This window comes from Streptomyces rubrogriseus (assembly GCF_027947575.1).
GTDB lineage: Bacteria > Actinomycetota > Actinomycetes > Streptomycetales > Streptomycetaceae > Streptomyces > Streptomyces rubrogriseus.
On record NZ_CP116256.1, the window covers coordinates 8,125,236 to 8,180,966 of the forward strand.

A 55,731-nucleotide genomic window follows, 5' to 3' on the forward strand; every position below is an offset into this window, starting at 1 on the left:
TCCAGCTCCTCCCGCGGCAGGAAGAGGTCACGCCCGTACGGCGTCTCGCGGACGACGGCCGAGGCGGGGGCCTGGGCGATCGAACCGGCCGGCAGGTGCACGAGGGCGGTGTCGGCGGTGCGGTCGGCGACCTCGACCCGGTAGAAGAACTTCATCGACTCCAGGTAGGCGATCAGCGCCTCCTGGCTGCCGGGCTCGACGTGGGCCCAGACGGTCGTGCCGTCGTCGACGAGGTACAGGGCGTGTTCGATGTGGCCGTTCGCGGAGAGGATCAGCGCCTCGGTGGCCTGGCCGGTCGGCAGGTCGCTGACGTGCTGGGTGAGCAGCAGGTGCAGCCAGCTCAGCCGGTCGTCGCCCGTGACGGTGAGGACACCGCGGTGGGAGAGGTCGACGAAGCCGGTGCCGTCGGCGAGGGCACGCTGCTCGCGGAACAGGTCGCCGTAGTGGGCGGCGACGCCTTCGTCCACACCCTCGGCGGGAACGGCGCCGGGCAGGGACAGCAGGGGGCTCTTCATACGCCCAGCCTACGACTCGCTTACGAGTCGGTAGTTGAACCCTTCAGGGAACAGCTCTCGCACCGGCCGAAGATCGCGAAGTGCTTCATGTCGGTGTCGAAGCCGAACTGCTCGCGCAGCTTGGCGGTGAAGTCGGCGGCCACCGACAGGTCGGCCTCGATCACGTTGGTGCAGTCCCGGCAGACCAGGTGGATGTGGTGGTGCCGGTCGGCCAGGTGGTAGGTGGGCGCACCGTGCCCGAGGTGGGCATGGCTGACCAGCCCCAGCTCCTCAAGGAGCTCCAGCGTGCGGTACACGGTGGAGATGTTGATCCCCGACGCCGTCTTGCGCACCTGGCCGAGGATGTCGTCGGGGGTCGCGTGCTCGAGGGTGTCCACGGCTTCGAGCACCAGCTGCCGCTGGGGCGTCAGCCGGTAGCCGCGCTGCCTGAGGTCGCTCTTCCAGTCGGTGCTCACCACACCCACGAGTCTAGGACTACTTGAAGAAAGCGATCCCGTCGTCCGGCATGTCGTCCGGCAGGGCCTTGGCCCAGCGCTCGACGTCCTCCGGGGTGACGACCTTCTTCAGGTGCGCCGACATGTACGGGCGCAGCTCGACCTCGGGGGTCTGCTTCTCGCCGACCCACATCAGGTCGCTCTTGACGTAGCCGTACAGCCGCTTGCCGCCGGTGTAGGGCCTCGACGCCGCGGTACGGGCTACCGCGTCCGTGACCAGGTCGATCTGGGGCTTCTGGTCGGCCAGCTCGCCGTACCAGATCTCGATGACGCCGTCGTCGCGGGTCATCGTGACCTCGACCTTGCGGTTCGCGTCGATGCGCCAGAAGCCGTGCTCGGACTCCAGCGGGCGGACCTTGTTGCCGTCGTTGTCCAGCACCCAGGTGTGGGACTGGTACTCCAGGAAGTCCCGGCCGTCGTGGGTGAAGGAGACCTCCTGGCCGAAGTTGCACTTCTCGGCACCGGGGAAGTCGTGCACACCCGCGCCGGCCCAGTCACCCAGCAGGAAGACGAGCGGGACGAGGTCCTTGTGCAGGTCGGACGGGATCTCGATCATGAGCGGTACTTCCTGGCGTCGGTGATCAGCGCTGGCCCTGGTACAGCTTCTTCACGGTCAGACCGGCGAAGGCGAGAACGCCGACGCAGACCAGGACCAGCAGGGCTTCGAAGAAGATCTCCACGGGGTGCTCCTTGAGCGGGGGGCATACGACAGGGCCGCCCCCAGCTTACGCGGCCCACCTCGGCTCTTCTCGCCGGACTCCGCCCACGAACGCGGCCCACGCGGGCCCGGCGAACAGGAGCGCGCCGCGGGAGGGGTCCTTGCTGTCCCGGACGGGGACAAGGGGGAGGCCGGGGGCGACCTCGACGCACTCGCCGCCGTCCTGGTTGCTGTAGCTGCTCTTGCGCCAGTCGGCGGCGCGGAGGAGATCGTCGGAGACCTCGACGCAATTGCCCCCGTCCGGGTTGCTGTAGCTGCTCTTGCGCCAGGTGATCGTGCTCAGGTCGATGGCTCGCATGGCGCTTCCTCCAGCATCCGCTCGATGAACTCCCGCGACGCCCCCGGCGACAGGGCCATATCGCGCACCCGATCGTATCGGAGCTGAAGCAGATCAACGGCCTGTGTTTCTTGCACCAGTTCGCCTGAGTAGCCGGTCTCCACCCAAGCCACGGTCCGGCCGCTGGTGCCCCGCAGGAACATGGCGTCGATATTGGGCAGCCCGTGCAGCCCGGCCGCCAGGAGTTGCACCTGGACGATGACGTTGGCGCGGCCTCCCATCACCAGGAGATGACGTAACTGCGCCTGCCACTCGGCGGGCGCGCTCATCGGGCTGCACAGCGCTGCCTCGGAGAGCAGGGCCCGGAACTGCGGCCCGCCCTCGGCCAGCAGCGGCTCACGCCGACCCATACGCGCCGCCACCTGCTTGTCCAGCTCGACGCCGGTCAGCCCGCCCTGGCTAAGCAGCTCCGCCGCGTACTCCGGCGTCTGGAGCAGGCCCGGCACGATGCTCGGCGAGTACTGCCACATACTCACCGCCTCGGCCTCAAGGACCATGTACCGGCGGTACCGCTCCTTGAACTGCGTGGGATCGGCCACCGCCAGCTCCCACAGCGTGAGCAGCATGCCGCCCGTTCCGTAGTACTGGTCCAGCGCCTCCACGATCTCCGGGCCGCCCAGCGTGTGGCCGTTCTCCATCTTTCCGAACTGGGACGCGTCCCAGCCCACCACCTCGGCGACGCCCCGCAGGGACACGCCCCGCCCGTGCCGGAGCAGCCGCAGCTCCTCCGCGAACCGCGCCCTCGGTTCCTGACTGCGACCCGTGATCGCCCTCCGCTGCGGCACCGCACCCCTCCCGGCTCTGGAATTTGTGGAATTTGGAGCGCCCGTTGTGGCACTAGCGGCCGTTCCGGGCTTGGCGACCCCCGCCGTGGGTCATGCTCGTACTGCCCACCACTACGCAGTGTAGGGCAACTGTCGCATTCCGTATAGATGTTGACGTAAGGGAGCGGACCCGTGAGAACAGAACCGGCCACCTACGAGCCCGGCACCGTGCTCTACGACACCGTCGCCGCCAGGGTCGGCGAGTACCGGGGCCGCAGTGGGGCGCGGGTGCTGCTCCGCCCCCTCGGCGGCGGCCGGGAATGGGAGGCGGAGCCGCCCGCACTGCGCCCGGCGACCGACCGCGAGCGCCTCGGGGCGAACCTGCGCGCCGCGAACGACCGCACCCTCGCCACGCCCCCGGCCCCCGGCGAGCTGGAGCGGCCACCTCTGCCGGTGCCGGGCTGCGAGGCCTGCGCCTGGCTGGCCGAGCGGCGGGAGACCGCACGCGCGGCGTTCGACCACAGCGCGGTGTCGGACGCGAACGTCCTGCTGCGCCAGCACCAGCGCAAGGAGCACGAGGGATGACGTACGACGGCGGGCTGCCCTACGAGGAGTGCCGGCGGGCACAGCGGCTCGCGCCGCGACGGGACCGGGCTCCCCTCTCCCCCGGCTTCGCGATGCCCCCGTTCCACCCGGGCCACCCGCCCCGGCCCGCGCCGAAGCACAAGACCGCGCCCCGGCGGCGCACCCGGCTGGACGGCGCCACCGTCAGCGGCCTGCTGACCGTCCTCTGCGTCGCGACGCTGCTGGTGACGATCACCTTCGCGATCTGACGCCGCCCGCGAGGGCTACGCTTCCGGCATGGCGAAGAAGCTCGTGATCAAGGTGACGGCGGGGGCGGACGCGCCCGAGCGGTGCTCGCAGGCGTTCACGGTGGCGGCGGTGGCCGTGGCCAGCGGGGTCGACGTGTCGCTGTGGCTGACCGGTGAGTCCGCGTGGTTCGCGGTGCCGGGGCGCGCGGCCGAGTTCGAGCTGCCGCACGCCGCGCCGCTGCCCGACCTGCTGGACTCGCTCCTGGCGGGCGGCCGGGTGACGCTGTGCACCCAGTGCGCGGCCCGGCGCGACCTCACCGAGAAGGACGTCATCGAGGGCGTGCGCATCGCGGGCGCGCAGGTCTTCGTGCAGGAGGCACTGGCCGACGACACGCAGGCCCTCGTCTACTGACGTCAGTGACGTCACTGGCGGCGGGCCGGGGCAGGCGCCCTCAGAAGTGGGTGCCGCCGTCGACGCGGACCTCGGTGCCGGTGATGAACCGGCCGTCCTCCGAGGCCAGCATCGCGACGACCGACGCCACCGTCTCCGGACCGGCGAAGCCCTGGCCGAGTGCCGGGGAGAGCTTCGCGAACAGGGCCATGTCGGCGTCCTCGGGCAGCCCGGGACCGACGCTCTGCCCGCTGGCCCCGCTGCCGTCCGTCATGCCGGAGGCGATGGAGCCGGGCTGGACGGCGGTGAAGCGGATGCCGCGCCCCGCGTACTCGGCGGCCAGGGCGTGGGTCATGGACTGGATGCCGCCCTTGCTCGCCGCGTAGGCCGCCATGTAGGGGTGCGCGAACGCGGCGGAGGTCGAGCTGAAGTTGACCACCGCCGCGTCCCGGCCCTCCAACAGCGCCGGGACCGCCTCGCGGATCACCAGGAAGGTGCCGACGAGGTTCACCGTCAGGACCCGGGTGAAGTCCGCGAGGCTGGTCTGCCCGGTGTGCGAGGAACGCAGGATGCCGGCCGCGTTGACCAGGACGTCGAGGCCGCCCAGCGCGTCCGTCGCGGCCCGGACCCCCTCGCGCACCGAGGTCTCGTCGGCGATGTCGACGACGAGCGTGGTGAGCCGGTCCGCGTGGGCCCCGGCCTTCTCCGCGGTGTCCTTCAGGCCCGGCTCGCTGACGTCCGCCGCGACGACGGTGCCGCCCTCCGCGAGCAGCCGCAGCACGGTGGCCTGGCCTATGCCCGAGCCGCCGCCGGTGACCAGGGCGCGACGGCCCTCGTAACGATGCAAGTAGTTCATGCCCGTCACCGTACGCCTAGGTGGCACGTTTTGCCATTACGTCACGGCGTGCCGCCGGGTGGTCGCAGGCCGTACGCTTCTCGGGTGAGCACCGAGCCACCGCCCCCGACGCTGACCGAACGCCGCAAGGCCGCGACCCAGCTCGACATCGCGCACGCAGCGGCAGAGCTCTTCGCCACCCGGGGCCCGGAGGCCACGACGGCGGAGGAGATCGCCCGGCGGGCGGGGGTCGCGCTGCGGACCTTCTACCGGTACTTCCGCTCCAAGCAGGACGCCGTCGGCCCGCTGCTCACGGTCGGCGCCGACCGCTGGCGGGCACTGCTGGCCGAGGCACCGCCGGGCAGCGCGCTCGGTCCCGCCCTGCGCGGCGCGGTCGAGCAGGCGCTGGCGACGCCGGATCCGCAGGCCGTCGAGGCGCTGCTGCGCTCGCGTGGTCTGCTGCGCGCCGCCGCGGACGATCCCGCGCTGCGGGCGGTCTGGTACCGCGTGAACCAGGAGTCGGAGGAGCTGCTCATTCCGGTGATCGCCCGGCTGACGGACGGCCACCGGGACCCGCTGGAGGTGCGGCTGGTCGCCGCCGCGGCCACCGACGCCATCCGGATCGCCCTGGAGACCTGGTCCGGCACCGAGGCCGCGACCGAGGGTCCCGGCTCCCCCGCCGACCTGGCGGTGCGCTGTCTGCGCAGCCTCCTCGGCGCCGGGGACGACACGCCTTAGTGGCGCTTCGTGTCGGTGACGCTTCTCGTCAGTGGCGCTTCTTGCCGTCCAGTTCGTCCCACCACTCGTCGGACTGGGCGTCGCCCGACGGGTCGTCCCACCAGCGGTCGTCCGGACCGCGCCGGTTGGCGACCATCGCGGCCACCGGGGGGATGAGCATCGTGAACACGCACAGGCCGACGGCCGCCGGGACGGACCAGAGGCGTACGACTCCCCAGGCCAGGACGAAGAGCACGATGCAGGTGCCCATCATGGCGAAGTAGACGTGCCGCCGCCGTGCGTACATACCTCCAGCGTAGGTCCGGACACCCGGTCCGGACACGCCGAAGGGGCCGCACCCCAGGCGTCCAACCCGGTGGGTGCGGCCCCTCGGCCGTCGCGCGGCGTGCGCGCCACGCTGCCTGCCGTCAGACGGCGATCGCGACCTCCGCGAGGCCGCCCTGCTGGGCGACGACGGTGCGGTCGGCGGTGCCGCCCGGGACGAGCGCGCGTACGGTCCAGGTGCCCTCGGCCGCGTAGAAGCGGAACTGGCCCGTCGCGGAGGTCGGGACCTCCGCCGTGAACTCGCCGGTGGCGTCCAGCAGACGGACGTAGCCCGTCACCGGCTCGCCGTCGCGGGTCACCTGACCCTGGATGGTGGTCTCACCGGGCTTGATCGTCGAGGCGTCGGGGCCGCCGGCCTTCGCTCCGCACATGTCGTTACTCCTGAGGTGTTGGGAAAGGTCGGTCGGTTGCCGTACCCGGGCGGGTTACTTCGCGGCGCCGAGCTCGATCGGCACGCCGACGAGGGAGCCGTACTCGGTCCAGGAGCCGTCGTAGTTCTTGACGTTCTCCACGCCCAGCAGCTCGTGCAGGACGAACCAGGTCAGGGCCGAACGCTCGCCGATGCGGCAGTAGGCGATGGTGTCCTTCGCCAGGTCGACCTGCTCGTCGGTGTAGAGCTGCTTCAGCTCGTCGTCCGACTTGAAGGTGCCGTCGTCGTTGGCGTTCTTCGACCACGGGATGTTGCGGGCGGACGGGACGTGGCCCGGACGCTGCGACTGCTCCTGCGGAAGGTGGGCCGGGGCGAGCAGCTTGCCGGAGAACTCGTCGGGCGAGCGGACGTCGACCAGGTTCTGCGCGCCGATCGCCTTGACGACGTCGTCGCGGAAGGCGCGGATCGCGGTGTTCTGCGGCTTGGCCTTGTAGTCGGTGGCGGCGCGCTGGGGCACCTCGTCGCCGGGGACCAGCTCGCGGGCGTCCAGCTCCCACTTCTTGCGGCCGCCGTCGAGGAGCTTGACGTTCTCGTGGCCGTAGAGCTTGAAGTACCAGTAGGCGTACGACGCGAACCAGTTGTTGTTGCCGCCGTAGAGGACCACCAGCGTGTCGTTGGCGATGCCCTTGGCCGACAGGAGCTTCTCGAAGCCCTCCTGGTCGACGAAGTCGCGGCGGACCGGGTCCTGGAGGTCCTGGGTCCAGTCGATCCGGATCGCGTTCTTGATGTGGTTCTTCTCGTAGGCGGACGTGTCCTCGTCCACCTCGACGATCGCGATGTCGGTGTCGTCCAGGTGGTCCTGCAGCCAGTCGGCGTCGACCAGGACGTCGCTGCGGCTCATGTTTTCTCCTCCGGGGCAGTTGCGGCGGGGCGTGCGGTGAGAGGGGGTGCGCGCTCGGGCCGTGCCGCGGCGCGCGCGGGTGCCCACGACGGTGCGGGGCGAGGGTGAGGGGGACGTGGACGGCGACGGCGCCGTCCGTCTCAGAAGGAGCGACAGAGCATGGCGGCAACGCGGCACAGGTCCACTGCCCGCCGCTTCGTGAGGTCCGCCTGTCGCTTCATAAGTCCCGATCGTAGGGATTGAGGGCGGGCCGTGTCACCGACGTGTCGCATGATGAGACACGATCGTCCGAGATGTGGGATCGAGAAGCCCCTCGCCCTGCCCCGGAGGGTCGTCGGGGTCGACGCCGGTGTCAACGCATCTGCGGTACGGACAGCGTCGTCTCGCCTGTCGGACACGGGCGTCGTCGGTCCCCGCGGCGTCGGCCTTCGTCCTACCCGGCCAGCTTGACGTTCGAACCCTTCACCGTGATCTCGACGCCGTCCTTCGCCGCCTCGACCTTGTCCAGCTCGATGCCGCCCGGCAGCTCGTCGATGGTCTGCTGGAAGTCCGTGATGGCCCGGATCCGGGACTCGGCGAGCTGCTTGCCGCCGATCTCCGGCAGGCCGTCGGCGACGACCTCGACGTCGTTGTCCTTGACCTTGACCGAGCTGAGCACCTCGACCGGCTCGGGCACCTCGACCCCGAGGACCGTGGCCCGGAGCGACACCTTGATCTTTCCGTTGCCGCCGTCGGAGAGGCCGACGACCTTGGCGTCGATGCCGGGCGCGATCTCCGTGGGCTCGGACTTGGTGGCCTTCATCAGCTCGTCGTAGCCGACGGTCGCGGTACCGGTGGCGGTGGCCGCGGTGGCGGAGCTGTAGTCGCCGGAGAACTCCACGCCCTTCATGTGCGCGCGCAGCTCCGCGATGCGGATCTTCTCGCCGCCCTTGCCGGTGGACGCCTCGTAGTCGTCGATGCCGACCTCCACGTCGTCCAGGGAGCCGCCGGCGACCTGGGTGAGGAAGGGGAAGCCGTTGATGGAGACGTCCGGCGTCGAGGCGAGGTTCTCGGTGCTGCGCAGCTTGTCCGCGGCCTCGCCCTCGGCGAAGTTGACGGCGACACGGTCGGCGATCACGAAGAGGCCGCCCAGGATCACGACGACGATCAACAGTATTCGCAGTGCTCGCATGCGGTGTTTCCCCAACCCTGGACGCTCGACGGCGGCGGACCCGACGACCGGCGGCCGTCCAGCGCGAGCGTAACGCGGGCCGGCGGCACCCCCCGGATTTTGTCGAACAGCTGTGACAGGGGGCGCCGCCACCCGTGACAGGGGGCACCGCCGGGCTCAGGCCAGGGCCCGGCCCAGCAGGTACACGGCCGGGGCCGCCGCCGCCAGGGGCAGGGCCACGCCCGCCGTGAAGTGGACGAAGCGGGAGGGGTAGTCGTAGGCCGCCACCCGCAGGCCGATCAGCGCGCAGACCGCCGCACCCGCGCCGAGCAGCGCGCCCGACGCCCCGAAGTCCGTCATCGAGCCGGCCGCGATCCCCGCCCCGGCCGCCGCGAGCAGCGCGACGACCACGGACGCCGGAGTCGGCAGCGGCAGCGCGCGGGCCACGGCCGCCACGGCCACCGCGATGCCGCCGACCGTCACCGCGTCCGCGTCGGCGGCGAGGTACCCGCCCGCGACGACGGCCAGGGCCGCCGCGGCGATGGTCGCCATCAGGCCGTACATCCGCTCGTCGGGGTCGGCGTGCGAACGCAGTTGCAGGACGAGAGAGAGCAGCACCCACACCCCGAGCGTGCCGAGGATCGCCGCCGGGGAGCGGTCCGACACCAGCAGCGCCGCGTCGGCGGCGAGCGCGCCCGCGAAGCCCAGCGCGATGCCCTGCCGGGCGGGCCACATGCCGTTCAGCCGGAACCAGCCCGCCGCGGTGACCGCCTGGAGGACGACGAGCGGGACGAGGAGGGCGTACGTGCCGAGCGCCGCCGCGCCGGACAGCAGCAGCCCGAGCAGCGCGGTGAGACCGGCCGGCTGCATGCCCGGGTCGATGATCGGCGAACGCCCCTCGGCACGGGCCCGCTGCGCGTCCGTGATCCGCGTGTTCCCGGCGACGGTCGCGGGTCCGTAACCCGGATCGCCGGAGGCGGACGCGGCGGGGGCGGGAGTGGGCGCGGGGCTCGGCGCGGCCGTGACGTGCGCGTACGGCTCGGGCGAAGGCTGCGGCTGCGGCTGCGGCTGCGGCTGCGGCGCGTACTGCTGAGGCCGGGGCTGCGGCTGCCCGTACCCCTGCGACGCGTACGGCTGGGGCTGCGGTTGCGGCTGGGCGAGCGGCGGCAGGTACGCCGTCTCGTCCGCGGAGACCGGCGGCTGCACCTGCGTCTCCCAGGTCTGTCCCTGCCACTGCTGCGTGTACTGGCCGGCGTTCGGGTCCGGCTGCGGCTCCCCGTATCCCTGGTGCGACTGGTACGGCTGCTGCCCGGGCCACGCCTGGGCGTCGTACCCCTCGTACTGCTGGTCCCGGCCGTACTGCCGGCTCGGGTCGTACGGCTGATTCGGGTCGTACTGCCGGTTCGGGTCGTACTGCTGATGCGGCTGGTCGGTCATCGCTCACCCTCCTGCGAACGGCGGGAGCACCTCGACCGTGCCGCCCTCGGCCAGCCGTACCGTCTCATGCCCGCGGGTGCCCACGGGGTCGCCGTCGACGAGGAACGAGCAGCGCAGCAGCACGCGGGTGAGTTCGCCGGGGTGGCGCTCGCGGACCGCGCCGAGCGCGTCGGCGAGCGTCGCCGCGTCGTAGGGCTCCTCGGCCACCCCCGCCGCGGCCTTCGCGGCGGCCCAGTAGCGCACCGTGACCTTTGCCATCTCGTTCCTTCGTCGTCGCCGATGAACAACGTCAGGCTAGCCCGCCCGGGCCACCGCCCAGGCGCCGATGCGGTCGAGGAGCGCCTCGCCGGAGGCGTTCTCGGCGTGGCCCATGCCGGGCTCCAGCCAGAGTTCGCCGTGGTCACCGGCGGCCTCGGCCAGCATCCGGGGGTGGTCGAGGGGGAAGTAGCCGTCCCGGTCGCCGTGCACGACGAGCAGCGGCCGCGGCGCGATCCGGGGCACCGCCTCCACCGGCGACAGCGGCACCGGGTCCCAGTCCCGGTGGTGGATCCGGGTGCGCAGGCCGTAGCGGCCCACCAGGCGCCCGGCGGGGCGCATGACCAGCCAGTGCAGCCGGCGCATGGGTGCCGTGCCCCGGTAGTACCAGCGGGCGGGGGAGCTGACCGACACGACGGCGTCCGTGCCCGCCACGTCGTCGTCGGCGTACAGCGCGGCGTGCCGCAGGACCACCGAGCCGCCCATGGAGAAGCCGACGGTCACCACGCGCGCGTGCCCGAAGCCGCGCGCCCACGCCACCGCCGCGGCCAGGTCGAGCACTTCCCGGTCCCCGACCGTGGACCGTCCCCCGGAGGCTCCGTGGCCCCGGAAGGAGAACGTGACCACGGCACCGTGTCGCGCGAACGCCGCCGCGATCCGCCGCACGTGCGGCCGGTCGGCGTCGCCCGTGAACCCGTGCGCGACGACGAACACCAGGTCAGCAGGGTCGCGACCGCCCGGTCCCGGCTCGTACACGGCGTCGATGAGGACACCGTCGGCCGTACGGAGGAAGGTGCGCGCGGGCGTGCGGCGCGGCGCTTCCCGGGGCGTCTCGGGATGCGGACGATTGGCTGGACCACGGGTGGAACGCGCCACATGACCCGGCGGTCGGTTGCTCATGTCGGCTATTCTGCTGGGCAGAGGACTCGGGCAACGTAGCCCCCGGGTCCTTTTGTGCTTTCGGGAGCGATGCCGGGCGGGCGCCCGGCGTTCACCTCCCGGACGCCACCAGTAAGAAGCAGTGCCGCAAACGTCCTCGCAGGGACCCAGGAGGAACCAGACGTTATGGGCGAGCGAACCGGGCACGACCACAAACCGTCCCAGGCAGGTGGGGCGCGATGAGTTCTCTGCTGCTCCTGACCAACGCCCTCCAGCCGTCGACGGAGGTGCTTCCCGCCCTCGGCCTGCTGCTGCACAACGTGCGCGTCGCCCCCGCCGAGGGGCCCGCCCTCGTCGACACCCCCGGCGCCGACGTCATCCTCGTCGACGGCCGCCGCGACCTCCCCCAGATCCGCAGCCTGTGCCAGCTGCTGCGCTCCACGGGCCTCAGCTGTCCGCTGGTCCTCATCGTCACCGAGGGCGGGCTGGCCGCCGTCACCGCCGACTGGGGCATCGACGACGTACTCCTCGACACCGCCGGTCCGGCGGAGGTCGAGGCGCGGCTGCGGCTGGCCACGGGCCGCCAGCAGCTCGGCGGCGACGACTCCCCCATGGAGATCCGCAACGGCGACCTGTCGGTGGACGAGGCGACGTACTCCGCGAAGCTGAAGGGGCGGGTCCTGGACCTGACCTTCAAGGAGTTCGAGCTGTTGAAGTACCTCGCCCAGCACCCGGGCCGCGTGTTCACCCGCGCGCAGCTGCTCCAGGAGGTGTGGGGCTACGACTACTTCGGCGGCACCCGTACGGTCGACGTGCACGTACGGCGGCTTCGCGCCAAGCTCGGCCCCGAGCACGAGTCGCTGATCGGCACCGTCCGCAACGTCGGCTACCGCTTCGTGACGCCGGAGAAGCCCGAGAAGGGCGAGAAGGCCGAGAAGGCGGAGAAGAGCGAGAAGGCGGAGAAGGCCGAGGCGCCCGGAAAGGCGGACGCCGAAGCGAGCGAGGCGGCGGGCGCAAGGTCATCCAAGGTGTGATACGCCCTGCCCGGAGCGGGTCCATCCGCGTAGACTCCGCGCGTGGCCAAGGTGACTCGGGACGATGTGGCGCGACTGGCGGGGACTTCCACCGCCGTCGTCAGCTACGTCATCAACAACGGACCCCGGCCGGTCGCCCCGGCCACGCGCGAGCGTGTCCTCGCCGCGATCAAGGAACTGGGGTACCGCCCGGACCGGGTCGCCCAGGCGATGGCGTCGCGGCGCACGGACCTCATAGGCCTGATCGTGCCCGACGCGCGCCAGCCGTTCTTCGCGGAGATGGCGCACGCGGTCGAGTGGGCCGCCTCCGAGCGCGGGAAAATGGTGCTCGTCGGCAACAGCGACTACGTCGGCGAGCGCGAGGTCCACTACCTGCGCGCCTTCCTCGGCATGCGGGTCTCCGGCCTGATCCTGGTCAGCCACGCGCTGAACGACAACGCCGCCGCCGAGATCGACGCCTGGGACGCCCGGGTGGTCCTGCTGCACGAGCGTCCCGAGGCCATCGACGACGTCGCCGTCGTCACCGACGACCTGGGCGGCGCCCAGCTCGCCGTACGCCACCTGCTGGAGCACGGGTACGCGTACGTCGCCTGCATGGGCGGCACCGCCGAGACGCCGTCCGTCGGCGACCCGGTCTCCGACCACGTCGAGGGCTGGAAGCGCGCGATGAAGGAGGCCGGGCTCTCCACCGAGGGCCGGCTCTTCGAGGCGCCGTACAACCGCTACGACGCGTACCGCGTGGGGCTGGAGCTGCTCTCCGGGCCGCAGCGCCCGCCCGCGATCTTCTGCTCCACCGACGACCAGGCGATCGGCCTGCTGCGCGCCGCCCGCGAGCTGCGCATCGACGTCCCCGGTGAGCTGGCGGTGGCCGGGTTCGACGACATCAAGGAGGCGGCCCTCGCCGACCCGCCGCTGACGACGGTCGCCTCGGACCGGTCGGCGATGGCACGGGCCGCCGTGGACCTGGTCCTGGACGACGGCCTGCGAGTGGCGGGCTCCCGCCGCGAGCGGCTGAAGGTCTTCCCGTCGCAGCTGGTCGTACGGCAGTCCTGCGGCTGCGCGTAGCCGCCGCCCAGCCCCGCGGGCCCTCGTCCCGGCGGACGCCCTTATATCGGGCATACGAGGTTCTGCCGGGCTTCTCAGGCAGCACTCAGGCCGCTCTCATCCGCGGGCGGGAAGCTCATGGACATGACCGAGAGCCTCCGCCACAACGGCGAGTACGAGCACGCGAACCCGTACCAGGGAACCCCCCAGCACGCCTCCTCTCCCGTCAACCCGGAGTGGCCGCCCCCGCCGGCCCAGCCGCCCGGGAACCACGCCGCGCAGCCCCTGCCCGAGCCGCCGCACGGCGGTCGCCCGGCCCGGCGGCGCGGCCCCGCCGCCCTGCTGGTGGCCGTGGCGATCGTCGCGGCGGCCGTCGGCGGCGGCACCGCGTACGGCATCCAGGAGCTGACCGGCAGCGACACCGTCGCCTCCAGCTCGACCAGCACCAACGTGGTGCCCTCCAGCCAGAAGGGCACGGTCTCCGGCGTCGCGAAGGCGGTCAGCCCGAGCATCGTCGAGATCAACGCCACCTCGAACGCCGGCTCCTCCACCGGTTCCGGCGTGATCATCACCGACGACGGCGAGATCATCACCAACAACCACGTCGTCGCCGGGGCCTCCTCCGTCAAGGTGACGACGAACGACGGCAAGCAGTACACCGCCGAGGTCGTCGGCACCGACAGCAAGAAGGACCTCGCGCTGATCAAGCTGGCGAACGCCTCCGGCCTGAAGGCCGCCACCCTCGGCGACTCCGCCGGCATCGGGGTCGGCGACCAGGTCGTCGCCATCGGCTCCCCCGAGGGCCTGACCGGCACCGTGACCAGCGGCATCGTCTCCGCCCTCGACCGGGACGTGACCGTCTCCACGGACGAGGGCCAGCAGCAGCAACAGCAGCAGCAGGGGCAGGGCGGCCAGTGGCCGTTCGAGTTCGGCGGCCGGCAGTTCAACGGCGACACCGGCTCGTCCACGACGACGTACAAGGCGATCCAGACCGACGCCTCCCTCAACCCGGGCAACTCCGGCGGCGCGCTGATCGACATGAACGGCAACATCATCGGCATCAACTCCGCGATGTACTCGGCGACCGAGTCCTCCGCGAGCGCGGGCAGCGTGGGCCTCGGCTTCGCCATCCCGATCAACACGGTCAAGGCCGACCTGCCCGAGCTGCGGGCGGGCGCGAGCAACTGACGAGCAGCCGACGAGCAGCCGAGCGGGCGCGGAGACGTGCGACGCTGAAGGCGTTGACACCCCGTACCCGTACCCGACCGCATCCGAGGACCCGAGCCCATGAGCCCCGCAGACGCCGACCGCGACCGCGAGATCCAGCGCATCCTGATCGTCGACGACGAGCCGGCGGTCCGCGAAGCCCTCCAGCGCAGCCTCGCCTTCGAGGGGTACGACACCGAGGTCGCCGTCGACGGCGCCGACGCGCTGGAGAAGGCGGCGGCGTACCGGCCCGACCTCGTCGTCCTGGACATCCAGATGCCCCGCATGGACGGCCTGACCGCCGCCCGCCGCATCCGCGGCGCGGGTGACCTGACGCCCATCCTGATGCTCACGGCCCGCGACACGGTCGGCGACCGGGTGACCGGCCTGGACGCGGGGGCGGACGACTACCTGGTCAAGCCGTTCGAGCTGGACGAACTGTTCGCCCGCATCCGCGCGCTGCTGCGCCGCAGCTCCTACGCGGCGGCCGTGGACGCCACCGCCGAGGACGACGACACCCTCACCTTCGCCGACCTGACCATGGACCTGGCGACCCGGGAGGTCACCCGGGCCGGCCGCCCGGTGGAGCTGACCCGCACCGAGTTCACCCTGCTGGAGATGTTCATGGCGCACCCGCGCCAGGTCCTCACCCGGGAGCAGATCCTGAAGGCCGTCTGGGGCTTCGACTTCGAGCCGTCGTCGAACTCCCTCGACGTGTACGTCATGTACCTGCGCCGCAAGACCGAGGCGGGCGGCGAGCCGCGCCTCGTGCACACCGTGCGCGGCGTCGGCTACGTCCTGCGGCAGGGCGGCGCCGAGTGACAGGCCTGGTCCGCCGGGTCCGCGCCCTGCCCATCCGGGCGCGGCTGTCGCTGCTGGTGGCGGCGGCGGTGGCGTTCGCGGTGGCGGCGGCGGCGGTCGCCTGCTGGTTCGTGGTCAAGAGCGTGCTGGTCAGCTCGCTGGACGAGGCCCTCAAGGCGAACCGCATGACCAAGCAGCAGGTGAGCCAGTACGTCAACCTGCGCACCGGCGCGTGCGCCCACGACCCCGTCACGCACGAACAGAACCCCTTCGGCTCGTCCGTGCAGCTCGTGGACGGCACGGGCGGGAGCTGCCTCATCATCGGCACCCAGGAGGTGCCGCTCAGCGACGCCGACCACGCCGTGGCCGAGGGCAGGACCACCGACGCGCTGCACGACGCCACGGGGGACGACGGTGCCCAGTACCGCGTCTACACCTACAGCGTGCTGCCCGAGCTGGGCGTGGCCGTCTCCGCCGCCCGGCCGCTGGGCGAGGTGAACCGCTCCCTCAACGACCTCGCCCTGGTGCTCGTGATCGTCGCGGGCGCGGGTGTCGTCGGAGCCGGCGCCGCCGGGCTGTGGGTGGCGCGCACCGGCCTGCGCCCCGTCGACGATCTGACCCGGGCCGTCGAACACGTCGCCCGCACCGAGGACCTCACCGTGCGCATCCCGGTCGCGGACGACAGCGACGACGAGATCGCCCGCCTGTCCCGGTCCTTCAACAGCATGACCTCGTCCCTGGCCAGCTCCCGCGACCTCCAGCAGCAGCTCATCGCCGACGCGGGCCACGAACTGCGCACCCCGCTCACCTCACTGCGCACCAACATCGAACTGCTCACCCGCAGCGAGGAGACGGGCCGCCCGATCCCGGAGGCCGACCGCAAGGCGCTGCTCGCCTCGGTCAAGGCCCAGATGACGGAACTGGCGGCGCTCATCGGCGACCTCCAGGAACTCTCCCGCCCCGACACCGGCCAGCACGAGGGCCGCACCCGCATCCTCGCCTGGCACGACGTCGTCGAGTCGGCGCTGCGCCGCGCCCGGCTGCGCGGCCCGGAGCTGGCGATCGACGCGGACGTCCGCCCCTGGTACGTACGGGCCGAACCGGCCGCGCTGGAACGCGCGGTGGTCAACATCCTGGACAACGCGGTGAAGTTCAGCCCGGACGGCGGCACGATCGACGTACGCCTCGCCGACGGCGTCCTCACCGTCCGCGACCACGGCCCCGGCATCCCCGCCGACGAACTCCCGCACGTCTTCGACCGCTTCTGGCGCTCCCCGAGCGCCCGCGCGCTGCCCGGCTCGGGCCTGGGCCTGTCGATCGTGGCGCGGACGGTGCAGCAGGCGGGCGGCACGGTGGCCCTGACCCGGGCCGACGGCGGCGGCACCACCGCCACGATCCGGCTGCCGGGGGCACCGGTGCCGCCGCCGGAGCAGGACGTCAGGCAGGCAGCCGGAGATCGATGACGAAGCCGATCTCGACGACCTGACCGGGCAGGGTCAGCTCGGTCACGCCCAGGACCGTGCTGGCCGGGCGGTGCTCGCCGAAGTACGCCAGGTTGCCCCGCGCCACCGCGGCGGCGTGCTGCCGCAGGTCCACCACGTACTGGGTCTGCGACACGATCTGGTCGCGGGTGGCTCCGTAGTGGTCCAGGACCCGGTCCATGTTGGCGTGGGTGCGCCGGAGCTGGGCGGCGAAGTCGCCCCCGTCCGGGAACTCACCCGCCTCGTCGAACGCGAGCTGCCCGGAGACGTGGACCAGCTCGCCCGACCTGATCGCCTGGGAGTAGCCGAAGTCGTCCTCGGCCGGCACGTCGAAGCGGAAGACATCGTGGGTGGTCATGGTGCTCGCCCTTTCGGTCAGGTCCACTCTCTTGTGGTTACTCGGGAACCGTAGGAGAGTGATGGCTGAACTGGAAGAACGCACTTTTCGGTGACTGGGGTACCTGATGGTGACCAAGCAACTGCTCAACGGCCTGCCCGAGGACGCGGACCTGCGGCGCGCGGACTCCCTGGCGCGGGAGATCTTCTCGGACGTCGCCAACAAGTGGGCGCTCCTGATCATCGAGGCGCTCGGCGAGCGCACCCTGCGCTTCAGCGAGGTGCGCGGCGAGGTGGAGGGCATCAGCCACAAGATGCTCACCCAGAACCTGCGGATGCTGGAGCGCAACGGCCTGGTCCACCGCACGGTGCATCCGACCGTGCCGCCGAAGGTCGAGTACACCCTCACCGAGCCGGGCCGCGCCCTGCGCGCCACGGTCGACCTGATCTGCGAATGGACCCAGAGCCACCTCGGCCACATCGAGGGAGCCCGGGAGCGTTTCGACGCCTGAGCGGCGTCAGTGGGAGCCGAGCATGCCGGGGGCATCGATGTCGACGGTGAGGAACCCCGGCGGGTAGGGATCCTCCCGGCCCGTCAGGATGATCGACATACCGCCCGAGTCCAGATGCGGCGTCGCCACGTACAACGCGTGACACGTGTCGGCGCCGCCCCAGCCGTCCCGCACCATCCCGCCGACGGTCACGGCCGCGGTCTGGCCGAACGGATCGATGTGCAGCCCGGGAAGCGCCAGCAGGGCACTCCCGACGTTCGCCTCCCGCTCCTCCGCCTTCATGAGGCACAGCGCCGGGAGGTGCAGCCAGTCACCCGGCGTGTGCGCGACGTTGTCGGCGAGGCGACGCCTGTCACCCGAAGGTGTCCGGAGCAGCCGCCCGACGCCTACCGCACGACCGTGATCCGGTCCGCCGCCGGCGGAGCGATCGGGGCGGTCGCCGAGGAGTTGGCCGTCAGATACTGCTCGAAGGCCGCCAGGTCGTCCGCGCCGACGAGTTCGTTCGTGCCCTCGCCCAGGGTCGTGAAGCCGTCGCCGCCGCCCGCGAGGAAACTGTTGGACGCGACGCGGTAGGTGGCCGTCGGGTCGATCGCGGCACCGTTCAGCCGGATGGAGTCCGTGACGACGCGGTCCGCGCCCGACCTGGTCAGGTCCAGGGTGTAGGTGAGGCCGGAGGAGACCTGGAGGATCTTCGGGGCCGCCTCGTTCGGGCCGCTCACCTGCTCCTTGAGGACCTGGATCAGCTGCGCGCCCGTGTAGTCCTTGAGGTTCACCGTGTTGGCGAAGGGCTGGACCGTGAAGCCCTCGGCGTAGGTGACGACGCCGTCGCCCTCGGCGCCGGAGGCCGTGTAGGTGATCGGGGCCCGGATACCGCCCGGGTTCATCAGCGCCAGGTCGGTCTCCGGGTCCTGCGCCCTGCCGTACGCGAACTGCGCGTCGGCGATCAGGTCGCCCAGCGGGGACTCGGTGCCGTCGCGGTTGATGTCGGCGGAGACGTAACCGATGGGGCGGTTGCCGATCGGGGCGGCCAGCGTGCTCCACTCGCCGATCAGCCGGGTCATGTCGGGCGCCTTCGGGACGTCCCGCGTCACCACGTGGTTCGCCGACTTCACCGAGGTACGGGCGATGTCACCGGTGCGGCGGTCGTAGGTCAGCGTGGTGTCCGTGTACAGGCGGCCGAAGGAGGAGGCCGAGGTGACCATGCGGGGGTTGCCCGCGGGGTCGGGGATCGTGCAGACGTACGCGTTGTGGGTGTGGCCGGTGACCAGCGCGTCGACCTGCGGGGTGATGTTCTTGGCGATGTCGACGATCGGGCCGGAGATGCCGTCGCCCGCGCCCGGGGAGTCGCAGTCGTAGTTGTAGGAGGACGAGGCGGGGAAGCCGCCCTCGTGGATGAGCGCGACGATCGACTTCACGCCCTGGCGCTGCAGCTCCTTGGCGTACTTGTTGATCGTCTCGACCTCGTCCTTGAACTTCAGGCCCTTCACGCCCTCCGCCGAGACGATGTCCGGGGTGCCCTCCAGGGTCACGCCGATGAAGCCGACCTTGACGCCCCGCTGCTTCCACACCCAGTAGGGCTTGAGGAGGGGCTTCCCGGTCTTCTCGTCCAGGACGTTCGCCGCCAGATACGGGTAGTCGGCGCCCTTGAACCCCTTGTCCGTGTAGCAGCCTTCGGTGGGGTGGCAGCCGCCGTTCTGGAGACGGGCCAGTTCCTTGGCGCCCTCGTCGAACTCGTGGTTGCCGACGCTCGTCACGTCCAGGTCGAGCTTGTTCAGCGCCTCGACGGTCGGCTCGTCGTGGAAGAGACCGGACAGGAGCGGGGAGGCACCGACCATGTCGCCGCCCGCGGCGGTGATGGAGTACCGGTTGCCCTTGCGGGCCTCGCGCAGATGGGTGGCCAGGTACTCCACGCCGCCCGCGTCGATCGTCTTCGTCGTACCGTCCGGCTGGACCTCGGTGACCCGGCCGGAGGAACCGGCGGGCGGCTCCAGATTGCCGTGCAGGTCGTTGAAGGAGAGCAGCTGGACGTCCTGGTAGCGGCCCTGGCCGTGACCATGACCGTGCCCGTGGCCGCCGTGCCCGCGGTCGTTCCCACCCGCGCTCGCCGAGGCCGGCAACACCGCCGCGGCGAGCGCCCCGGCGGTGACGACGGTGGCGGCGGCGACGAGCAGACGGCTGGTACGGCGTCTGCGACGCGGCTGGTGCGGCTGTGCTGTGGCTGGCATGCGCCCCCCTGTGGGTGTGCGTAGTGCGAGCCGCTGAGGAGACGGCTCGTCGGCGCAGCAGCCTAGAGTCAACGCGCGTAGCGCGACAGGGGCTTCCGGGTTACAGCCTGGTTTAACTTCACCCCGTGCCTCGCCCTCTTCCTCGCCCCCTCCCCCGTCCTCGTCCACTGCCGCCGCTTTGCCCCGCCCGCCCCTTACTCTCGTACGCATGACCAGCGACGACACCGTGCGGCCCGGCCGCCCCCGCTCGATCGAGACCCTCGCCGAACTCACGCCGGAGCAGACCGACGCCGTCCTCGCCCTGCTCACCGAGGCGGCCCGGACCGACGGTCAGCACGCCGTGTCCGAGCAGGGCCGGCTGCAACTGCGCGGCCCCGCCCGGGAGGGCGTCGTACACCTCCTGCTCACCTTGGACGGCGGTGAACTCGTCGGCTACGCCCAGCTGGAGGGCACCGACCCGGTCGAGCCGCCGGCCGCCGAGCTGGTCGTCCATCCCTCGCACCGGGGCCAGGGACACGGGCGGGCCCTGGGCTCCGCGCTGCTCGCCGCCTCCGGCAAGCGGCTGCGGATCTGGGCCCACGGCGGGCACTCCGCGGCCCGGCACCTCGCACAGGTGCTGGGGCTCTCCCTCTTCCGCGAACTGCGCCAGCTGCGCCGCCCGTTGACCGGCCTTGACCTGCCGGAGCCGCGGCTGCCCGAGGGCGTGAGCGTGCGCACCTTCGTGCCCGGCCGGGACGACGCGGCCTGGCTCGCCGTGAACGCGGCCGCGTTCGCCCACCACCCCGAACAGGGCTCGCTCACCCAGCGCGACCTCGACGACCGCAAGGCGGAGCCGTGGTTCGACCCGGCGGGATTCTTCCTCGCCGAACGGGACGGCGAACTGATCGGCTTCCACTGGACCAAGGTGCACGCCGAGGAGGGGCTCGGCGAGGTGTACGTCCTCGGCATCCGCCCCGACACCCAGGGCGGCGGCCTGGGCAAGGCCCTGACCACCATCGGCCTGCGCCACCTGGAGGGGCAGGGCCTGCCCACCGCGATGCTGTACGTCGACGCCGACAACAAGGCGGCGGTGGCCGTCTACGAGCGCCTCGGCTTCGTCACCCACGAGACGGACCTGATGTACCGCACGGAGACCTGAGCCGCCTGAGCCGCCGGGGCCGTCCCGGCGGGACGAACCGGTGAAGCGTCCGTCACCGACCGGCCTTGCGGCCCAACGGCTCCGGACCGCAAACCGCCCCCACCAGGGCCACCGCCGCCGCCAGCACCGCCCACCGGTCGTGCCCGACGGACCAGCGCGGGTCGCTCGCCTGGACGAACAGCGCCCAGCCCTCCGGCGCGAGCAGGGGCGCGAGGACGGCCGTGAGCAGCAGGGACGCGGCGGCGTACGGCCCCGGACGCGCCTCGTCCGTCAGCCGTACGGCCAGGGCGGCGATGGCGAGGGCGAGGGCGCCCACCGCCAGCGCCTCCAGGGTGATTCCACCGGCCGGGGGCCGGGACGCCGAGGGGGTCAGGAGCAGTACGGCCGTCCACCACAGCGCGGCGAGCGGCGCGACCAGGGCCACCCGCAGCGCCTGCCGGGCGGGTCTCGGGGTCGGCACGGGCGTGGTGAGGTGGCGGGCCGGGTCGTCCAGCAGGAAGGCCAGGCCCACCGCGCCGATCAGGGCGGTGCCCCGCAGCAGCAACAGCGTCTGCCAGGGGGCCGGTTCGGCCCCGGTGACGAGAGGGGCGCCGGCGACCAGCAGGCCGAGGGCCCCCGCCGCGGCCAGGGCCCGCCAGGGCAGCGTGCGCCACAGCGATCCGGCCAGGTCCACCGTGAGCGCTCCCCGGGCCGCCGTCATTCCTCGCACGAGTCCGCCTTCTTCGGTCCGGGCACGCCGAGCAGTTCGGCGACGCGGGCGGTGGTGACACCCGGTTCGGTCAGTTCGGCCCAGTGCTCTTTCACCCGCGCACCGGTCCCGGCGGGCGGATTCTCCAGCAGGCGGCGCACGACATCCGTCTGGCCCTCCGTCATGGACAGCGGATCGGTGGGCGACAGGACGATCGCGGAGCCCGTCACGCTGTCGTCGAGGCGGACCCGGCGCAGGGCGTCCATCGGATCGTCCTGCCAGCTCAGGGAGAGCCACATGACGGTGACCATCCGCCCGTCGCACAGCTCGCTGCCCGCCGCCTCGGTGCCCGCGACGAGGACGGCGGCGACGGCACTGGAGAACTCGGGGACCCGGTTGCCGCCCCAGCCGGTGCCCACGGTCACCCGATCGGCGTCGGTCAGCGCGGGGATCGCGGCGTCGGCCCCCGGCCCGTACCGGGCGTCGAGCCGCTGCCGTACGACGAGCGGCCGGTCGTGCGCGGAGCCGCCGGCCACGGCCTGGACGCGGTCCACGACCCCGGCCCAGGTACCGGTGCGCGGCGCCCACTCGGGGAAGGCGCAGTACGTCGAACCGCCCTGCTCGGCGCAGGTCAGGTCGGGGTTCACCGAGGCGCGCTCGCGGGCCGCGGTCAGTTCCGGTGACGGCGACGCGCCCCCGGCCTGGAGGAGGCCGCCGGTCACCGCCGCCGCGAGGCTCAGGACCAGCCCCGCACGGACGGCCGCGGTGCGCCCTCCGGCGACGGCCACGGCCAGGAAGGCGACGCACAGGGCCGCGCCCGCCAGGTACAGGGCGTGCCAGGCGGCGGGCCGTCCGAGCAGGTCGGAGGGCAGGCTGTCGGGGCCGATCTCGGGGACGGCCGGTGCCAGCCAGGACAGTCCGCTCACCTCGCTCGGCCCGCTCCCCAGGACAAACACGAACAGCAGCACGACCACCAGCAGCGGCGCGGCGAAGGCCGACATCGTCAGGCGGCCGAGCAGCACCCCGAGCGCCCCGAACCCCAGCACCGTCAGCGGCCCCACCGCCAGTTCGGCCGGCGAACCGTGCCCGATCGCACCCGGCTTGAGCGCCTCCCAGCCGAACTGGCCGGCCACGCATACGGCGGTGAGCAGGACGGCCGGTACGACGGACAGCGCGTGAGCGGCCGTACGGCGCCAGGGCGGCAGCACCAGGACCGAGAAATGGTGCTCGGTGCCGTGGCGTTCGGAGCGCACGACCGCGCGTGCGGCGCCCAGCAGGACGGCGAGGCCGACGAGCATCGGCACGGACTGGGTGGCGCGGTCGGCGTCCTGGAGGGCCGGGTTGCCGTCCCAGGACTCCCGCGTACGCCAGACGATCCACGCGACGTACCCCACGAAGGCAAAGACGACGGGGACGCTCAGCAGCAGTCTGCGTGCCTCGAACCGGGCGAGCGCGAGCACTGCCCGCACCCCGCGGTCCCCGAGCGGCGCCTGTACGGGCGCGGACTCCTCCACCAGTACGGCGGTCATGCCGCCACCTCCGTGCCCGCGTCGTCGAGGACGAGCAGGTAGCCGTCCTCCAGGGTGGGTTCGGCCGGTTCGGCACCCGGGGGCGGGTCGCCCACGTTCCGGAAGGAACCGGTCCCGGTGCGCCATCCGGCCTTCGCGCCGGGGTCCTTCTCCGTGCTGCTCCACACCCGCCCGGCGGCCCGCGCGGTCAGCTCGGCCGGGGTGCCGTCGAAGCGCACCGCCCCGGCCGCCATGACGATCACCCGGTGACAGAGCATCGCCACGTCCTCGGTCTGGTGGGTGGACAGCAGCACGGTCCGCCCCTCCCCGGCCCCGGCGATCAGCTCCCGGAACCGCATCCGCTGCTCGGGATCGAGACCGACGGTCGGCTCGTCCAGCACCAGGAACCCCGGGTCGCCCACCAGCGCGGCGGCCAGCGCGACCCGCTGCCGCATACCCCCGGACAGCTTCTTGATCCGGCGCCCGCGCACCTCCCCGAGATCGACCTCCTCCAGTACCCGCCGCACCTCGCGGTGCCGCTCCCGGCGGTCCGCCAGCTCCTTCAGGATCGCCACGTAGTCGACGAACTCGAAGGCGGTGAAGTCCGGGTGGAATCCGGGCGTCTGCGGCAGATAGCCGAGCCGCCGCCGCACCTCCTGCCGGCCCCGCGAACTCCCGGGGTCGTGCCCGAGGACGGTGAAGGCCCCCCGGTCCGCGGGCACCGCGGTGGCGAGCACCCGCAGCAGCGTGGTCTTCCCGGCGCCGTTCGGCCCGAGCAGCCCGGTGACGCCCGGGGACAGCCGCAGCGAGACGTCGTCGAGGGCACGGGTGCGCCCGTAGTGCAGGCTCAGCCCGGAGGCGGAAACAGTGGGGGTCATACGGCACTCCCGTACACGAAGGGGGTCGAGAAGAAGAAGAAGAAGAAGCTCACGCGACACCGCGCGCGGAGACGTCGAACCGGTCACGGAAGAGGAACAGCAACCCGCCGCCCAGCACCGCCACGAGCGCGGACACGCCCTGCCCGGCCGCGGTGAACGGCGCCAGCGGACCGTCCGTGGACGCCCGGGCCGCGTCCGCGGCCAGCAGCACCGCCGCCCAGGCGCACACGAGCACGGACGGCGCGAGCACGGGGCCCAGCCTGGGCGTCAGCGCCAGCCCGGTCGCGGTGAGCGCGAGCCCGGGCATTAGCCAGGCCAGGGCGGCCAGTCCGTACCCCGGCAGCGCGAGGCTGGCCAGACCGCCCACCCCGAGCGCCACCACGAGCACGGCGACGGTACGGATCATCAGCAGCCGGAAGCCGTGCATCGGCGAGACGACGGCCATCTCGTGCGTGGGATCCAGCGCGGGCCCGTAGGCGAGCGCCACCGAGACCAGCGGCAGCAGCGGGGCGCAGACCAGGAACAGCGTGGGCCGTCCCGCGGCACCGGCCGAGACGGCCACGAGGAAGGTCACGAGCAGCACGGCGGCGAGCGCGCCGAACCAGGACCGGCGCAGTATGGGGGTGGCCGCGAGCAGTCGCGCGGTGCCGTCGCCCGTCCCGCACCGCACCAGCAGCCGTTCGAACCACCCCGGCCGGGGCGCGTCCAGCTCGGCGTCGAGCCGTGCCCACCCCGCGTCCAGAGCGGCGGCGTCGCTCACCCGTGCGAGGACGCCCCGGCACGTGGCGCAGGCGGTCAGATGGGCGTCGGTGGACCAGAGCGCGGGCGCCGCCAGCTCGCCCCGGGCGTAGGCCCGCAGGTCGTCCTCGTCCACGTGCCAGGCGTCCCGGGGACGGCTTTCCTCGATCCTCATGCCAGCGCCTCCCGCAGCTGCCGGCGGGCCCGCATCGCCCGCGTCTTGACCGTGCCCGGCGGGATGCCGAGCAGGACGGCCGCCTCACGGGTGGTCAGCCCGTCGACGACGGTGGCCTGGAGCACCGCGCGCAGCTCCGGCGAGAGCCGCACGAGCGCACCGGCGAGATCGCCGTGCTCGACCCCGGCCAGGACGCGCTCCTCCGCCGAGACCTCGTCCCGGTGCCGCAGCCGCGCCAGCGCCTGCCGCAGCCGTCCGCGCGCGCCCTCGCCGCGCAGCGCGTCGATCAGCCGCCGCGACCCGATCCGCCACAGCCATCCCGCCACGTCCCCCTCCTCGCGGTAGCGCGCTTTGCCGCGCCACACCGCGAGGAAGGTCTCCTGCACGACGTCGTCGACCACGGCGGCGTCGGCGCAGCGGCTGCGCATGCGGGCGGTCAGCCAGGGGGCGTACCGGCGGTACAGCTCCTCGAACGCGCGGCGGTCGGCATCCGCCGCGACGGCCCGCAGCAGCTCCCCGTCGCTTCTCGTTTCGCTCACATCTCCTCATCGCACGAGCCCACCCGACCGGTTCACGATCTCCTGGCGGAGGCTTTGGCGAGGGTAGGGGGTGCGGTGAACCAGCGTTCGCGGGCACCCGGGGTCGATGGGTCGTCTGACCCGGCATGGTCCTGGCACCCGGGGTGGGTGCGGGCGCGAGGGGGTGCGCGGCCCGGCGTTGCGGGGTGCCGCTGCGCCCACCCGTGCCGCCCCAGCGGCACGACTGCCCGCAGCTGCGGCGGAGGGGCGGGGGCGACTCAGCGGGAAAGCCGCGTACGGCGAGAAGGGGACGCCGAGCGACGGCGGACCGCACCCGCGTACGGCGAGAAGGGGGCGTGTCGGGGGGTGTCCGCCCGCAGCGGTTGGCGCGTCAACGGAGTTCACTTCTGTGGCCGACCGATTCCGCGCCGTTCCGAGGACGGACACCCCCCGGCGCGCCCCCGACCCACCCACCGGACACACCGCGCTACCCGCATCCCCACCGAAGCCGCACGGGCCGCCGCAGGCACCCCCAGCCACCACCCTCCAGAGGCACCCCGCTATCCCACACGTCATGTCCCCGTAACCATCGATTCAGACAGCCTTGCGAGGCTCACCGAATGAAGCCGACCGAGCCACAGCCTTCCGGGCCCTTCGGGCCCTCCGACGCGCCTGACACGCGCGCGGCGCGGAAGAATGGGTTCATGAGGCAGCCGAACACTCAGGCCGAGGTCCAGCACACGCAGCCCTCCGTGGGTTCCATCGCGGCGCACCGCCCGGACACCGTGGCCGCCACGGTCTCCGGTCTGGAGCCGGACATCGACGCCGACCTCGACGCGTACGAGGAGTCGGAGGAGTCCCAGGGCGGCGGCGCCCGCCTCCCGCAGGGCCGCTTCCTGGACCGCGAACGCAGCTGGCTCGCGTTCAACGAACGCGTGCTCGAACTCGCCGAGGACCCGAGCACCCCCCTCCTCGAGCGGGCCAACTTCCTCGCGATCTTCGCCAGCAACCTGGACGAGTTCTTCATGGTCCGCGTCGCCGGCCTCAAGCGCCGCATCGCGACCGGCGTCGCCACCCGCTCCGCCTCCGGCCTCCAGCCCCGCGAGGTGCTGGACATGATCTGGGCCCGCTCCCGCGAGCTGATGGCCCGGCACGCCGCCTGCTTCCACGAGGACGTCGCCCCGGCCCTCGCCGAGGAGGGCATCCACCTGGTCCGCTGGAGCGAGCTGGCCGAGAAGGAACAGGCCCGCCTGTTCACCCTCTTCCGGCACCGGATCTTCCCGGTCCTCACCCCCCTCGCGGTCGACCCGGCCCACCCCTTCCCGTACATCTCGGGCCTCTCCCTCAACCTCGCGGTCGTCGTCCGCAACCCCGTCACCGGCCACCGCCACTTCGCCCGCGTCAAGGTCCCCCCGCTGCTCTCCCGCTTCCTGGAGGCCTCCCCGGGCCGCTACGTCCCCGTAGAGGACGTCATCGCCGCCCACCTGGAAGAGCTGTTCCCGGGCATGGAGGTCCTGGAGCACCACACCTTCCGCCTCACCCGCAACGAGGACCTGGAGGTCGAGGAGGACGACGCGGAGAACCTGCTCCAGGCCCTGGAGAAGGAGCTGATGCGGCGCCGCCTGGGCCCGCCCGTCCGCCTGGAGGTCGAGGAGTCCGTCGACCGCGAGGTCCTGGACCTCCTCGTACGCGAGCTGAAGATCGGCGAGGCGGAGGTCTACCCGCTCCCCGGCCCCCTGGACCTCACCGGCCTCTTCCGCATCCACAGCATCGACCGGCCCGAGCTGAAGTACCCGAAGTTCGTCGCCGGCACCCACCGCGACCTGGCCGAGGTCGAGTCCGCGTCCGCGCCGGACATCTTCGCCGCCCTGCGCACCAAGGACGTCCTGCTCCACCACCCGTACGACTCCTTCTCCACCTCCGTGCAGGCGTTCCTGGAGCAGGCCGCCGCCGACCCGGACGTCCTCGCGATCAAGCAGACGCTGTACCGGACGTCCGGCGACTCCCCCATAGTCGACGCGCTCATCGAGGCGGCCGAGTCCGGCAAGCAGGTCCTCGTCCTGGTGGAGATCAAGGCCCGCTTCGACGAGTCCGCCAACATCAAGTGGGCCCGCAAGCTGGAGGAGTCCGGCTGCCACGTCGTCTACGGCCTGGTGGGCCTGAAGACCCACTGCAAGCTCTCCCTGGTCGTACGGCAGGAGGGCGAGACCCTGCGCCGGTACAGCCACGTCGGCACCGGCAACTACCACCCGAAGACGGCCCGCCTCTACGAGGACCTGGGCCTGCTCACCTCGGACCCGCAGGTCGGCGCGGACCTCTCCGACCTGTTCAACCGCCTCTCCGGCTACTCACGGCGCGAGACCTACCGCCGCCTCCTCGTCGCGCCCAAGTCGCTGCGCGACGGACTCGTCTCCCGCATCCACAAGGAGATCCAGCACCACCGGGCCGGGCGCCCCGCCCACGTCCGCATCAAGGTCAACTCGATGGTCGACGAGGCAGTGGTCGACGCCTGCTACCGCGCCTCCCAGGCCGGTGTGCCGGTCGACGTGTGGGTGCGCGGCATCTGCGCGCTGCGCCCGGGCGTGCCGGGCCTGTCGGAGAACATCCGGGTCCGCTCCGTCCTCGGCCGCTTCCTGGAGCACTCGCGGGTCTTCGCCTTCGGCAACGGCGGTGAGCCCGAGGTGTGGCTCGGCAGCGCCGACATGATGCACCGCAACCTCGACCGCCGGATAGAGGCCCTGGTCCGGGTGACCGACCCGGCCCACCGGGCGGCCCTGAACCGGCTCCTCGAGAACGGCATGTCCGACGGCACCGCCTCCTGGCACCTCGGCCCGGACGGCGAGTGGACCCGGCACGCGACCGACGCGGACGGCCAGCCCCTGCGCAACATCCAGGAGATGCTCATAGACGCCCGGAGGCGCCGGCGTGGCACAGCGACACCTTGACCCGACGGACATTCCGACGGACATTCCACCGGAAACCACCACGCGCCCCCAGGCGACCACCGGACCACCGCACCCGGCCCCGACCGGCGCGCACGCGCACGTACCCGCGCACGGGGACACGAACCGGGACACGAACCGGGACACGAACCGGGACACCGATGCCGCCCCGCACGCCGGCACCGACGCTTTGGTGGACTACCTGCGCGCCCAGGCCACAGAGTTCCTGCGCGCCCTGCGCCGCCACCGTGAGTCGGGGCCGGGCACAGGCACAGGCACCGGAACGGGGACGGGCACGGCGACGGGCGCCAACGGCACCTCCGGCGCCCCGGGCCGGGCACCCCAGCCCGGGGACGACGTGGACGCGGCCCGCGCCCTGCGCCGCGCCGCCCGCCGCATCAGCGGCACCCTGCACACCTTCCAGCCGCTGCTGGACGCCGCCTGGGCGGAGGAGATGCGCCCCGAGCTGGCCTGGCTGTCGGGCACCCTGGCCCTGGAGCACGCGTACGCGTCCCGTCTGGACCGCCTGCTCCAGGCCCTGCACCGGCTCTCCGGTTCGACGGCGTTCCCCGCCCCGCGTCCGACGGGCCGGACCGCCACCACCGCCACCACCGCCACCACCGCCGCCACCACCGCCACGTCCGTGCCACCCACCGCACCCCCCACCCACCCGGCGTCCGCGAACCGCGGCAACCTCACGGTGGGCGCGGCCAAGGCGGGCGCACTGCTCGACCGGCAGCTGACCCTGGCCCGCACCCGGGCGCACTCCACCGCCCTCCAGGCCCTGGGCAGCAGCCGTTTCCACGCCGTCGCCGACAAGGTCGCCTTACTGGCCAGCGAAGTCCCCCTGAGCAGCGCCGGACGCAGGGCCGCTTCCGCCCCCGCCCCCGCCGCTCCCGCCGCCCCCGGCGCCGCACCCGTCGACCTCCGCCCGCTGGCCACCGCCGCGCGGGAACGCCTCACGGACGCCGTGGCCGCCCTCCCCCTGGTCACCGCGGGCAGTCCGTACAACGCCGAGGCGCTGGTCCACGGGCTCTCCCCGGACCCCGCCCCGCACCCCCAGGACACCCCGTGGCACCAGGTCCGCCTGCTGCTGCGCCTGCACCGCTACGCCCTGGAGGTGCTGGCCGGCACGGACCCCCGGACCGCCGGGACAGCCGGGACCGACGGGACAGCCGGGGCCCTCGACGACTCGGTGGACGTACGTCTCCTGGCCGCCGGCGAGGCCCTCGACCGGCACCGCGACGCCTCCGAGGCCGCCGCGGCCGCCGCCCAGGCCGCGCGTACCCCGCGCATCGCCCCGGCCACGGCGTACGCGCTGGGCGTGCTCCACGCCGACCAGCGGCATGAGGTGGAGGCCGCGCGGTACGCGTTCCAGCACAGCTGGCGCAAGGAACCGATCAGGCTGCCGTAGGAACGGCCGCAGGACGACGGGAGGCGTGCGCACCGTGAGCCCCGCAGACGACGACACCACGGTCCGCGCGGCCGGCTGCGTACTCTGGCGCCCCGCGTCCTCGACCGCGCCCGCGCCCCCTGGCTCGACCGCGTCCCCCGACCTGGAGCTGTGCCTCGTGCACCGCCCGAAGTACGACGACTGGTCGCACCCGAAGGGCAAGCTCGAGCCGGGCGAGGACCCGCTCGCGGGCGCCCTGCGCGAGGTCGCGGAGGAGACGGGGTACGCCGCCGAGCCGGGCGCCGAGCTGCCCACGGTGCGCTACCTCGCGAACGGCCGCCCCAAGGAGGTCCGCTACTGGGCCGCGGCGGCCACCACCGGCGCCTTCGCCCCCTCCGACGAGGTCGACCGCATCCTGTGGCTGACCCCCCAGGCGGCCCGCACCCGCCTCACCCAGCCCCGGGACCGGACCCTCGTGGACGCGCTGCTGGCGACGCGCCTTCCCGGAGCACCCGGGGAGACCTGAACCCCCGCCCCCGGTCCCGCCCCCGCCCCACCCCCCGGAACCGGCCCGTGTCCTTGACGTAAGCGTTCCGTGACCTCACCGCACCGTCCACAGGGGTTCACCCCGCGTTCATTTACGCCCTTCGGCGCCTTCATCTGATCTGCCTAATTTCGGCCTTACCACTCCTCGCACGCCGCCGAATTCAGGACGGCGGCTCCTGGAAGGAACTCCCTCAAGTGAAGCTTCAGCGCATGAACCGGCGGGCCCTCGCTCTCGGTGCTCTCGCCGTCTCCGGCGCCCTGGCCCTCACGGCGTGCGGCTCGGACGACACCGGCGGCAACAGCGGCAGCGACTCCAGCTCCGCCGCCGCCAACAGCAACATCAAGTGCGACGACGCCAAGGGCCAGCTCCAGGCCTCCGGTTCGTCCGCCCAGAAGAACGCCATCGACGCCTGGGTCAAGCAGTACGTCGCCGCCTGCAACGGCGTGCAGATCAACTACAACCCGACCGGTTCCGGCGCGGGCATCACCGCCTTCACGCAGGGCCAGACCGCGTTCGCCGGTTCGGACTCCGCGCTGAAGCCGGACGAGATCGAGGCCTCGAAGAAGGTCTGCAAGGACGGCCAGGCCATCGACCTGCCGATGGTCGGCGGCCCGATCGCGGTCGGCTTCAACGTCACCGGCGTCGACTCGCTCGTCCTGGACGCGCCGACCATGGCGAAGATCTTCGACAGCAAGATCACCAACTGGAACGACGAGGCGATCAAGAAGCTCAACCCCGACGCCAAGCTTCCGGACCTGAAGATCCAGGCCTTCCACCGCTCGGACGAGTCCGGCACCACGGACAACTTCACCAAGTACCTGAAGGCCGCCGCGCCGGCCGACTGGAAGTACGAGGGCGGCAAGTCCTGGGAGGCCAAGGGCGGCCAGTCCGCGCAGGGCTCCTCCGGCCTGGCCGGCCAGGTGAAGCAGACCCCCGGCGCCATCTCGTACTTCGAGCTGTCCTACGCCAAGGACGGCATCAAGACCGTCGACGTCAAGACCGCGGCCGCCGAGCCGGTCAAGGCCACCGTCGAGAACGCCACCGCCGCCATCGGCGCGGCCAAGGTCGTCGGCACCGGCAAGGACCTGGCCCTGGAGCTGGACTACACCCCGGACGCCGCCGGCGCCTACCCGCTGGTCCTGGTGACGTACGAGATCGCCTGCGACAAGGGCAACAAGGCGGACACCCTGCCCGCCACCAAGTCCTTCCTGAACTACATGGCCTCGGAGGACGGCCAGGGCCTGCTGGCGGACGCCGGCTACGCCCCGATGCCCACCGAGATCATCACCAAGGTCCGCGAGACCATCTCGGGCCTGAGCTGACCCGAGTGCGGTCCGGCCGCCACGCGGAGCCGACAGCGTCCCCTCCCGGGACCGACAGCGCCCCGCCGGGGGCCGGACCGCACCGTCCGGTGCACCGCCGCCAGGAGCCCTTGACCGGGGCTCCGCCCGAGCCGCCGACCACGGCGGCTCCGCAGACCGGAGAACCCGATGGACATAACAACGGACACCCAGAAGCCAGCCCCCTCCCGCACACCCCAGCCGCCCGCCGCCGGGAGCAAGCGCACCGGCCGCGGCGTCACCCGCCCCGGCGACCGGATATTCGTCGGCCTCTCCCGCGGGTCCGGCATCCTCGTGCTGGTCATCATGGCCGCCATCGCGGCCTTCCTCACCTACCGCGCCGTCCTCGCCATCGGCGAGGACGAGGCGAACTTCTTCACCAGCTTCGAATGGAACCCGACCGGCAGCCCGCCGGAGTTCGGCATCGCGGTCCTGGCCTACGGCACCGTCGTGTCGTCGATCATCGCCATGGCCATCGCCGTCCCGGTCTCGGTCGGCATCGCGCTGTTCATCACGCACTACGCCCCGCGCAAGCTCGGCGGCCTGATCGGCTACGTGATCGACCTGCTCGCCGCCGTGCCCTCGATCGTCTACGGCCTGTGGGGCGCGCTCGTCCTGGTGCCGCACCTGAACGGCCTGTACGGCTGGCTCGACGAGTACCTCGGCTGGACCGGGATCTTCGAGTGGAACGGCGGTGCGGGACGCTCGCTGCTCACCGTGGGCATCCTGCTGGCGATCATGATCCTGCCAATCATCACCAACGTCAGCCGTGAGGTCTTCCGGCAGGTCCCGCGCATGCACGAGGAGGCCGCACTGGCCCTCGGCGCCACGCGCTGGGAGGTCATCCGGATGTCGGTGCTGCCCTTCGGCCGCTCCGGCGTCATCTCCGCCTCGATGCTCGGCCTCGGCCGCGCGCTCGGCGAGACGATGGCCGTGGCCATGGTGCTCTCCCCGACCTTCGACATCACCCCGAGCCTGCTCGACCCGGGCGGCGGCACCTTCGCCCAGAACATCGCCAGCAAGTTCAACGAGGCCACCCAGATGGGCCGCGACGCCCTGATCGCCTCCGGTCTGGTCCTGTTCGTCATCACCCTGCTGGTCAACGGCGGCGCCCGCATGATCATCGCCCGCCGCAAGGAGTACTCGGGGGCCAACGCATGAGCAACGCAACCCTGACCCCTGCCCCCAAGAACCGCAGCTCGCTGCGCGCCGCCACCCTGCCCAAGTGGTTCCCCTGGGCGGTCGCGGCCGGCTCGGTCCTCCTCGGCCTCGGCATCAGCGCCGCCGCCGGGCTGAACAGCAGCATCCAGTGGGCCCTGATCGCCGCGGTCCTCTTCGTCGCCGGTTCGTACGGCATCTCGGCGCGCGTCGAGGGCGGCCGGCAGGCCAAGGACCGGGTCGCGACCAGCATGGTCTGGGTCGCCTTCCTGCTGGCCCTGATCCCGCTGCTCTCCCTGATCTGGGAGACCGTGAAGCAGGGCGTGAAGGTCCTCGACGGCTACTTCCTGACCCACTCGATGGGCGTGGTCGGCGACAGCGAGCCCGGCGGCGGCATCTACCACGCCATCCTCGGCACCCTGGAGCAGGTCGGCCTCGCCACGCTGTTCTCCGTGCCGGTCGGCGTGCTCACCGCGATCTACCTGGTCGAGTACGGCCGCGGCCGGCTCGCCAAGGCCGTCACCTTCTTCGTGGACGTCATGACGGGCATCCCGTCGATCGTCGCGGGCCTGTTCGTCCTCAGCCTGTGGGTGCTGATCCTGGACATGGGACCGTCCGGCGTCGCGGGCTCCTTCGCCCTGTGCATCCTGATGATCCCGGTGGTCGTCCGCTCCACCGAGGAGATGCTGAAGCTCGTCCCGAACGAGCTGCGCGAGGCGTCCCTCGCCCTGGGCGTGCCGAAGTGGCGCACGATCCTCAAGGTGGTCCTGCCGACCTCGATCGGCGGCATCGTCACCGGCGTCATGCTGGCCGTCGCCCGCATCACCGGCGAGACGGCCCCCGTGCTGCTGCTGGTCTGGGGCACCGACTTCATCAACGCGAATCCCTTCCAGGACCCGCAGGAGTCGCTGCCGATGTACATCTACCTCCAGTACGGCGCGGGCTCCGACGCGGCCTACGACCGTGCCTGGGCGGCGGCCCTGACGCTGATCGCCTTCATCATGATCCTCAACCTCGCGGCCCGCGGCATCGCCCGCTGGAAGGCCCCGAAGACGGGTCGCTGACGCGACCGACGCAGAACAGTCAGCGACTCGGACCGAAAGAAGCAGTGATACCCATGGCCAAGCGCATAGATGTCAGCGGCCTCAACGCCTACTACGGCTCCTTCCTCGCCATCGAGGACATCTCGATGACCGTCGAGCCCCGCTCCGTGACGGCCTTCATCGGCCCCTCCGGCTGCGGCAAGTCCACCTTCCTGCGCACGCTCAACCGCATGCACGAGGTCACCCCGGGCGGCCGCGTCGACGGCAAGGTGATGCTCGACGACGAGAACCTCTACGGCGCGGGCATCGACCCGGTGGCCGTGCGCCGCGAGGTCGGCATGGTCTTCCAGCGCCCGAACCCGTTCCCCACGATGTCGGTGTACGACAACGTGGCGGCGGGCCTGCGCCTGAACGGCAAGTACAAGAAGTCCCAGCTGGACGACGTCGTCGAGAAGTCGCTGCGCGGCGCCAACCTCTGGAACGAGGTCAAGGACCGCCTGAACAAGCCGGGCTCCGGCCTCTCCGGCGGCCAGCAGCAGCGCCTGTGCATCGCCCGCGCGATCGCGGTCGAGCCCAACGTGCTCCTGATGGACGAGCCCTGCTCCGCCCTCGACCCGATCTCCACCCTGGCGATCGAGGATCTGATCGGCGAGCTGAAGGAGCGCTTCACGATCGTCATCGTGACGCACAACATGCAGCAGGCGGCGCGCGTCTCGGACCGCACCGCGTTCTTCAACCTGGCGGCGGTCGGCCAGCCCGGCAAGCTGATCGAGATCGACGAGACGGAGCGCATCTTCTCCAACCCGTCGGTCCAGGCCACGGAGGACTACATCTCCGGCCGCTTCGGCTAGACCGGCCCCGCCCCACCGAACCCCTCGCGGTGCTGCATGGCGGTGCCACCGCGAGGAGCACAAGGGCCCGCCCCCGGAATCCGGGGGCGGGCCCATCGCCGTTATGGGGCGCTCGCTGCTGACACGCGCTACAGGACCGCCAGGTTCACGAGCCAGAACGACACCGCGGCCACCACCGCGGCGGCGGGCATCGTGATGAACCACCCCATGATGATGTTCTTCGCGACCCCCCACCGCACGGCGTTGACCCGCTTCGTGGCCCCCACACCCATGATCGCCGAGGTGATCACGTGCGTCGTGGAGATCGGCGCGTGGAAGATGAACGCCGACCCGAACATGATCGAGGCGCCCGTCGTCTCCGCGGCGAACCCCTGCGGCGGGTCCAGCTCGATGATCTTCCGGCCCAGCGTCCGCATGATCCGCCAGCCACCGGCGTACGTCCCCGCGGACAGCATCAGCGCGCAGGCGAGCTTCACCCACACCGGGATCGGGTCGCCGTAGTCCTCGACGTCGGCGATGACCAGCGCCATCACCACGATGCCCATCGTCTTCTGCGCGTCCTGCAGGCCGTGCCCCAGCGCCATGCCCGCCGCCGACACGGTCTGCGCGATGCGGAAGCCCCGCTTCGCCTTGTGCGGATTGGCCCGCCGGAAGATCCACATGATCGCGGTCATCACCAGGTAACCGGCGAGCAGGCCGATCACCGGCGACACGAACATGGGGATGACGATCTTGTCGACTACCCCGTGCCAGTACACGGTCGTACTCCCGGCCAGCGCGGCGCCCACCATGCCGCCGAACAGCGCGTGCGACGAGGACGAGGGCAGCCCGAAGTACCAGGTGATGAGGTTCCAGACGATGGCGCCCACGAGCGCCGCGAAGAGGATGCCCATCCCCTTCGAACCCTCGGGGGTCTCGATGACCCCCTCACTGACGGTCTTGGCGACCCCGGATCCCATGAACGCGCCGGCCAGGTTCATCACCGCGGCCATGGCGAGCGCCGCCCGCGGCGTCAGCGCACGCGTCGACACCGAGGTGGCGATCGCGTTGGCCGAATCGTGGAAACCGTTGGTGTACGTGAAGAAGAGCGCGACCCCGATGGTCACGACCAGAGCAAAGGTGTCCATGAACGGCTCAGGACTCCTTGACGGCGATGGTCTCCACCGTGTTCGCCACGTGCTCGAACGCGTCGGCCGCTTCCTCCAGCACGTCCACGATCTGCTTCAGCTTCAGCACCTCGATGGCCTCGTACTTGCCGTTGAAGAGGTGGGCGAGCAGCTTGCGGTGGATCTGGTCGGCCTGGTTCTCCAGCCGGTTGACCTCGATCCAGTACTCGGTGAGGTTGTCCATGGTGCGCAGGTTCGGCATGGCCTCGGCGGTCAGCTCGGCGGCCCGCGCCAGCACCTCGATCTGCTGCTCGACGCCCTTGGGCAGTTCCTCGACGTTGTAGAGGACGACCAGGTCGACGGCCTCCTCCATGAAGTCCATGATGTCGTCGAGGGAGGAGGCGAGGTTGTAGATGTCCTCGCGGTCGAAGGGCGTGATGAACGAGGAGTTCAGCTGGTGGAAGATCGCGTGCGTGGCGTCGTCACCCGCGTGTTCGGCGGCCCGCATACGCTCTGCGATCTCGGCCCGGGCGGATGCGTCCGCCCCGAGCAGTTCCATCAGGAGCTTGGAGCCCGTGACGATGTTGTCCGCGGAGGCGGCGAACATGTCGTAGAAGCTCGTCTCCCTGGGGGTCAGACGAAAGCGCACGTGGGGTCCTCGGGGTGCATGGGTTTCGGTCAGGCTGATGCTAGGCGCATCATCCGGCCACTGCTAACGGGCCGTCCCCCAGTGTCGCCCATCAGGCAGAGTGATGAGCAGGGGGGCGACGCCGGGCGTTCCGGCAAGGGCCCCCTACCCGGGAAAGTTCGTTACCATATACCCACCAGGGGTATTTGTCCGTTATTGGAGGACGCGATGACGACCACCGAGGCCGGCGCGGGTGCGCCCTCCCCCGCCGTGGACGAGGCGGTGCACCAGACGGTGCGCCAGGCGGAGACGGACGGCACGGACATCGTGACCGACCACGACCGCGGCGTGCACGGGTACCACAAGCAGAAGGACGAGCACCTCAAACGCCTGCGCCGCATCGAGGGCCAGATCCGCGGCCTGCAGCGGATGGTCGACGAGGACGTCTACTGCATCGACATACTGACCCAGGTCTCCGCCTCCACGAAGGCCCTCCAGTCCTTCGCGCTGCAACTGCTGGAGGAGCACCTGCGCCACTGCGTCGCCGACGCGGCCCTCAAGGGCGGCACCGAGATCGACGCGAAGGTGGAAGAGGCGACGAAGGCCATCGGCAGGCTACTGCGCACGTGAGCGCTCCTCGGCCACGCGCAGCACCTCGTCGATGCTCTCCAGGCTGAGCCGCTCCCGGGCGGCCGACGCCGCGATGATCAGCTCGCCGCACAGCTCGATCTCGGCGAGGGCCACGTGGTCCTGAACCGCCGTACCGCCGACCGGAGCCACACGCGTCACCTCGTCTCTGCCGTCACCGACTTCCTAGAGTAGGGAGCGGCCTACGCACCGCGCATGGCACGGAAGGGCTAGTTCTTGCCGTCCACGCCCCGCTCGCCGGGCTCGGCGGCGATCTTGCCGGCGTAGATGTCCTGGTCCTCGGGCAACCGTACGCGCACGGCGGCGCCGAAATCGTAGAGCAGCGTCGTCGAGGCGACGTCCACGATGCCGGTGCCGCCCTCCTGCCCGTTGGCGAAGCTGAAGCGGTGCCGGACCTTGCGGATGCGGCCCTCGTCGTCGAGGTAGGCGTCGAACGGCACCTCGGCGGTGGCGAACCCCCGGGCCGCCGCGGCCAGCGCCTTCCTGTTGCCCGCCGAGGCACCGCGCGCCGCCCGCGCGAGGTCGGCGGTCCCCCGGTAGTGCCGCACCTCGGTCCCGGCCAGCTCGGTGCGTCCCACGAACGTCGCCGTCCGCGTCCCCCGCAGCACCTCGGCGGCCGCGAACGGATCGGTCGCCCCGCCGGTCACCAGGTTCCCGTCGGACAGCGAGTCGGTCTCCACCCGCACCCACTTGTCGTCGGGGACACCGGCGCCCCGGTTCTTCATGAACAGGGCACCCGGAGCGAGCAGCTCGGTGATCGGCCGGTGCTCACTCGTGCCCGCCGGGTCCTGGGGCAGCCGGACCTTCAACTGCCCCAGCCGCTCCTGGAAGTCGTACACGCCCTCGCCCCGGATGGTCACCCGCGTCCCGCCGCTGGCCATCTGCATCGCGGTACGCGCCTTGGCGCTCCCGGCGGCCACCAGCCGGTCGGCGGCCCGGTGCAGCACGGCGACCGGGTCGCCGCCGCCCGCTCCCTCGACGGAGGCCCCCTGCCCGGAACCGGAACACCCGGCAACGGCCAGACAGACGCAGACCGCACCGCCGCCGAGGGCGCGGCCGCCGCCCGCCCACCCACTCCGCAGCTCCCGCTCCCGCCCGACCATCGCCACCTGCCATCCCAAGCCGTACGCCCGTTCCGGACCCCCTGCCGTCCCGCTTAACGAGGGGCAGGCAACCCCGGTAACGTTGTGGGCGTGGCGCAGCAGGACGGTCTCGAAGCCCCCGGGGACGCCCCGGAACACCTCACGACAACGGTCGAACAAGGCCCCTTCTGCCTGGCCCGCTGCACCTGCGGCTGGCGAGGCCCGGCCCGAAGAGCCAGAAGCCAGGCCCGCACGGACGCCGAGACCCACACCCTCACGTAGCCGCAGCAGAGTCGCCCCCCGGTAGCTGCGGGCAAATCGTGCCTCGCCCATTGCCTGAACGGCCTGGGAGGTACCGCCCAGGGCGGCACGGGTGGGGCGCAGCGGCACCCGCCCAGCGCCCCACCCCGCGCCGCCCTACGCCCTCGACGCCGTACACCTGTGCACCCACCCACCCCGGGAACCCGCACCTCCACACCCCCGTCTCCCTCCACGACCCCCCACGGGACGCGGAGGCGACATGCACCGGCGCACATTCCTCACCACCACCACAGCCACCGCCCTGGCGGCAACCACAGCCGCCTGCACGGGCAAGGACCGGCCCCCCGGCACCGACGCCAAAGGCACCGCGACCGGAACCCGCACCGCGCTGACCTCCGCCGGCAGCACCGCCCCCACCCCCAAAGCCCCCGCCACCTGGACCGCCCTCGCGAAGTCCCTGGACGGCCCGCTGATCCGCCCCGGCGACGCCACCTGGAAAACGGCCCACCAGCTCTACAACACCCGCTTCGACACCCTCGAACCCACCGCAGTCGCCTATGCCGCCCACCCCGACGACATCCGCACCGCCCTCTCCTACGCCCGCGCCCACCACATCCCCGTCGCGATCCGCAACGGCGGCCACTCCTACGCCGGCTGGTCCTCCGGCGACGGCCGCCTGATCATCGACGTCTCGAAACTCAACCGCGTCCGCGCCTCCTCCGGCGAGGCGGTCGTCGGCGCCGGCGCCAAACTGATCGACGTCTACCGCGCCCTCGCCGCGAAGGGCGTGACCGTCCCGGCCGGTTCCTGCCCCACCGTCGGGATCTCCGGCCTCACCCTCGGCGGCGGCCACGGCGTCGTCTCCCGTGCCTACGGCCTGACCTGCGACAGCCTCACCCGGGCCACCCTGATCACCGCGGACGGCAAGGAGATCACCGCCGACGCGGCAGGCGAGCACAAGGACCTCTTCTGGGCCCTGCGCGGCGCGGGCAACGGCAACTTCGGCATCGTCACGGAGTTCCGCTTCCGCACCCACCCCGCGCCCCGGGCGGTGTCCGCGTACCTCTCCTGGCCCTGGCGAAAGGCCGCCGCGGTCGTCCGCGCCTGGCAGGAGTGGGGCCCGGACCAGCCCGACGAGATCTGGTCCTCCCTCCACCTGGCCGCCGCCCCCGGCCGCACTCCCACCGTCTCGGTCGCCGCCTTCTCCCTCGGCACCTACGGCGAACTCCAGAACGCCGTGGACCGTCTCGCCGACCGCGTCGGCGCCTCCGCGAGCCACGTCTCCCTCAAGCGCCGTACGTACCAGGAGTCGATGGAGATGTACGCGGGCTGCTCGTCCTTCGCGACCGACGCCCGCTGCCACCTCCCGGGCTCCGCCCCCGGCCACTCGCCGCAGGGCTCGCTCGGCCGCGAGACCTACGCGGCCCGCTCGGACTTCTTCGACCGCTCGCTCCCGCCGGCCGGCGTCAAGGCCCTGCTCTCCCGGCTCACCCCGGTGCACGGCGGCGCCGGCAGCATCGCGTTCACGGCGCTCGGCGGAGCGGTGAACCGCGTCCCGCCCACGGCCACCGCGTTCGTGCACCGGCGCTCCCGGATGCTGGCCCAGTACATCGCCTCGTGGCGTCCGGGTACGAGCGGCAAGGCGGCCCGGTCCTGGCTGGATTCCGCCCATGACGCGATGCGCCCGTACGCCTCGGGGGCGGCCTACCAGAACTACACGGACCCGGCCCTGAAGGACTGGCGGCGGGCCTACTACGCAGACGCGGCCCCGCGTCTGGCGCGGCTGAAGCACCAGTACGACCCGGACCGCGTCTTCACCTTCCCCCAGGCGCTGTGAGCGTCAGGCGGCGAGGTCCCGCTCGCCCGACGCCTCGGAGGCACTCTCCTTGCGCGCCCCGGGGATCACGGCACCGCGTCCGGCGGCACCGGACCGGCCTCGCGCGCTGACCAGCCACCCCACCCGGGGCGAGCGCTCGACGGCCCGGGTCAGCGGCGTCAGCAGGGCCATGGCCACCGGCGACAGCAGCAGCGCGACGGCCGTACCGAGGGCGAAGCCGCCCACGACGTCGGTCGGGTAGTGGACCCCCATGTAGACCCGGGCGAAGCCGCCGAACAGCGCGAGCACGATCGCGGCGATCCCGAACTTCCGGTTGGCGACGAACAGTCCGACCGCCAGGGCCATGCAGAGCGTGGCGTGGTCGCTCACGAACGAGAAGTCGTTCTTCCCCTCCACGAGCACTTCGAGACCCTCATGGGACTTGAACGGACGGGGCCGCTCCACGAAACCCCGTATCGGCACGTTGACCAGCACCGCGACCCCGGCCGCGAGCGGCGCCCACACCAGGGCCGCCACGTTCGGGGCCGCGTCCTCGCCGCCCCGCCGCCGCACACCCCACCAGCACCACAGCACCAGCAGCACGATCGCGAACAGCAGTCCGTACTCGCCGACGAACTCCATGACCCGGTCGAACCAGTGCGGCGCGTCCTTGGCCAGGCCGTTGATGTCGTAGAGCAGCTCGACGTCGGGGTTCGACCCGGATTCGGCGAGTCCAGCCATGGTGCTGCGGCCCCTTCGTCATGTCCTCCGGCGCGCCGAGCGCACGCCTCTTCTGCCACCCCCGTGGTCAGCTGTACGTCAACAGGAACGCACGGTCCCCGTTGATACGTTCCACACTCCACTGAATGATCACGCAGACGTTATCGAAGAGAGACACGTCGTCGCAGCTCAGGGCAGGGTTTCACGCTGGGTTCACACCCTCCCATTCACACCGTGGTGGGCAGCGCTTTCGCGCCATCCTCGGTCACCCGGGTGGCCCCGAAGTAGTCGGGGGTGTCGATCGGGTCGAACCGGATCACGGCCCCCGTCCGCGGGGCGTCGATCATGTACCCACCGCCCACGTAGATACCCACGTGCCGGATGGCCCGCGAGTTGGTGAGGTCGTCCGAGAAGAACACCAGGTCCCCCGGCAGCAGTTCGTCCCGTCCCGGATGGGGCCCCGCGTTGTACTGGTCGTTGGCGACCCGCGGCAGCTTGATCCCCACACTCTCGTACGCCGCCTTGGTCAGCCCCGAGCAGTCGAACCGCCCGCCCTGCTCGGGCGTCCCGTTCCCACCCCACAGATACAGCGTCCCGAGCTTCTTCTGCGCGTAGGCGATGGCGCCGGCGGCCTGCTCGGACGGATCAACGCGGGTGGTGGGCGCGGCGAAGCTCTTCTCCAGCGTGGTGATGGTCTTTACGTAGTTCCTGGTCTCCTCGTACGGGGGCACGCCCTGATACCTGATCACCGCGTCGGGACCCGCGTTGTAGGAAGCCAGCATGTTCTCGGTCGGATTGCCCGGCACGCTCTTCACGTAGGAGGCGAGGGAGCAGTCGTACGAGGCAGCCGACGGGATCGCGTCCTCGGGATCCCACACGTCCCGGTCGCCGTCCCCGTCGCCGTCGACACCGTGGACGGCCCACGTCCCGGGAATGAACTGCGCTATCCCCTGCGCCGTCGCCGCGCTCTGGGCCTTCGGGTCGAACCCGCTCTCCTGGTACAACTGGGCGGCGAGCAGCGCGGGGTTGATGGCCGGGCAGAGATTGCCCCACTTCTGCACGATCGGCTGGTACACCGCGGGCACGCTCCCCTTGGCGAGCTTCTTGGCCCCGCCGCCCGCACCGCCGGCCAGGTCCCCGGCGACGAGGTAGACACCCACGACGAGCAGCATCACGAAGCCCATCCCCAGGGCGACCGCGACGCCGGCACCGACCCACATCTTGCGCATGGTCCAACCATCCCCCATGACCGCACCGTTCAGTGACGTTTCCCGGCCATGTCGCGGCCGACCTGACGCCTCCTCAACCGGACCCCGCCCGCCTCGTCCGGCCCCACGGCGGCGAACACCCGAGAGGGGTCCAACGACGCAACCGCGCGACAGGTTGCGCCCCGCTTCATTGCCCGGCGTAACCTACCGTGATACACAGAGTGACCATACGACTCTTCACGCACCGATCCGCACCACCCGGCGAGGACCCGGCGCGGACCGGTGGCAAGCTATTCGTACGAAACCCGCCAATCAATGACGCCAAGTCGACATGCGACGGTGCCATTGTCGGTGACAATGAGGCTTGACCTCTGCATGCCCGCAGAGGGCGCGGAACTACCCAACAGGGGCGGTGACTTACATGCTCTTTGCGGCCGACGAGGGAGACATCAACACCATCATCGGGGGGATCGCTCCGGACTGGGGCCCCTTCGGTGCGCTGGGGACCGAGGCGAAGACGATGGTCCAGGTCGTCATGGCCGTCGCCATTCTGCTCTGCCTCGGCATCGCCATCTGGGGCGCCGCCAAGCAGCGCATCGGTGCCACGGCCCTGAGGGACACCTTCAGCGCCGAGCAGGGCAAGGGCCTCATCATCGCCGGGCTGACGGGCGTGTTCATCATCGGCTCGCTCGGCACGCTCTTCACCATCGTGTACGGGATGGCCGTGTAGCCCCGGCACGCAACCGTTCTTCCCCCTCCATCCCACCCGCCCGTCGTGCCAACCGGCTGAGGTTGCGTTTCCCTGATGTCGAGTCATAACACCGCGCCCGAGCGGGACCCAGCACGGCTACCGTCGTACGTACACGGCCGACCCGACGTCGAGGGGGCGTACGCGGCATGAGTCTCGGAGACGATCACCAGTCGTCCGGCGATTACGGCGGCGCCGGCCGGACGCGGCTCCGGCTGCCCGAGGACGAGGGCGGCCCCCGACGCGGCGGCCGCTCCTCCTCGCGCAGCCTGGTCACCGTGGTCGGCGTCGTCGTCCTCCTCATCGCCGCGATCGCCTTCGCGAACCGTGGAGGAAGCGATTCCGCGTCCGGGGAGGACGGGGCCGGAGACAAGCCGAAGACCTCGGCGACGGCGCCTTCGGGAACACGTCCGGTGCAGTCGGGCTTCGCCCATGACGCGCAGGGGGCACAGAGCGCGGCGGCGAACTACGCGGTGGCGCTGGGTTCTGACGGGATGTTCGACAAGGCGAAGCGGGACCCCATCCTGCAGTCCATCATCGTTCCCGAGAGAGTGGCAGACTTCGAGGCCACCCTGGACAAGGCATACAGCCCGGAGTTCAACCAGAATGTCGGCCTGAACAAGGACGGCTCGACACCCAAGGGCTACACCTTCGTGTCTCGCACGAGCCCGATCGGCACCAAGGTCACCGAGAGCGCGGCCGACAGCACGACCGTCGAGGTCTGGTGCAGCGGCCTTCTCGGCCTCGCGGGTCGGAACTCCACGTCCCCGGTCACGAGCAGCTGGTTCACCATCACCATGCAGCTTGCATGGGTCAATGATGACTGGAAGATCGTGACGCACTCCCAGAAGGACGGCCCCGCGCCGATTCCCGGCGACGACAAGGCATCCACCGCGGACGAGATGGCCAAAGCCGTCCAGGAGTACGGAGGGTTCACGTATGCGCGCTAACCGCCGCGTATTCGAACTGACCGGTGTCGTCGCGGCCGTGCAGACGGCAGCTTTCCTCTTCGCCACCCGCACTTTCGCCGCCCCCACCCCGACACCCGCGCCGAGCGATGACCCCTGCGACCTGATCCACGGCCCAGCCAAGGACTACTGCGAACGAGGCCAAGGCGGCGGTTCCGGTGGTGGCGGGACGCCCGACACGCTCCCCTCCACCCTCGACCCCCTCTCCTCCCTCGCCAAGGGCTGTGCCGACGCCGCCGCCTGGACCGTCGACACGCTCAGTGACGCCGTCAAGAACACCGCCGACGTCGACTTCACGAACGACACGTTCCTCAAGCAGTACGCCGTCGTCTTCGCGGCGTCCGCGTTCCTGACCCTGATCCTCTGGCTGCTCGCGGTGGCCAAGCGTGCCGTCCGCGGCGTCCCGCTCACCACCGCGCTCTCCGAGGCCGTCGGGTTCCTCTGGCTCACCGTCCTGGCGTCGGCCTTCACCCCGCTGATCCTGTACACGGTCGTGTCGGCCACCGACGCCGTCACCGACGTCCTGGCCAAGGGCACCGGGGACCAGACGGACACCTTCTTCGGCACCTTCTCCCAGGCGCTGAAACAGGGCAACGACATCGGCGGCGGCCCGATCATGCTGATCCTGGTGTCGTTCGTGTCGATCATCGCCGCGGGCGTCCTCTACCTGGAGCTGTACCTGCGCGCCGTCCTGCTCTACGTCGGCGCCCTGCTCGGCGTCGTCGTCTACGCCGGCCTGGTCGACAAGAACCTGTGGGGCCACGTCCGCCGCTGGGCCGGCATCATGATCGCCGTGATCATGGTCAAGCCGGTCATCGTCATCGTGCTGGGCCTCGCCGGCGCGCTGACCACGGCGGACGGGCCCGACTCCGTGGCCGCCATCGTGTCCGGCCTCGCCATCATCCTGCTCGCGATCTTCGCCTCGGCGATGATCTACCGCTTCGTCCCCGGCTTCGGCGACGAGATCGCCAACGGCCGCAACAACCGCATCATGCAGGGTGCCGAGGGCAAGGCAGCCGCAGTGATCAGCTCCCCGGCGAACCTGGTCGCGCAGGGCATCAGAACCCACAGCGGCCGCGGCGGCGGTGACGGCGGCGGACAGTCCTCGTCCTCCGCGACCCCCCGCCCCTCGAACCCCGCCTCCGGCGGAGTCGCCGCGCACAGCTCGCGCCCCTCGAACGGCGGCGGCGGAAATGTCCCCTCCGCCGCACCCGCACCGCGCTCCGGCAGCCCGGTGAACACACCGCACGCAAGCAACACCCGCAACAGCAAGAGCACAGGAGGTGACGGGCGTTGACGACCGAGTCCCACGTGTCCCATACGGTCACGCCCCGCCGTACGTATCTGATCGGCCGCGCCCGGCCGAACGCGATCGTCGGCCGCAATCGCGAGACCGGTGAGATCGCGCTGATCGTCGTGGGCGCGTTCCTCGGCATGATGTGCGGGCTCCTCGTCCCCGTCCTGAGCCTGCGCATCGTGCTGCTGTGCGGCTTCCCGATGCTCGCCCTGGCGGCGGTCTACGTGCCGTACAACCACCGCACGTTCTACCGGTGGTTCGAGATCAACCGCAGCTACAAGCGCACCCTCCGCAGGGGCACCACCTACCGCTCCGGCGCCATCGAGGCCGGTACCAGGATCGACGGCCGCGAGACCGAGGTCGGCCCGCCGCCCGGCATCGGCCGCATCTCCTGGCTGGCGGCGCCCTTCGGGCCGGACGAGATCGCCGTACTGCTGCACGCCGACCGCAAGACCGTGACGGCCGCCATCGAGATCGAGGGGCCCGGCGTCGGCCTGCGCGACTCCGAGGACCAGGAAGCCCTCGTCGACCGCTTCGGCACCCTGCTCAAGCACGTGGCCAACGGCGACGGCTTCGTCACCCGCATCCAGATGCTCGCCCGCACCCTCCCGGCCGATCCCGACGCGCACGCCAAGGACGTCTCCCAGCGCGGCGACGAGAAGTCACCGCCGTGGCTGCGGCAGTCCTACGACCAGCTCCAGTCGATGGTGTCCACCAGCAGCGAGCAGCACCGTGCCTATCTGATCGCCTGCATGCACTACAACCGCGAGCTGGCCGCCGAGGCCCACACCATGGCCCGCGCCGCCCGCCCGCACACCGGGCGCAAGCTGGACCGGGACGCCGGGCTCGCGGTCGTCATGGCGCGCGAGCTGACCGACATCTGCTCCCGCCTCCAGGAAGCCGACATCCGCGTGCGCCAGCCGCTGGGCCAGGGCCGGCTCGCCTCCCTGATCCACGCCATGTACGACCCGGACCACCCCATCGACCACATCCAGGCGATGACCAAGCGCAACGCCTGGCCGGCCGAGCTGGACGCCATGGAGCCCACCTACCTCCAGGCCAAGACCCGCGAGTCCGCCACCCGCGCGCCCTGGTGCCACGCCACCGCCTGGATCAAGGAGTGGCCGATGACCCCGGTGGGCGTCAACTTCCTGGCCCCCCTCCTCGTCCACACCCCGGACGTGATCCGCACCGTCGCCGTCACCATGGACCTCGAACCCACCGAGGTGGCCATCGAGCGCATGCTGACCGAGAAGACCAACGACGACGCCGAGGCGTCCCGCGCCGCCAAGATGAACCGGACCGTGGACCCCCGCGACATCGCCGCCCACGGCCGCCTCGACCAGCGCGGCGAGGACCTCGCCAGCGGCGCGGCCGGCGTCAACCTGGTCGGCTACATCACCGTCTCCTCCCGCACCCCCGAGGCGCTGGCCCGCGACAAGCGGACGATAAGGGCGTCGGCCGGAAAGTCGTACCTGAAACTGGAGTGGTGCGACCGTGAGCACCATCGCGCCTTCGTGAACACTCTTCCGTTCGCCACCGGCATCCGAAGGTAGGGGCTGAGCCTGATGCGGGACCCGCTGACCGTCCTCACCGACGCCTTCACGTCCTTCCTCTTCGGGAAGGTGGAGACGACCCGCCTCCCCGTCCGCACGTCCACCGGACAGGCCCAGGCGGTCTACCTGCCGACGGCCGCCCCCGGCCTCGGCGACTCCGGCGTGATCATCGGCCGCGAGGTCTACTCCGGCAAGGGCTACATCTACGACCCCTTCCAGCTCTACGGCCAGCAGCTCCCCGCCCCGCACTGGCTGGTGCTCGGGGAGTCGGGGAACGGCAAGTCGGCCCTGGAGAAGACGTACGTCCTGCGCCAGCTGCGCTTCCGCGACCGCCAGGTCGTCGTCCTGGACGCCCAGGGCGAGGACGGCGTCGGCGAGTGGAACCTCATCGCCGAGGAGCTGGGCATAACTCCCATCCGCCTCGACCCGATGGCCGCCCTGGACCACGGCATCCGCCTCAACCCCCTCGACCCGGCGATCACGACGACCGGCCAGCTGGCGCTGCTCCGGACGATCATCGAGGTCGCCATGGGCCACGGCCTGGACGAGCGCTCCGGCTTCGCCCTCAAGGTCGCCCACGCCTACGTCAACGAGACCATCGTCGAACGCCAGCCGGTCCTCACCGACATCGTCGAGCGGCTCCGCCACCCCGAGCCGGAGTCCGCCGAGGCGATGAACGTCGCCATAGACGACGTACGGGCCTGGGGCCTGGACGTGGCGCTGGTCCTGGACCGGCTCGTCGACGGCGACCTGCGCGGCATGTTCGACGGCCCGACGACCGTCGGCATCGACCTCGACGCCCCGCTGATCGTCTTCGACCTCTCCCACATCGACCGCAATTCCATCGCGATGCCCATCCTCATGGCCATCGTGGGCGTCTGGCTGGAGCACACCTGGATCCGCCCCGACCGGAAGAAGCGCATCTTCCTGGTCGAGGAGGCCTGGCACATCATCAACAGCCCCTTCGTGGCGCAGCTGTTCCAGCGGCTCCTGAAGTTCGGGCGCCGGCTCGGCCTGTCCTTCGTGGCGGTGGTGCACCACCTGTCCGACGTCGTCGACGGGGCGGCCGCGAGAGAGGCCGCGGCCATCCTCAAGATGGCCTCCACCCGCACCATCTACGCCCAGAAGGCCGACGAGGCACGCGCCACCGGCCGCGTCCTCGGCCTGCCACGCTGGGCGGTGGAGATCATCCCCTCCCTCACCCCCGGCATCGCGGTCTGGGACGTCAACGGCAACGTCCAGGTGGTCAAACACCTGATCACCGAGACCGAACGCCCCCTGGTCTTCACCGACCGCGCGATGACCGAGTCCTCCACCGACCACCTGACCGACGACGCCCTGCGCGCCGCGGAGCTGGAGGCGGAGGAACGGGCGGCGGCCTTCATGGAGCAGCACATCGGCGACTCGTCGGAATCGACGGTGGCGTAGGGCCAGCAGGAGCACCAGGGCAGCAGGAGCACCCGGGCAGCAGGACAGCGGGACGAGGAGAGGCACCGGACGCATGAGACCGGACGACCGCCGCGATCAGCGGCCGGCCCAGGGCGGCATCCCCGACGGCCTGCTGATCGGCATACTGGCCTTCATCCTCGGCATGACCCTGCTGGTCTGGACGGCGACCGGCCTGTCCGCCCTGTTCGCCCACGGCTCCTGGCCCGAAGGCGTCAGCTTCACCGGCACCCCGCAGGCCATGCGCCAACTGATCGCCGAGCCGCACGACATCCCGGGCGCATGGCCGGACGCCCCGGCGGGGGCGCTGTCCGGGTACGGGTTGTTCTGGGGGCTGTTCATCGGCCAGTTGATGGTGCTGGTGGTGCTGACGGTGTTCGTGATGGGCACGTTGGCGCGGTGGCGAGCGGTACGGAAGCGGCGACGCGAGGGGCCGACACCGACACCACGTGAGACACAGGCGCACGGAGCACCGGTCCAGCAGGCACCGGTCCAGCAGGCACCGGTCCAGCAGGCACCGGTGCACGAGGCGCCGACGCCCGAGACCCCACTGCACGAGCCCCCGCTGCACGAGGTGCCCACTCCTCGGGCGCCGCAACCGACCCCGGCCCCGGAGGTCGAGCCCCCGCACTCCGCACCCAACGGCAAACGGGTGAGTGGGTGGGAAACAACCCGCGCCGAAGGCGCGGTGCACTACGGCCCGAGGGAAAGCCGCCACGAGACCGCAACCGAGGCCCTGCGGGACGCGGACGGCGCCGCCCTCGTCATCACCTCCAACCCCGCCCTGTGGTCGGAGACCAAGGACGCCCGCGCCAAACTAGGCCCCACCCACCTCTACGACCCGAACCACCTCTGCGACACCCCCGCCCGCGTCCACTGGTCCCCCACCGCGGGCTGCGAGGACAGACAGACGGCCACCGCCAGAGCGGCCGCCCTGCTCACCCCCGTCCGCCCCACCGCCCGCATCGACCAGGCGGTCGGCGACACCGCCGAACTGCTGCTGCGCAGCTACCTCCACGCCGCCGCCATCGACGGCCGCACCATCCGCCACGTCCACCGCTGGTCCCAGGGCCTCCAGGTGCAGGACGCCGTCCGCATCCTGCGTACCCACCCCAAGGCCGCCCCCGGCTCCGCCGGCGAACTCGAAGGCTCCCTCACCGCCCACCCCGAGCGCCGGGACATGGCCCAGCAGCTGACCGCCCGGGCCCTCGCCGCGCTCTCCACGGTCAATATCCGCGAGGCGTGCACTCCCAACCGAACTGATGCACTCGCCTTGGATTCCTTCGTCCACGAACAGGGAACCCTTTACGTGGTGGGTGAATCCATTGAGGATCCCCGCACGAGCCCGGGCGCGATGCCGCTGCTGACGGCGCTCGTCTCCAGCGTGGTCGAGCGCGGCCGGCGCATGGCCGAACGGTCATCCTCCGGTCGCCTCGACCCACCAATGACGCTCGTCCTGGACGACGTCGCGGCCGTCGCCCCGCTGCCCCAGCTCCCGGAACTGCTCGCCGACGGCGCGGACGCGGGCATGCCGACCCTGGCCCTGCTCCGCTCCCGCGAACAGGGCCGCGCCCGCTGGCCCCACGACGAACTGCCCGTCTGACGAACTGCCCGTCTGACGAACTGCCCGTCTGACGGACTGCCCGCCCGGCGGAAGCCCGGCGCAGGCCCGGCGGCGCGAGACGGATCAGCGCTCGAGCACGTACTCCAACTCGTGGTCCCCGGGCCCGCCCTCCAGCGGCACCGTCCGCCCGCTCGGCGCGAACCCCGCCTTCCGGTAGGCCCCCTGTGCCCGCGTGTTGTCGGGATGCACGATGAGCCGCATCCGCTCGACGCCGTTCGCCCACGCCCACTCGAGACCGGCGTCGAACAGCGCCTTGGTCAGTCCGCTGCCCCGCCACTCGGGCCGTACGAACACCCCGACGACATGTCCCTGCCGCCGCTCCACCGGGAACCCGGCCCAGTCCGTCGTCCCGGCCTCCTCCACGAACACGGTCAGCGTGCCGAGCCACAGCCCGCCGGGCCCCGCGGCAATGACCTGCTGCGCCCCGGCGGCCCCCTCGGCGCCACGGGCCGCCCGCTCCTGCCAATAGGAGTCCGGCCGCGCGGCGGCTTCCTCGTACGTTTCCAGGTACGCGAGATCCGCGACCGGGTCCCGCAGCGCACGCAGCCGCAGCTCCTTCACCGCGGGCCACTCGTCGGCGCGTATGGAACGGATCACGTAGTCACCGGGGACCGAGGCACTCATGCCGGCCACCGTAATACCCGGGTACTACGCCCCTCATCTCATATACGGCCCCGGGACGGACGCCCGTCGCGCCCGGACCCCCGACCATGGTCGGATGGAGCCCGTGAAGCCGGTGCCGCAAGACCGAGCCGCCGAACCCGTCACCGAGTACGTCCAGCGCGTCAACCGGCGGATCCGCGGCTTCGACCACCGCCATCCGCTCCCGTGGGACCTCACCCTCACCGGCTTCTGGGTCCTGGCCGCCCTCATCGACGGGACCGGCGACGGCTGGCGCAGCGTCGCCCACGACCCCGACGTCCCCGTCGGCCTCGTCGTCGTGCTCAGCCTCGCCCTCTCCGTCCCCGTCGTCTGGCGCCGCGGCCACCCCCGGCGCGCCCTCCTCCTCACGCTGCCCGCGGCGCTGGTGAGCGCATGGTCGGGCGCCGCCCTCCAGGCCGCCCTGCTCCAACTCCTCCTCGTCCACCACATCGCCCTGCGCCTGCCGCTGCGCAACCTCTGGTGGGCGGTGGCCGTGGTGACCGCGCCGACCTGTGTCTCGGTCGCCCGCTACGGGGACAGCGCGGGCTCCTGGAACCAGCAGCTCGGCTCGCAGCTCGTCGCCATCGGCGTGGCCGCCCTCATCGGTATCACCGTGCGCACCCGGCGCGGCTACACCGAAGCCCTGGAGGACCGCGCCCGCCGTCTGGAAACCGAACGCGACCAGCAGGTCCGGCTCGCCGCCGCCGCCGAACGCGCGCGCATAGCCAGGGAGATGCACGACATCATCGGCCACAACCTCTCCGTCATCACCGGCCTCGCCGACGGCGGCCGCTACGCCGCCGCCAAGTCCCCCGACCGCGCCGCCCAGGCCCTCGACGCCATCGGTACCACCAGCCGCCAGGCGCTCGGCGAACTCCGCCGCCTCCTGGACGTCCTGCGCGACGACGACCAGGACGGCACCGGCCCGGAGCCCGAACTGGCCCCGCAGCCCGCCCTCACGGACCTCGACCGCCTCCTCGACGGCGTACGCCGGGCCGGCCTCCCCGTCCGCACGACCGTCAAGGGGGAGCCCGCCCTCCCCGAGGGCCGCCAGCTCACCCTCTACCGCGTCATCCAGGAAGCCCTCACCAACACCCTCAAACACGCCGGTCCCGACGCCACCGCCCACATCGAGCTGTCCTACGGGGCGGGCGGCGCCGCCACCCTCACCGTCACCGACACGGGCCGGACGGCCCCGCACCCCTCCCGCACGCCGTCCGGCGGCCGCGGCCTGCCGGGGATGCGTGAACGGACCTCCCTGTACGGAGGCACACTTGAGGCCGGCCCGCGCCCGGCCCCGGAGCAGGGCTGGCGCGTCCATCTGCACCTACCGGAGGAATCCCCGCAGTGACCACCGTCCTCATCGCCGACGACCAGCCCCTCCAGCGCTTCGGCTTCCGCATGCTCCTGGAGAGCCAGGACGACATGACGGTCGTGGGCGAGGCGGCCAACGGCGCCGAAGCGGCCCGGATGGCGGCCGAACTGCACCCCGACGTCGTCCTCATGGACGTCCGCATGCCCGGCCTGGACGGCATCGAGGCGACCCGCCGCATCGTCGCGGGCGGCGGCCGCAGCCGCGTCCTCATCCTCACCACCTTCGACCTGGACGAGTACGCCTACTCAGGCCTGCGCGCCGGCGCCTCCGGCTTCCTGGTCAAGGACGCCCAGCCGGAGGAACTCCTCTCCGGCATCCGCGCGGTGGCCACGGGCGACGCGGTGGTCGCCCCGAGCCTCACCCGGCGCCTGCTCGACGCCTACGTCCACCACCTGCCGGCCACCAGCGCACCGGACCACGCGCCCGGATCCCCCGATCCGCGCCTGACCCCGCTCACCGAACGCGAGACCGAGATCCTGCGCGTCATGGGCCAGGGCTGGACCAACACGGAGATAGCCGAGCGCCTCCACCTCGCCGAGTCCACGGTGAAGACACACGTGGGCCGCATCCTGGCGAAGACGGGCTCCAGGGACCGCGTGCAGGCGGTCATCCTCGCCTATGAAACAAAGCTGGTGGGTTAGAAACTAGGGGTAAACGCAGAAAACCCCGCACCGTTCCCGGTGCGGGGTTTCCTCGCAATGATTGTTCGGCGGCGTCCTACTCTCCCACAGGGTCCCCCCTGCAGTACCATCGGCGCTGTAAGGCTTAGCTTCCGGGTTCGAAATGTAACCGGGCGTTTCCCCTACGCTATGACCACCGAAACACTATGAAACAGACAATCAACCGGGTGACCAACACAGTCTGATTGTTCGTGGTTTCAGAACCAACACAGTGGACGCGAGCAACTGAGGACAAGCCCTCGGCCTATTAGTACCGGTCACCTCCACACCTCACGGTGCTTCCAGATCCGGCCTATCAACCCAGTCGTCTACTGGGAGCCTTAACCCCTCAAGGGGGTGGGAGTCCTCATCTCGAAGCAGGCTTCCCGCTTAGATGCTTTCAGCGGTTATCCCTCCCGAACGTAGCCAACCAGCCATGCCCTTGGCAGAACAACTGGCACACCAGAGGTTCGTCCGTCCCGGTCCTCTCGTACTAGGGACAGCCCTTCTCAAGACTCCTACGCGCACAGCGGATAGGGACCGAACTGTCTCACGACGTTCTAAACCCAGCTCGCGTACCGCTTTAATGGGCGAACAGCCCAACCCTTGGGACCGACTCCAGCCCCAGGATGCGACGAGCCGACATCGAGGTGCCAAACCATCCCGTCGATATGGACTCTTGGGGAAGATCAGCCTGTTATCCCCGGGGTACCTTTTATCCGTTGAGCGACGGCGCTTCCACAAGCCACCGCCGGATCACTAGTCCCGACTTTCGTCCCTGCTCGACCCGTCGGTCTCACAGTCAAGCTCCCTTGTGCACTTACACTCAACACCTGATTGCCAACCAGGCTGAGGGAACCTTTGGGCGCCTCCGTTACTCTTTAGGAGGCAACCGCCCCAGTTAAACTACCCATCAGACACTGTCCCTGATCCGGATCACGGACCCAGGTTAGACATCCAGCACGACCAGACTGGTATTTCAACGACGACTCCACCCACACTGGCGTGCGAGCTTCAAAGTCTCCCAGCTATCCTACACAAGCCGAACCGAACACCAATATCAAACTGTAGTAAAGGTCCCGGGGTCTTTCCGTCCTGCTGCGCGAAACGAGCATCTTTACTCGTAGTGCAATTTCACCGGGCCTATGGTTGAGACAGTCGAGAAGTCGTTACGCCATTCGTGCAGGTCGGAACTTACCCGACAAGGAATTTCGCTACCTTAGGATGGTTATAGTTACCACCGCCGTTTACTGGCGCTTAAGTTCTCAGCTTCGCCCCACCAAAATGGAGCTAACCGGTCCCCTTAACGTTCCAGCACCGGGCAGGCGTCAGTCCGTATACATCGCCTTACGGCTTCGCACGGACCTGTGTTTTTAGTAAACAGTCGCTTCTCGCTGGTCTCTGCGGCCACCCCCAGCTCACGGAGTAAATCCGGTCACCGGGTGTGGCCCCCCTTCTCCCGAAGTTACGGGGGCATTTTGCCGAGTTCCTTAACCATAGTTCACCCGAACGCCTCGGTATTCTCTACCTGACCACCTGAGTCGGTTTAGGGTACGGGCCGCCATGAAACTCGCTAGAGGCTTTTCTCGACAGCATAGGATCATCCACTTCACCACAATCGGCTCGGCATCAGGTCTCAGCCTTGTGTGCGACGGATTTACCTACCGCACGGCCTACACCCTTACCCCGGGACAACCACCGCCCGGGATGGACTACCTTCCTGCGTCACCCCATCACTCACCTACTAACCGCTTGGTTCGGCGGCTCCACCACTCCCCTCAACTCCGAAGAGATCAGGGCGGCTTCACGGCCTTAGCATCACGATGCTCGATGTTTGACGCTTCACAGCGGGTACCGGAATATCAACCGGTTATCCATCGACTACGCCTGTCGGCCTCGCCTTAGGTCCCGACTTACCCTGGGCAGATCAGCTTGACCCAGGAACCCTTAGTCAATCGGCGCAAACGTTTCTCACGTTTGTATCGCTACTCATGCCTGCATTCTCACTCGTGAACCGTCCACAACTCGCTTCCGCGGCTGCTTCACCCGGCACACGACGCTCCCCTACCCATCACAGCCGGCGTTGGCCGTATTGCTGCAATGACACGACTTCGGCGGTACGCTTGAGCCCCGCTACATTGTCGGCGCGGAATCACTAGACCAGTGAGCTATTACGCACTCTTTCAAGGGTGGCTGCTTCTAAGCCAACCTCCTGGTTGTCTGTGCGACTCCACATCCTTTCCCACTTAGCGTACGCTTAGGGGCCTTAGTCGATGCTCTGGGCTGTTTCCCTCTCGACCATGGAGCTTATCCCCCACAGTCTCACTGCCGCGCTCTCACTTACCGGCATTCGGAGTTTGGCTAAGGTCAGTAACCCGGTAGGGCCCATCGCCTATCCAGTGCTCTACCTCCGGCAAGAAACACACGACGCTGCACCTAAATGCATTTCGGGGAGAACCAGCTATCACGGAGTTTGATTGGCCTTTCACCCCTAACCACAGGTCATCCCCCAGGTTTTCAACCCTGGTGGGTTCGGTCCTCCACGACCTCTTACAGCCGCTTCAACCTGCCCATGGCTAGATCACTCCGCTTCGGGTCTTGAGCGTGCTACTGAACCGCCCTGTTCGGACTCGCTTTCGCTACGGCTTCCCCACCCGGGTTAACCTCGCAACACACCGCAAACTCGCAGGCTCATTCTTCAAAAGGCACGCAGTCACGAGATACGCGCAAGCACGTATCCGACGCTCCCACGGCTTGTAGGCACACGGTTTCAGGTACTATTTCACTCCGCTCCCGCGGTACTTTTCACCATTCCCTCACGGTACTATCCGCTATCGGTCACCAGGGAATATTTAGGCTTAGCGGGTGGTCCCGCCAGATTCACACGGGATTTCTCGGGCCCCGTGCTACTTGGGTGTCTCTCAAACGAGCCGCTGACGTTTCGACTACGGGGGTCTTACCCTCTACGCCGGACCTTTCGCATGTCCTTCGCCTACATCAACGGTTTCTGACTCGTCTCACGGCCGGCAGACCGTAAAAGAGAGATCCCACAACCCCGCACACGCAACCCCTGCCGGGTCTCACACGTATACGGTTTGGCCTCATCCGGTTTCGCTCGCCACTACTCCCGGAATCACGGTTGTTTTCTCTTCCTGCGGGTACTGAGATGTTTCACTTCCCCGCGTTCCCTCCACACTGCCTATGTGTTCAGCAGCGGGTGACAGCCCATGACGACTGCCGGGTTTCCCCATTCGGACACCCCCGGATCAAAGCCTGGTTGACGACTCCCCGGGGCCTATCGTGGCCTCCCACGTCCTTCATCGGTTCCTGGTGCCAAGGCATCCACCGTGCGCCCTTAAAAACTTGGCCACAGATGCTCGCGTCCACTGTGCAGTTCTCAAACAACGACCAACCACCCATCACCCCGGAACCTACATCCCGAGTGCACTGGGGCCGGCACTGAAGGAAATT

56 protein-coding genes and 2 rRNA genes (1 of these 58 cut by a window edge) are annotated in these 55,731 nt (G+C 70.8%); 28 read left to right on the forward strand and 30 right to left on the reverse strand.

From position 1 onward, the window contains the following. The 5 genes from ygfZ to Sru02f_RS36705 form a co-directional block, all read right to left on the reverse strand. Positions 1-515: the 5' portion of a CAF17-like 4Fe-4S cluster assembly/insertion protein YgfZ gene (ygfZ, locus tag Sru02f_RS36685; protein WP_109035115.1), read on the reverse strand. Its footprint begins 451 nt before the window's first position; 515 of the gene's 966 nt are visible here — the first part of the coding sequence; it begins with the start codon at positions 513-515; the stop codon falls past the left edge of the window. A 20-nt stretch (positions 516-535) separates the two neighbouring features. Continuing rightward, positions 536-973: a Fur family transcriptional regulator gene (locus Sru02f_RS36690; protein ID WP_007388818.1), complete on the reverse strand. Its 438-nt coding sequence runs from the start codon at positions 971-973 to the stop codon at positions 536-538. A 16-nt stretch (positions 974-989) separates the two neighbouring features. Continuing rightward, positions 990-1,565 carry a heme-binding beta-barrel domain-containing protein gene (locus tag Sru02f_RS36695; RefSeq protein WP_087808593.1) on the reverse strand — a complete coding sequence of 192 codons (576 nt, stop codon included), beginning with the start codon at positions 1,563-1,565 and terminating at the stop codon, positions 990-992. A 169-nt stretch (positions 1,566-1,734) separates the two neighbouring features. Further along, entirely contained in the window at positions 1,735-2,025 is a 291-nt protein-coding gene (locus Sru02f_RS36700) for a DUF397 domain-containing protein (RefSeq protein WP_167469785.1), read from the reverse strand. Continuing rightward, positions 2,007-2,849, reverse strand: a complete 843-nt coding sequence (locus Sru02f_RS36705) for a helix-turn-helix domain-containing protein (protein WP_109035113.1) — start codon at positions 2,847-2,849, stop codon at positions 2,007-2,009. Before Sru02f_RS36705 ends, Sru02f_RS36700 begins: the two co-directional genes overlap by 19 nt. A 171-nt stretch (positions 2,850-3,020) precedes the next feature. Between Sru02f_RS36705 and Sru02f_RS36710 the strand changes: the two genes are divergently transcribed. The 3 genes from Sru02f_RS36710 to Sru02f_RS36720 are packed head-to-tail and all read left to right on the forward strand — an operon-like array spanning position 3,021 to position 4,052. After that, positions 3,021-3,413, forward strand: a complete 393-nt coding sequence (locus Sru02f_RS36710) for a hypothetical protein (protein WP_109035111.1) — start codon at positions 3,021-3,023, stop codon at positions 3,411-3,413. Continuing rightward, positions 3,410-3,661 (forward strand): hypothetical protein, encoded by a 252-nt coding sequence (locus tag Sru02f_RS36715; RefSeq protein WP_109035109.1) that lies wholly within the window; start codon positions 3,410-3,412, stop codon positions 3,659-3,661. The genes Sru02f_RS36710 and Sru02f_RS36715 overlap by 4 nt, the downstream gene beginning before the upstream one ends. A 28-nt stretch (positions 3,662-3,689) precedes the next feature. Then, complete coding sequence (locus Sru02f_RS36720; protein WP_003974797.1) at positions 3,690-4,052, forward strand: DsrE family protein; 363 nt, start codon at positions 3,690-3,692, stop codon at positions 4,050-4,052. Between the two features lie 40 nt (positions 4,053-4,092). Here Sru02f_RS36720 and Sru02f_RS36725 read toward each other — a convergent pair whose 3' ends face one another. After that, positions 4,093-4,887, reverse strand: coding sequence for an SDR family NAD(P)-dependent oxidoreductase (locus Sru02f_RS36725; RefSeq protein ID WP_167469784.1), 795 nt, complete (start codon positions 4,885-4,887; stop codon positions 4,093-4,095). Between the two features lie 84 nt (positions 4,888-4,971). Between Sru02f_RS36725 and Sru02f_RS36730 the strand changes: the two genes are divergently transcribed. Then, positions 4,972-5,604, forward strand: coding sequence for a TetR family transcriptional regulator (locus tag Sru02f_RS36730; protein WP_174855208.1), 633 nt, complete (start codon positions 4,972-4,974; stop codon positions 5,602-5,604). Between the two features lie 28 nt (positions 5,605-5,632). On the opposite strand, the gene Sru02f_RS36735 is transcribed toward Sru02f_RS36730, so the two are convergent. From Sru02f_RS36735 to Sru02f_RS36765, 7 genes are all read right to left on the reverse strand, one after another. Further along, positions 5,633-5,890 carry a DUF3099 domain-containing protein gene (locus tag Sru02f_RS36735; RefSeq protein ID WP_016326801.1) on the reverse strand — a complete coding sequence of 86 codons (258 nt, stop codon included), beginning with the start codon at positions 5,888-5,890 and terminating at the stop codon, positions 5,633-5,635. Between the two features lie 121 nt (positions 5,891-6,011). Continuing rightward, positions 6,012-6,299: a DUF1416 domain-containing protein gene (locus Sru02f_RS36740; protein ID WP_030187974.1), complete on the reverse strand. Its 288-nt coding sequence runs from the start codon at positions 6,297-6,299 to the stop codon at positions 6,012-6,014. A gap of 54 nt (positions 6,300-6,353) precedes the next feature. Then, on the reverse strand, positions 6,354-7,199 hold the full coding sequence (locus tag Sru02f_RS36745; protein ID WP_109035103.1) for a sulfurtransferase: 846 nt from the start codon (positions 7,197-7,199) through the stop codon (positions 6,354-6,356). 433 nt (positions 7,200-7,632) lie between these two features. Beyond that, positions 7,633-8,370 (reverse strand): LmeA family phospholipid-binding protein, encoded by a 738-nt coding sequence (locus Sru02f_RS36750; protein WP_109035099.1) that lies wholly within the window; start codon positions 8,368-8,370, stop codon positions 7,633-7,635. 156 nt (positions 8,371-8,526) lie between these two features. Continuing rightward, a complete protein-coding gene (locus tag Sru02f_RS36755; protein WP_109035097.1) occupies positions 8,527-9,786 on the reverse strand; it encodes a hypothetical protein in 1,260 nt (419 codons plus the stop codon). Positions 9,787-9,789: 3 nt separating this feature from the next. After that, complete coding sequence (locus Sru02f_RS36760; RefSeq protein ID WP_003974810.1) at positions 9,790-10,044, reverse strand: MoaD/ThiS family protein; 255 nt, start codon at positions 10,042-10,044, stop codon at positions 9,790-9,792. A 36-nt stretch (positions 10,045-10,080) separates the two neighbouring features. Then, positions 10,081-10,941 carry an alpha/beta hydrolase gene (locus Sru02f_RS36765; protein ID WP_167469783.1) on the reverse strand — a complete coding sequence of 287 codons (861 nt, stop codon included), beginning with the start codon at positions 10,939-10,941 and terminating at the stop codon, positions 10,081-10,083. A gap of 218 nt (positions 10,942-11,159) precedes the next feature. On the opposite strand from Sru02f_RS36765, the gene glnR reads away from it, so the two are divergent. The 5 genes from glnR (at position 11,160) to Sru02f_RS36790 (ending at position 16,468) form a co-directional block, all read left to right on the forward strand. After that, on the forward strand, positions 11,160-11,954 hold the full coding sequence (glnR, locus tag Sru02f_RS36770; protein WP_109035092.1) for a two-component system response regulator GlnR: 795 nt from the start codon (positions 11,160-11,162) through the stop codon (positions 11,952-11,954). A 42-nt stretch (positions 11,955-11,996) separates the two neighbouring features. Then, entirely contained in the window at positions 11,997-13,019 is a 1,023-nt protein-coding gene (locus Sru02f_RS36775) for a LacI family DNA-binding transcriptional regulator (protein ID WP_109035090.1), read from the forward strand. Between the two features lie 123 nt (positions 13,020-13,142). Further along, a complete protein-coding gene (locus Sru02f_RS36780; protein WP_174855207.1) occupies positions 13,143-14,186 on the forward strand; it encodes a S1C family serine protease in 1,044 nt (347 codons plus the stop codon). Between the two features lie 99 nt (positions 14,187-14,285). Continuing rightward, positions 14,286-15,026 carry a response regulator transcription factor gene (locus Sru02f_RS36785; protein WP_109035086.1) on the forward strand — a complete coding sequence of 247 codons (741 nt, stop codon included), beginning with the start codon at positions 14,286-14,288 and terminating at the stop codon, positions 15,024-15,026. Next, positions 15,023-16,468, forward strand: a complete 1,446-nt coding sequence (locus Sru02f_RS36790) for a sensor histidine kinase (protein ID WP_109035084.1) — start codon at positions 15,023-15,025, stop codon at positions 16,466-16,468. The genes Sru02f_RS36785 and Sru02f_RS36790 overlap by 4 nt, the downstream gene beginning before the upstream one ends. Here Sru02f_RS36790 and Sru02f_RS36795 read toward each other — a convergent pair. Next, the gene (locus Sru02f_RS36795; protein WP_109035083.1) at positions 16,443-16,844 is read right to left on the reverse strand and encodes a RidA family protein; all 402 of its coding nucleotides are present in this window, start codon (positions 16,842-16,844) and stop codon (positions 16,443-16,445) included. The genes Sru02f_RS36790 and Sru02f_RS36795 overlap by 26 nt on opposite strands. 106 nt (positions 16,845-16,950) lie before the next feature. Here Sru02f_RS36795 and Sru02f_RS36800 point away from each other — a divergent pair, with 106 nt between their 5' ends. Then, entirely contained in the window at positions 16,951-17,334 is a 384-nt protein-coding gene (locus Sru02f_RS36800; RefSeq protein WP_109035081.1) for a winged helix-turn-helix transcriptional regulator, read from the forward strand. Positions 17,335-17,340: 6 nt separating this feature from the next. On the opposite strand, the gene Sru02f_RS36805 is transcribed toward Sru02f_RS36800, so the two are convergent. Together Sru02f_RS36805 and Sru02f_RS36810 are read right to left on the reverse strand one after the other, a co-directional pair. Next, positions 17,341-17,616, reverse strand: a complete 276-nt coding sequence (locus Sru02f_RS36805; RefSeq protein WP_244941931.1) for a hypothetical protein — start codon at positions 17,614-17,616, stop codon at positions 17,341-17,343. A 104-nt stretch (positions 17,617-17,720) separates the two neighbouring features. Next, positions 17,721-19,559 carry a bifunctional metallophosphatase/5'-nucleotidase gene (locus Sru02f_RS36810; protein ID WP_109035079.1) on the reverse strand — a complete coding sequence of 613 codons (1,839 nt, stop codon included), beginning with the start codon at positions 19,557-19,559 and terminating at the stop codon, positions 17,721-17,723. 208 nt (positions 19,560-19,767) lie between these two features. On the opposite strand from Sru02f_RS36810, the gene mshD reads away from it, so the two are divergent. Further along, on the forward strand, positions 19,768-20,697 hold the full coding sequence (mshD, locus tag Sru02f_RS36815) for a mycothiol synthase (protein ID WP_109035077.1): 930 nt from the start codon (positions 19,768-19,770) through the stop codon (positions 20,695-20,697). Between the two features lie 52 nt (positions 20,698-20,749). Here the strand turns inward: mshD and Sru02f_RS36820 are convergent, their stop codons facing one another. From Sru02f_RS36820 to Sru02f_RS36840, 5 genes are read right to left on the reverse strand one after another with little or no spacing between them, the layout of a single operon-like run. Then, positions 20,750-21,406: an ABC transporter gene (locus Sru02f_RS36820; RefSeq protein WP_373103698.1), complete on the reverse strand. Its 657-nt coding sequence runs from the start codon at positions 21,404-21,406 to the stop codon at positions 20,750-20,752. Next, positions 21,394-22,914, reverse strand: a complete 1,521-nt coding sequence (locus Sru02f_RS36825) for an ABC transporter permease (RefSeq protein WP_109035075.1) — start codon at positions 22,912-22,914, stop codon at positions 21,394-21,396. The genes Sru02f_RS36820 and Sru02f_RS36825 overlap by 13 nt, the downstream gene beginning before the upstream one ends. Further along, complete coding sequence (locus tag Sru02f_RS36830) at positions 22,911-23,771, reverse strand: ABC transporter ATP-binding protein (RefSeq protein WP_109035073.1); 861 nt, start codon at positions 23,769-23,771, stop codon at positions 22,911-22,913. Before Sru02f_RS36830 ends, Sru02f_RS36825 begins: the two co-directional genes overlap by 4 nt. Positions 23,772-23,820: 49 nt before the next feature. After that, complete coding sequence (locus Sru02f_RS36835) at positions 23,821-24,684, reverse strand: cupin domain-containing protein (protein ID WP_109035071.1); 864 nt, start codon at positions 24,682-24,684, stop codon at positions 23,821-23,823. Continuing rightward, a complete protein-coding gene (locus Sru02f_RS36840) occupies positions 24,681-25,223 on the reverse strand; it encodes an RNA polymerase sigma factor (protein WP_109035069.1) in 543 nt (180 codons plus the stop codon). Before Sru02f_RS36840 ends, Sru02f_RS36835 begins: the two co-directional genes overlap by 4 nt. 683 nt (positions 25,224-25,906) lie before the next feature. Between Sru02f_RS36840 and Sru02f_RS36845 the strand changes: the two genes are divergently transcribed. The 7 genes from Sru02f_RS36845 to pstB all read left to right on the forward strand — a co-directional run bounded on the left by Sru02f_RS36845 (position 25,907) and on the right by pstB (position 34,476). Continuing rightward, positions 25,907-28,147: an RNA degradosome polyphosphate kinase gene (locus Sru02f_RS36845; protein WP_167469782.1), complete on the forward strand. Its 2,241-nt coding sequence runs from the start codon at positions 25,907-25,909 to the stop codon at positions 28,145-28,147. 190 nt (positions 28,148-28,337) lie between these two features. Beyond that, entirely contained in the window at positions 28,338-29,558 is a 1,221-nt protein-coding gene (locus tag Sru02f_RS36850; RefSeq protein WP_109035794.1) for a CHAD domain-containing protein, read from the forward strand. 34 nt (positions 29,559-29,592) lie between these two features. Next, positions 29,593-30,063, forward strand: coding sequence for an NUDIX hydrolase (locus tag Sru02f_RS36855; RefSeq protein ID WP_109035790.1), 471 nt, complete (start codon positions 29,593-29,595; stop codon positions 30,061-30,063). Positions 30,064-30,278: 215 nt separating this feature from the next. Continuing rightward, positions 30,279-31,406 (forward strand): phosphate ABC transporter substrate-binding protein PstS, encoded by a 1,128-nt coding sequence (pstS, locus tag Sru02f_RS36860; RefSeq protein ID WP_174855206.1) that lies wholly within the window; start codon positions 30,279-30,281, stop codon positions 31,404-31,406. A 168-nt stretch (positions 31,407-31,574) separates the two neighbouring features. Then, a complete protein-coding gene (pstC, locus tag Sru02f_RS36865) occupies positions 31,575-32,585 on the forward strand; it encodes a phosphate ABC transporter permease subunit PstC (RefSeq protein WP_109035065.1) in 1,011 nt (336 codons plus the stop codon). Then, positions 32,582-33,646, forward strand: coding sequence for a phosphate ABC transporter permease PstA (gene pstA / locus Sru02f_RS36870; RefSeq protein ID WP_109035063.1), 1,065 nt, complete (start codon positions 32,582-32,584; stop codon positions 33,644-33,646). Before pstC ends, pstA begins: the two co-directional genes overlap by 4 nt. Positions 33,647-33,699: 53 nt before the next feature. Further along, positions 33,700-34,476 carry a phosphate ABC transporter ATP-binding protein PstB gene (gene pstB, locus Sru02f_RS36875; protein ID WP_003974830.1) on the forward strand — a complete coding sequence of 259 codons (777 nt, stop codon included), beginning with the start codon at positions 33,700-33,702 and terminating at the stop codon, positions 34,474-34,476. Between the two features lie 128 nt (positions 34,477-34,604). Here pstB and pitH read toward each other — a convergent pair whose 3' ends face one another. Beyond that, positions 34,605-35,603, reverse strand: coding sequence for a low-affinity phosphate transporter PitH (gene pitH, locus Sru02f_RS36880; RefSeq protein ID WP_109035061.1), 999 nt, complete (start codon positions 35,601-35,603; stop codon positions 34,605-34,607). A 7-nt stretch (positions 35,604-35,610) separates the two neighbouring features. Next, a complete protein-coding gene (locus tag Sru02f_RS36885; protein WP_003974832.1) occupies positions 35,611-36,231 on the reverse strand; it encodes a DUF47 domain-containing protein in 621 nt (206 codons plus the stop codon). A gap of 207 nt (positions 36,232-36,438) precedes the next feature. On the opposite strand from Sru02f_RS36885, the gene Sru02f_RS36890 reads away from it, so the two are divergent. After that, a complete protein-coding gene (locus Sru02f_RS36890) occupies positions 36,439-36,840 on the forward strand; it encodes a metal-sensitive transcriptional regulator (RefSeq protein WP_109035059.1) in 402 nt (133 codons plus the stop codon). Here Sru02f_RS36890 and Sru02f_RS36895 read toward each other — a convergent pair. Both Sru02f_RS36895 and Sru02f_RS36900 read right to left on the reverse strand, forming a co-directional pair. Next, entirely contained in the window at positions 36,826-36,990 is a 165-nt protein-coding gene (locus Sru02f_RS36895) for a hypothetical protein (protein WP_007451049.1), read from the reverse strand. The two genes, Sru02f_RS36890 and Sru02f_RS36895, sit on opposite strands and share 15 nt — an antisense overlap. A 77-nt stretch (positions 36,991-37,067) precedes the next feature. Then, positions 37,068-37,961, reverse strand: coding sequence for a hypothetical protein (locus Sru02f_RS36900; protein WP_109035057.1), 894 nt, complete (start codon positions 37,959-37,961; stop codon positions 37,068-37,070). A gap of 499 nt (positions 37,962-38,460) precedes the next feature. Here Sru02f_RS36900 and Sru02f_RS36905 point away from each other — a divergent pair, with 499 nt between their 5' ends. Then, entirely contained in the window at positions 38,461-40,038 is a 1,578-nt protein-coding gene (locus Sru02f_RS36905; protein WP_109035055.1) for an FAD-binding oxidoreductase, read from the forward strand. Between the two features lie 3 nt (positions 40,039-40,041). On the opposite strand, the gene Sru02f_RS36910 is transcribed toward Sru02f_RS36905, so the two are convergent. Both Sru02f_RS36910 and tgdA read right to left on the reverse strand, forming a co-directional pair. After that, positions 40,042-40,758 carry a phosphatase PAP2 family protein gene (locus Sru02f_RS36910; RefSeq protein ID WP_109035053.1) on the reverse strand — a complete coding sequence of 239 codons (717 nt, stop codon included), beginning with the start codon at positions 40,756-40,758 and terminating at the stop codon, positions 40,042-40,044. Positions 40,759-40,964: 206 nt separating this feature from the next. Continuing rightward, the gene (tgdA, locus tag Sru02f_RS36915; RefSeq protein WP_109035051.1) at positions 40,965-41,984 is read right to left on the reverse strand and encodes a transglycosylase TgdA; all 1,020 of its coding nucleotides are present in this window, start codon (positions 41,982-41,984) and stop codon (positions 40,965-40,967) included. 382 nt (positions 41,985-42,366) lie between these two features. On the opposite strand from tgdA, the gene Sru02f_RS36920 reads away from it, so the two are divergent. The 6 genes from Sru02f_RS36920 (at position 42,367) to Sru02f_RS36945 (ending at position 49,563) form a co-directional block, all read left to right on the forward strand. Beyond that, a complete protein-coding gene (locus Sru02f_RS36920) occupies positions 42,367-42,675 on the forward strand; it encodes a membrane protein (RefSeq protein ID WP_003974839.1) in 309 nt (102 codons plus the stop codon). 167 nt (positions 42,676-42,842) lie between these two features. Beyond that, positions 42,843-43,643, forward strand: a complete 801-nt coding sequence (locus Sru02f_RS36925) for a hypothetical protein (protein WP_109035049.1) — start codon at positions 42,843-42,845, stop codon at positions 43,641-43,643. Continuing rightward, positions 43,633-44,958 (forward strand): hypothetical protein, encoded by a 1,326-nt coding sequence (locus tag Sru02f_RS36930; protein ID WP_174855205.1) that lies wholly within the window; start codon positions 43,633-43,635, stop codon positions 44,956-44,958. Before Sru02f_RS36925 ends, Sru02f_RS36930 begins: the two co-directional genes overlap by 11 nt. Continuing rightward, complete coding sequence (locus Sru02f_RS36935; RefSeq protein WP_109035047.1) at positions 44,955-46,514, forward strand: SCO6880 family protein; 1,560 nt, start codon at positions 44,955-44,957, stop codon at positions 46,512-46,514. The genes Sru02f_RS36930 and Sru02f_RS36935 overlap by 4 nt, the downstream gene beginning before the upstream one ends. Before the next feature lie 12 nt (positions 46,515-46,526). Further along, positions 46,527-47,942: an ATP-binding protein gene (locus tag Sru02f_RS36940; RefSeq protein ID WP_007388842.1), complete on the forward strand. Its 1,416-nt coding sequence runs from the start codon at positions 46,527-46,529 to the stop codon at positions 47,940-47,942. A 73-nt stretch (positions 47,943-48,015) separates the two neighbouring features. Further along, positions 48,016-49,563, forward strand: coding sequence for a type IV secretory system conjugative DNA transfer family protein (locus Sru02f_RS36945; protein WP_109035045.1), 1,548 nt, complete (start codon positions 48,016-48,018; stop codon positions 49,561-49,563). 84 nt (positions 49,564-49,647) lie between these two features. Here the strand turns inward: Sru02f_RS36945 and Sru02f_RS36950 are convergent, their stop codons facing one another. Then, positions 49,648-50,208 carry a GNAT family N-acetyltransferase gene (locus tag Sru02f_RS36950; RefSeq protein WP_174855204.1) on the reverse strand — a complete coding sequence of 187 codons (561 nt, stop codon included), beginning with the start codon at positions 50,206-50,208 and terminating at the stop codon, positions 49,648-49,650. Positions 50,209-50,302: 94 nt separating this feature from the next. Between Sru02f_RS36950 and Sru02f_RS36955 the strand changes: the two genes are divergently transcribed. Both Sru02f_RS36955 and Sru02f_RS36960 read left to right on the forward strand, forming a co-directional pair. Beyond that, positions 50,303-51,577 carry a sensor histidine kinase gene (locus tag Sru02f_RS36955; RefSeq protein WP_164271867.1) on the forward strand — a complete coding sequence of 425 codons (1,275 nt, stop codon included), beginning with the start codon at positions 50,303-50,305 and terminating at the stop codon, positions 51,575-51,577. Beyond that, positions 51,574-52,242, forward strand: coding sequence for a response regulator (locus Sru02f_RS36960; protein WP_109035041.1), 669 nt, complete (start codon positions 51,574-51,576; stop codon positions 52,240-52,242). Before Sru02f_RS36955 ends, Sru02f_RS36960 begins: the two co-directional genes overlap by 4 nt. 63 nt (positions 52,243-52,305) lie before the next feature. Here Sru02f_RS36960 and rrf read toward each other — a convergent pair. Together rrf and Sru02f_RS36970 are read right to left on the reverse strand one after the other, a co-directional pair. Continuing rightward, a 5S ribosomal RNA gene (gene rrf / locus Sru02f_RS36965) occupies positions 52,306-52,422 on the reverse strand. 86 nt (positions 52,423-52,508) lie between these two features. Beyond that, positions 52,509-55,629 (reverse strand): 23S ribosomal RNA (locus tag Sru02f_RS36970). Positions 55,630-55,731: the final 102 nt, after the last annotated feature.

Coding starts and splice junctions, on each gene's coding strand:
- Sru02f_RS36785 (WP_109035086.1), top strand. CDS start 14,286: ATGAGCCCCGCAGACGCCGACCGCGACCGCGAGATCCAGCGCATCCTG.
- Sru02f_RS36765 (WP_167469783.1), bottom strand. CDS start 10,941: ATGAGCAACCGACCGCCGGGTCATGTGGCGCGTTCCACCCGTGGTCCA.
- mshD (WP_109035077.1), top strand. CDS start 19,768: ATGACCAGCGACGACACCGTGCGGCCCGGCCGCCCCCGCTCGATCGAG.
- Sru02f_RS36800 (WP_109035081.1), top strand. CDS start 16,951: ATGGTGACCAAGCAACTGCTCAACGGCCTGCCCGAGGACGCGGACCTG.
- Sru02f_RS36695 (WP_087808593.1), bottom strand. CDS start 1,565: ATGATCGAGATCCCGTCCGACCTGCACAAGGACCTCGTCCCGCTCGTC.
- Sru02f_RS36945 (WP_109035045.1), top strand. CDS start 48,016: ATGAGACCGGACGACCGCCGCGATCAGCGGCCGGCCCAGGGCGGCATC.
- Sru02f_RS36920 (WP_003974839.1), top strand. CDS start 42,367: ATGCTCTTTGCGGCCGACGAGGGAGACATCAACACCATCATCGGGGGG.
- tgdA (WP_109035051.1), bottom strand. CDS start 41,984: ATGGGGGATGGTTGGACCATGCGCAAGATGTGGGTCGGTGCCGGCGTC.
- Sru02f_RS36940 (WP_007388842.1), top strand. CDS start 46,527: ATGCGGGACCCGCTGACCGTCCTCACCGACGCCTTCACGTCCTTCCTC.
- Sru02f_RS36735 (WP_016326801.1), bottom strand. CDS start 5,890: ATGTACGCACGGCGGCGGCACGTCTACTTCGCCATGATGGGCACCTGC.
- Sru02f_RS36720 (WP_003974797.1), top strand. CDS start 3,690: ATGGCGAAGAAGCTCGTGATCAAGGTGACGGCGGGGGCGGACGCGCCC.
- Sru02f_RS36810 (WP_109035079.1), bottom strand. CDS start 19,559: ATGCCAGCCACAGCACAGCCGCACCAGCCGCGTCGCAGACGCCGTACC.
- glnR (WP_109035092.1), top strand. CDS start 11,160: ATGAGTTCTCTGCTGCTCCTGACCAACGCCCTCCAGCCGTCGACGGAG.
- pitH (WP_109035061.1), bottom strand. CDS start 35,603: ATGGACACCTTTGCTCTGGTCGTGACCATCGGGGTCGCGCTCTTCTTC.
- pstA (WP_109035063.1), top strand. CDS start 32,582: ATGAGCAACGCAACCCTGACCCCTGCCCCCAAGAACCGCAGCTCGCTG.
- Sru02f_RS36760 (WP_003974810.1), bottom strand. CDS start 10,044: ATGGCAAAGGTCACGGTGCGCTACTGGGCCGCCGCGAAGGCCGCGGCG.
- Sru02f_RS36955 (WP_164271867.1), top strand. CDS start 50,303: ATGGAGCCCGTGAAGCCGGTGCCGCAAGACCGAGCCGCCGAACCCGTC.
- Sru02f_RS36795 (WP_109035083.1), bottom strand. CDS start 16,844: ATGACCACCCACGATGTCTTCCGCTTCGACGTGCCGGCCGAGGACGAC.
- Sru02f_RS36900 (WP_109035057.1), bottom strand. CDS start 37,961: ATGGTCGGGCGGGAGCGGGAGCTGCGGAGTGGGTGGGCGGGCGGCGGC.
- Sru02f_RS36890 (WP_109035059.1), top strand. CDS start 36,439: ATGACGACCACCGAGGCCGGCGCGGGTGCGCCCTCCCCCGCCGTGGAC.
- Sru02f_RS36910 (WP_109035053.1), bottom strand. CDS start 40,758: ATGGCTGGACTCGCCGAATCCGGGTCGAACCCCGACGTCGAGCTGCTC.
- Sru02f_RS36755 (WP_109035097.1), bottom strand. CDS start 9,786: ATGACCGACCAGCCGCATCAGCAGTACGACCCGAACCGGCAGTACGAC.
- Sru02f_RS36750 (WP_109035099.1), bottom strand. CDS start 8,370: ATGCGAGCACTGCGAATACTGTTGATCGTCGTCGTGATCCTGGGCGGC.
- Sru02f_RS36845 (WP_167469782.1), top strand. CDS start 25,907: ATGAGGCAGCCGAACACTCAGGCCGAGGTCCAGCACACGCAGCCCTCC.
- Sru02f_RS36825 (WP_109035075.1), bottom strand. CDS start 22,914: ATGACCGCCGTACTGGTGGAGGAGTCCGCGCCCGTACAGGCGCCGCTC.
- Sru02f_RS36745 (WP_109035103.1), bottom strand. CDS start 7,199: ATGAGCCGCAGCGACGTCCTGGTCGACGCCGACTGGCTGCAGGACCAC.
- Sru02f_RS36740 (WP_030187974.1), bottom strand. CDS start 6,299: ATGTGCGGAGCGAAGGCCGGCGGCCCCGACGCCTCGACGATCAAGCCC.
- pstB (WP_003974830.1), top strand. CDS start 33,700: ATGGCCAAGCGCATAGATGTCAGCGGCCTCAACGCCTACTACGGCTCC.
- Sru02f_RS36725 (WP_167469784.1), bottom strand. CDS start 4,887: ATGAACTACTTGCATCGTTACGAGGGCCGTCGCGCCCTGGTCACCGGC.
- Sru02f_RS36780 (WP_174855207.1), top strand. CDS start 13,143: ATGACCGAGAGCCTCCGCCACAACGGCGAGTACGAGCACGCGAACCCG.
- Sru02f_RS36835 (WP_109035071.1), bottom strand. CDS start 24,684: ATGAGGATCGAGGAAAGCCGTCCCCGGGACGCCTGGCACGTGGACGAG.
- Sru02f_RS36905 (WP_109035055.1), top strand. CDS start 38,461: ATGCACCGGCGCACATTCCTCACCACCACCACAGCCACCGCCCTGGCG.
- pstC (WP_109035065.1), top strand. CDS start 31,575: ATGGACATAACAACGGACACCCAGAAGCCAGCCCCCTCCCGCACACCC.
- Sru02f_RS36950 (WP_174855204.1), bottom strand. CDS start 50,208: ATGAGTGCCTCGGTCCCCGGTGACTACGTGATCCGTTCCATACGCGCC.
- Sru02f_RS36715 (WP_109035109.1), top strand. CDS start 3,410: ATGACGTACGACGGCGGGCTGCCCTACGAGGAGTGCCGGCGGGCACAG.
- Sru02f_RS36925 (WP_109035049.1), top strand. CDS start 42,843: ATGAGTCTCGGAGACGATCACCAGTCGTCCGGCGATTACGGCGGCGCC.
- Sru02f_RS36930 (WP_174855205.1), top strand. CDS start 43,633: ATGCGCGCTAACCGCCGCGTATTCGAACTGACCGGTGTCGTCGCGGCC.
- Sru02f_RS36805 (WP_244941931.1), bottom strand. CDS start 17,616: ATGAAGGCGGAGGAGCGGGAGGCGAACGTCGGGAGTGCCCTGCTGGCG.
- Sru02f_RS36830 (WP_109035073.1), bottom strand. CDS start 23,771: ATGACCCCCACTGTTTCCGCCTCCGGGCTGAGCCTGCACTACGGGCGC.
- Sru02f_RS36700 (WP_167469785.1), bottom strand. CDS start 2,025: ATGCGAGCCATCGACCTGAGCACGATCACCTGGCGCAAGAGCAGCTAC.